Genomic DNA, 57,671 nt, shown 5'->3' with positions numbered 1-57,671 from the left:
AATCTTTTAACTTGAGCTTAAGTCTACACTAAAAAAAAACTGTAAACATTAAACTAAATCAATAAATGGCAAAAAAATGCAAAAATTTTTGATAGATTCAATTTTTATTGCTGTTTTTTTACTCATTACCATAACGCACTCTATAAACATTCATGTCGATGTTAGTCATGAATTGGTGTCAATGTAGAGCATTTCCACCTTTATATACAGCAGTAATTAAGTTGTAACGGACTATAGCAATACTACTCTTTGGGGTGATTGATCTCGATCACTTTCTGAAATTATGTGAAATAAAATGACATTTAACACGTTCAGCCTTGTTTCAGGTTCATATCTTGTAAGGATGTTTCACTTTTTGGTGATGGGCATCTCTTTTTATTCGATTACGATAGCCCGACATTATTGTTATAAGAAAAAATTGATATTAATTGAATAAAAGTAAAACTCACTTAAAACTTGGCGTTAATCTTGCTTGATTTGCAGTAGATGAATTCGTTCAAGGCACTGCATTGCCGCTTATATATGGAAGAACAATGAAAAATTTAAAAATGTTGCCGTTAGCGGCAGTGGTGGCAACTTCATTAGTTGGTTGTGGTAGTGACAGTAGTAGTGATGGTGGTGGTGGTTATACACCTGAAAATATTACTCTTGAGTTTATTCAACTTGAGAGTCCAACGAATAATGAGCAAGTAAATTGTACAGCATTTGACGTTAATGAGTCGGATGATGGGACGACCAAGTATACTTACGCAAATGTAGCAACAGATGTCACTATTTTGATTCATGGTGATAATGGTGAAGTTATTGAGGTGAAGGCGCCGGATTCTAGCGGGAAACTCGTTATAGATAAGAAATCATTAGAAGATGATAGCTTTATTTCAATACTCGATTATCCTGGAAGTAATAACCCTTATTACAAGGCTTTGTCGATTCAAAAAGAATTACTGATAAGCCAGCTTATTAAAGTTGGACGTCCACAGGGGGTTAATTCTGCTTGTTACTCAAAAAATGAGATGCGTGGGACTCAATCGGGGACTGTCCTCTCAATAACTGGAAGTGAAGTTAGCATTAATGGCTTTCAATATTTGTCGACATTTGGCAATGACGGGATAACCACAGCTAACCAAGTAAATATTACGGCTTTTAATGATGAAGCCGTATTAGTTAAAGGGTTTAATAATAAAGAGTTCAATAGCTATTCTTTTGCTGAAAAATTAACAGAGAATGAGCGTACTGATGCCGAATTAGAGCCACTGGATAGTGTTCTAAACTGGAGTAACCAACTACCTTTATATGATCAGCTAAACTTGTTGCAAATAAATATAGCTAAGGGTAATTATATTTATGATTGGGCTCAGCCAGATGTAGAAACGGAAGAGAACTTCTCGATAACTTCTGCTGAAGATACCTGGTTCTATCATGCTGAGGTTGAGTTAGAATCTGAATGGACTCTAGCATTAAATGATAAATTTGAAACCACATTAGATATTATGCAACCAGATAGCTTAACGATAGGTGATGGTTTTCCTGAAATACAAAGTATTGGAAATAGTGCAGCTGTCGATATGACAATGATTTACTCTACTAACAGGTTGATTGCTCGTAATAAATATACTCAATCGTATGCGAATAATACAGAAACACTTCAACATGTGATAATTTCTGAAAATAGCGATGGGCTTGTCCTTATACCTAATTTAGATCTGGAGAATTTAAGTGCAATGTCACCAGACTCCCTTGAGACCACTCTGTTTGAAGTTGATGGTGAGGTTTCAGCTAGCAGTGTGCAGTACTTACTCAGTGCTTATGAAGAAGAGGATGTCGTCTCTGCGGTTGTCGCTCCAAGTCAGTGGGCAGATTTTAATTACCAGACTAATACGGCAAAATACAGCAAACTATTTTTTAGTAATTAGTCACTTTACTAAGCAATAAATGAGCCCCTAGCGTAAGGGGCTTTTTTGTATCAACAATTTACTAACATTAAGCGTTAATCGCTGCTTTTGACTGTAGATCTAGCAAATGTGACTTTTTATGCAGGATGTTCGGGTTGATAAAATGTTGCAAGTTTTTGTTCTGGGTGCTAGTTTGTACGCTAGATAAAGGTCGGAGCACCTGTTTGTTTGACACAAAGGGAATAAACGCATGCAAGAAGCACCAGCACTTGATATTAAAGAGCTGCATAAGACCTTTGGTCAAAATGAAGTATTAAAGGGCATTTCACTCTCTGCGCATAAAGGAGATGTCGTTTCTATCATCGGATCATCAGGATCGGGTAAAAGTACTTTTCTTCGTTGTATTAATCTATTAGAAACACCGACATCGGGCGATATTTGGGTTAATGGTGAATTAATTCAAATGAAAAATAACCGCCAAGGTGAAACAGTTCCCGTTAATGAAAAGCAAGTTCAACGGATTCGCTCTCGTTTAGCTATGGTATTTCAAGGGTTTAACCTGTGGTCTCATCTAACTGTACTTGAGAATATCATCGAAGCACCCGTACATGTATTGGGTGTACCGAAAGCACAAGCGATAGAGAATGCAGAACTATTACTTAAGAAAGTCGGTTTATACGAACGAAAAAATTACTACCCTGGGCATCTTTCTGGTGGGCAGCAACAACGTGCTGCTATTGCTAGGGCGTTAGCGGTTGATCCTGAGGTTATGTTGTTTGATGAGCCAACGTCAGCACTTGATCCTGAATTGGTCGGAGAAGTACTCGGTGTCATGCGTGATCTAGCAGAAGAAGGCAGAACGATGTTAGTTGTAACGCATGAAATGGCGTTTGCGCGTGATGTTTCTAATCATGTTATGTTTTTGCATCAAGGGCGAGTAGAAGAACAAGGCGATCCTGCAAGGTTATTCACTAATCCAGAATCAGAAAGATTACAGCAATTTATATCCTCTATTTACTAAATACTTTTATTTAACAATTTACTGGTTAAGTCAGTGAGTTTAAAACGAAAAAATAAACTGAAAATTAGAACAACAACATGGAGTGTTAATATGAAAAAGTGGTTATTGGCTGCAACGCTAGCAGCAACGGCAACAGCTGGAATGGCTCAAGCAAAAGAGTGGAAAGAAGTACGTTTTGGTATTGAAGGTGCTTACCCTCCATTTAGTTGGACTGAGGCAGATGGCTCGCTAAAAGGCTTTGATGTTGATATGGCTAATGCGCTTTGTACCGAACTTGAAGTGAAATGTAGAATTATTGCTCAAGATTGGGATGGTATTATTCCTTCTCTATTAGCTCGTAAATATGATGCGATTATTGCAGCAATGTCGATCACAGAAGAGCGTAAGAAAAGAATCGATTTTACGGGTAAATACGCACTTATCCCAAACAACTTTATTGCTAAAAAAGACGCAGGTCTTGACTTCTCTCCAGAAGGATTTAAAGGCACAAAAATTGGTGTTCAGCGTGCAACAACGCATGACAAATACCTAACCGATACTTACGGAAAATCAATTGAGATTGTTCGTTACGGCTCTTTTGATGAAGCGTATTTAGATCTTGCTAATGGTCGTATTGCTACGGTACTTGGTGATGCATCAGCATTAGAAGAAGGTGTATTAAATAAAGCTGGTGGTGAAGCTTACGAGTTTGTTGGACCATCACTAACGGATCCTCAGTGGTTTGGTGAAGGCTTTGGTATCGCACTACGCAAGCAAGATAAAGAACTGACTAAAAAGCTGGATGATGCCATTCTTGCACTAAGAGAAAAGGGTATCTACCAAGAGATTGCCGCTAAATACTTCAAGTATGACGTTTACGGCGAATAATCTTCCTTTCACAATCTAAATAAGAGTGGAGCATCAAAAGGTGCTTCTCTCTTATTCACCTCTACATCGTTATTCGATGTCTGTTGGAATTCTTTATGCTTGATTTACATGGTTACGAGGCTTCTATATTTCAAGGAGCTGTATTAACTATCCAAGTCGCCTTGTTATCGTTATTACTCGCGCTAGTATTAGGGATGATTGGAGCTGTTGCCAAGTTATCAACTTATCGCTTTGCTCGTGTTATTGCGACACTGTATACCACTGTTATTCGTGGTATTCCCGATTTAGTATTAATGATGCTGATTTTTTTTGGCGGACAGATCTTATTAAATAATAGTCTGTACGCAATCAATGAATGGTTGAATGAGTGGTTCAGCGCGAAAAATGCGAGCCATCAATGGACAGCCTATGTCCCCGATTATATCGATGTTAGCCCATTTGTTGCCGGTATCTTGACCATCGGCTTTATCTTTGGTGCTTATATGGCAGAAACATTCCGTGGTGCCATTATGGCGGTTGATCGAGGAGAGTTAGAAGCAGCAAAAGCGTATGGCATGAGCTCAATATTAGCATTTCGCCGCATTTTGTTACCCCAGATGATACGTCACGCACTGCCTGGTTTTGGTAATAACTGGTTGGTGTTATTAAAAACCACAGCGCTGGTTTCGATTATTGGTTTAGAAGATATGGTCAGAGTGAGTGCGCTGGCCGCTGGCTCAACAAAAATGCCATTTACTTTCTATATGTCAGTTGCGGTTATTTTCTTATTTTTCACCAGCGTATCTACAGGTTTGCTCAAACTGGTAGAGCGGAAATTTAGTCTTCATATGAGGTAGGTATGGATTTTTCATTAATGATTGAAAGTTTACCTATCTATCTAGATGGGCTATGGAGAACGGTATGGCTCGTGACAGTATCGCTCCTCATCGGTTTATGTATTGCAATACCGCTAGCGATTATTCGTAATAGCCAAAACTACTTATTCAGTGCGCCAGCGTGGTTCTACATTTATTTCTTCCGAGGTACGCCGTTACTTATTCAGCTCTATCTGATTTATTATGGTATGGATCAGTTTTTCCCGGTTCAAAATACATTATGGGAGAATGCATGGTTTTGTGCTTTGGTGGCATTTGTGCTTAACACCAGTGCTTATACCGCCGAAATTATTCGCGGTGCGATTAACGGTCTACCGCAGGGTGAAGTGGAAGCCGCTAAAGCCTATGGCATGAGTCCATTTAAAACCTATCAACGAATTATATTACCCAGTGCATTGAGAAGAGCTTTACCGGCATACAGTAATGAAGTCATTTTTATGCTGCACGGTTCAGCGGTGGCAGGGATTGTTACGATACTTGATTTGACAGGTGCTGCGCGTTTGGTTAACTCTCGCTACTATGCACCATTTGAGTCTTTTCTAATGGCTGGCTTATTTTATATGGGGTTGACCTTTATTATTATTGCCGCTTTTAAGTGGGCAGAGAAACGTTTCTTAGCGTATTTAAGACCATTAGAATCACAGTAATTCAATCATTAGCCCAACTAATCTTTTGATTAAAAAATAGTGAATGTTGGGCTAAAGTAACGTTTCAGCTTAGGGTTTGATTGGTTAGCTTATTGGCTAAACGTCGACCAAATAGGCGCGTGGTCAGAGGGTTTTTCAATGCCCCGTAACTCATAATCAATACCCGACTCAGTACATTGTTGATTAAGGCTAGGCGTCGCTAAAATTACATCGATACGCAACCCTCTATTATCAACAAAGCCTTTTGAGCGGTAATCAAACCAAGAGTATTGCTCGGTAGCATCAGGATAAAGGTGGCGGAAGGTGTCAACAAAGCCCCAATCTAATAACGTTTTTAGCCATTGGCGCTCTTCTGGTTGAAAAGAGCATTTGCCCGTTTTTAACCATCGTTTTGCATTTGGCTCACCAATACCAATATCCTTGTCAGTAGGACTAATATTAATGTCTCCCATAATAATCAACTGTTCCTCATTATTATGGTATTGCTCTAAATAACCCATTAAGTCAGCGTAGAACTGCTTTTTATAAGGATATTTAGTTTCATGCTTAATGTTATCACCTTGAGGGAAGTAGCCATTTAAAACCGTTGTTTTTTGCCCGTTATCATCTTCAAAGGTTGCCATGATCATGCGCTTTTGATGCTCATCATTATCTGTCGGAAAGCCTTTTTGCACAGCGTTCGGTTTCTGTTTACAAAGCATAGCCACACCATAATGTGCTTTTTGACCATGGAAATAGACGTGATAACCCATCGCTTCAACATCGGCAATAGGGAATGCTTCATCATGAACTTTAATTTCCTGTAGTCCAATAATATCAGGTTGATGCTTATCTATGATTGCTTGTAGCTGATGCAGTCGGGCACGGAGTCCATTGATATTAAAGCTAATAACTTTCATGATGTGTCCTTCTATGTAAATAAAGAGTTTTTTAATCAAGTTGTTCAGAAAAGGTTAATTTATTGATTATTTCAATTGTATTATAGCAAGAATATGGTGTAATTAACCCTTAAGCTATTCATAAGGTTATGAAGTTTTTGGCTTAATATAAGGATATATTATGCGCTCACTATCTGTACAATGGAAAATAACATTTTTAGCCGGTTGCTGTTTATTACTAACCTCAATCTCTTTAATTGGTTTCTCGGTTTTTAATGCCGTTGAAAATCAGAAAACGATTAAAGATCATACCGCTAAATCAGTCATTGAAAAATCACAACAGTTACTAGAAACTCGTGCACAATTAAATGCCAATGAAGTTCATGAGTATTTAAATGAAGCTGTTTATCGTGCCGAAGTCTTGGCTGGTACCTCACTATTTTTAAAACAAAATGCAGAAGATAACTTTATTGCAAGTGAAGATCTTCGCAGTTCGCTCAGCCTTGTCGTTCAACAATCCGTCAATACTTTTGCATCGATTAATGGTGCCTACCTTGTATTCTTACCACAGCAATTAGACAACGAAGACAGTAACTATATTAATGCTAATTATGTAGGCTCAAATGATACCGGTCGTTTTGCTCCTTATTGGACGGTGTCGACCGATCGTAATCTTGATACTCAATTACAAGTATTAAGTGAGCGTGAACTCAATTCGGCGAATAACCACGATCGATTTTTATGCCCAATCAGTGAGCAACTTACTTGTATTAGTCAGCCAAGACCTAGAGAAGGTAGTTCACATCAATCGTTGCTAAGCTCTGTTTCAGTACCGATTATTGATGATGGAAATGTGATTGGTTTCTTTGGTATAGATTTAGATCTGAGTAGGCTAACTGATACTGTGCAATCAACCGACGCTAGCCTATTTTCTGGTAAGGGAAATGTCACTATTATCAGTGCTGAAGGTACCGTTGTCGCAGCTGATGAAGGGCAGAGTCTAGGGGAAAAATTCGCAAGCCCTTTGATCGATCCAGATCAGCGTACTCGTTTAATTACCGAGCAGAAAATGGTGACAAATTGGAGTTCTGATGGTCAATGGTTAACAGTATTTGCACCGATTAATATAGCCAATCAAACTTGGGGAATTATATTAGAAATTCCAAGCCAAAGCATTTTAGCGGATGCGGAATTGATTGATACTTTGATCAGCGAGAACTTATCACAAAGTATTAAAACGGAAATCACCGTCGGTATCTTTGTTGCCTTATTTGGCTTAGCGATCATAACGGCGCTATCAATGAGCATTGTCAAACCGATTCGTGAAGTGGTGAGACGCTTACAAGATATCGCTTCTGGTGAAGGTGACCTAACACAACGGTTAGAAGTGAAGTCACAAGATGAAGTAGGGCAATTATCACATGGTTTTAATCAATTTTTAGATAAGCTCCAGCAAACGATAATCCAAGTAGTTGCAACAACTGAAAAAGTGGCAAAAACCAGTATACAAGCAGAAAAAGCAGCGTCACATACGCGGGTCAGCAGTGATGCACAGTTTAAAGAAGTCGATCTTGTTGCCACAGCAGCAGAAGAGATGACACAAACAGCCAGTTTAGTGGTACAGCATGCAGAAGTTGCTGTCGATGCTGCTCAACAAGCGAATCAGTCGGCAAGCAAGGGCCAGGACGTTATAGAGCAATCAGCCACAGAGATGGTCAAACTCGTCACCAGAATGAGCAGTGCAGTTCCCGTCGTTGAAGAGTTAGCGGTCAACAATGGCAGCATTACTGAAATCTTAGCGGTGATTGAAGGCATTTCTGATCAAACCAACTTATTGGCTTTGAATGCTGCGATTGAGGCAGCACGTGCAGGTGAGCAAGGCAGAGGTTTTGCCGTTGTCGCTGACGAAGTCCGCAGTCTTGCCGGGCGCACACAATCTTCTGTCAGCGAGATTCGATTAGTGATAGATAAGGTGCAGCTTGGTACGCAAAATGTAGTGAAGGCGATACAAGAAGGTAATGTATTGGCTAATGATACAGCAAGCCATGTTCAGCAAGCTGTGAATGAATTACAGGTTATTTTTGAATCTATCTCATCGATAACAGACATGAACAGTCAAATTGTGCGTGCAGCCGAAGAGCAGCAATCGGTGTCGAGCGAAGTTAACCAGAGCGTAGTGAATATTCGTGACTTAAGTGCACAAATATTACAAGAGGCATCAACGTCAGAACAAGTCGGTAGTGCGATAAAAACACTATCCGTTGAGCAGCAGAAAATTGTTGGTCAGTTTAAGGTGTAGATAAAGTAAAAAACAGCGAATACTCTATTAATGTATTCGCTGTTATTTATATGATCTATTTAGAAAGGGTTTGATTCGTCAGAACTTAATCTTCAATAAACCAGTAGCCTTTATTAATTTGCTCACAGATTAAAGCAATGCTGCTGGCTGATATAGCTAAAGGCTCATCTTGTGCTTGGCTGTTGATAATATCTTGCGCAGTAAAGCTGTCTTTATTACACAATACCGTTAACAGCGTTTGCTCCTCATTACCTACTTTGACCATCTCCCCATTGATGTAAGCAACGCCAGGCTCATTATCATGGTAAAGGGCACGTAGACCAGCAACCTTATGAATGTCACCACCATTGATTAAATGCTGCTGAACTTCTTCAGCCTCCCAAGGTTCTGCTGGGACAACAATATCAAGTTGATGGCGAGATTGACTTAACGTACTACCTAAGAAGTCATTAATGGTTGTTTTGTCTTGTAAGCTTGCTAGTAGCATGTGAACAAGTTGCTCTCTCGCTTCTTTATTAATAACGCCATACTCATTCTGCGTGGCTAGGTCAGGGTTATGCATATGAACATCACCCATATCATTAGCAAGCACATAGTCGGCGAAATTGCTGATTAACTCTTGTTCTTTTGGTGAACGAAAACCAATCGAGTAACTCATCGATGGTTCAAGAGCATAGCCATCATGAGGAAAGCCTGGCGGAATATAAAGAATATCACCAGGTTCAAGAATGTCATCGATAATAGGCTCAAAGCTTTCGATTTGACGTAGAGCAGCGTGACGACTGACTTCTTTATATTGACCAATATCTTTATCACCAACACGCCAGTGACGTTTACCACTACCTTGGATGATAAACACGTCGTACTGATCAATATGAGGACCAACCCCTCCATCTGGAACAGAGTAGCTGATCATCAGATCGTCAAATAACCACTGTGGCATTGTCTGAAACGGTTTTACTAATTGTGCAGCACCTTGATGCCAATGATTAGCCGCTTGAACAATGAAAGACCAGTTAGTCTCGCCCAGTTGAGCAAACTTATCTTCATTAAATGGACCGTGTTCAGCAATCCATTGATCATTAAGGTTAGCAACAAAGCGGCTATCCACTTCCTCTTCCATCGTCAGACCTGCCAGTTCATCTGGGCTCATTGGATCTTGAAAGTTCTGAAATCCCTTTTTGATGATGGTTGGTTTTTTTTGCCAGTATTGAGTTAGAAACTCTGATAGAGAAAAAGAGAGTTGGTACATGGTTTGCCTTTATATTGCTGGAAAGAGTGTGGTTGTGATTAATTAGAGGTAATCTTTGACTCAAGATCGTTTTGCACGATCTTTAAAGCGTTGAGCGCAACTTGAGGATCTATCTCATTACTTTCAAGTAAGTAGATAAGATCAACCGCAAGTTTTATTTCTTGAGGGGCATCATCAAGAGGTGAAGGTGAGGAAGTCTGGGTCATTTTTATTGGTTCTTTTCTCTATGGTGGATTTTATTTTCTATTTTCAGCATGGCAGCTTCACAACGTTCCAGTCTTTGCTCAGCAACTAAAAGAGCCTGTTGAGCGGCTTGTTGATGAAAAACGGGAGCTTTGGCAAGCTCATTTTGTTTTTGTAGGACAAGTTCTTGCAAGCGACGTGTCCACTCTTTGTGCTGACCATACTCATCATAGAGCGCATTAATAGGTTTACGATAGTGACTGCTGTGCTTGATCTCAACACGACGGATATTTTTAGTCGCTAACTCACGTTGAATCGCGCCAATTTGAGCAAGTAAAACTTCGGTTAGGTATTCAGCACGTGTGGCTGTTAAGCGCTGATTTTTTTGCTCACGTATTATCGTGGTAAACGTACTTTTGGCTTCTTGCACGCAAGGAACAATAAGCCGCGCTTTGCAGTGAAAGAGATGCTCATCAAATAAAGGTTGATGATGCTCTCCGCGTAGTCGATCGAGTTGTGCCGCTTTGAGTGCTAACTCATCAAGCATAGGTCCGAGTTGGTTAAATTGACTCATAGGGCAACAAACCACGCATCATAAGCAAGTTTAACGGCTAAGATGCTGACCATAGTAATAAAGACCGGGCGGATAAATTTAGCGCCAAAATGAATCGCAGAGTGAGCGCCAACAAATGCACCAGCCATCAAGCAGACTCCCATGGTTAAACCTAGCATCCAGTTAATGTGACCAAGTATTGCGAAAGTAACCAAAGAGGTAAAATTACTCGTAAAGTTCATCGCCTTGGCTAAGCCAGAAGCGAGTAAAATATTCACTTTATATAATGCCATTGAACTCACCGTCCAAAATGCACCGGTTCCAGGACCTGCAACACCATCATAAAACCCCAAACTAAACCCTTGTATAATTTGCTTCTTTTTCATTTTAGGGCAAGGAGGTGGTATCGAGTTACTGTTGGCGCTCGGCGCTTTATGCACGATGGTATAAAAAGCAGCAGCAAGAATGATTAAAGGCAGAACTTTCTGTAGCCACTCAGTACTGATCATATCCACCACTAACGTACCGATTGTTGCGCCAATGAGTGTTGAGATAAAGGCATTTTTCCAACATTCAGGCTGAAATAAGCGCTTTCTATAATAAGTAAAAGCCGCGGTTGAAGAGGCAAAAGTCGCTGCTAATTTATTGGTGCCTAATGCAATATGCGGAGGCAAACCAATTGAAAGTAGAGCAGGCACAGTGAGCATACCGCCGCCGCCAGCAACGGCGTCAATAAATCCAGCCAGAAAAGCAACGAGGGCTAAAATAACCAGTGTTGTGGGCTCAAGAAGTTCCATTAATCGAATATGTCCTAGGTTAAATTTAATTGATACGTTTAATGTTCAATATTTCTTTTAAAAGGCGGAAGCGAGTCTAACAATGCCTTACCGTAACGCTTAGTAACAACACGGCGATCCAAGATAATAACTCTACCAGAATCTTGCTCTTTACGCAGTAAACGCCCCACTGATTGGATCAGTTTCTTGCTCGCATCAGGGACTGTGATTTGCATAAAAGGATTACCACCACGGCTTTCAATATACTCAGAATGCGCTTGTTCTACTGGTGACGTTGGTACACCAAATGGGATCTTAGTAATGACTAGGTTTGTCAATAAATCACCTGGTAAATCAAGCCCCTCGGAAAAACTGCCGGTACCAAATAGCACGCTGGTTTTTTTCTCTTTTACCCGCTGTTTATGTTTTTTTAGAATTTCATTGCGTGATGTTGATCCCTGGACCTGTAATGACCAATCATTTTTCAATGCAATAGTTTCTAAGCCTTGAGTCACTTGCTTCATTTGCCAATAAGAAGAGAATAAAACTAAATTAGCTTGCTTGTCTTTAATTAACTTAGGCAAAATTTTAATAAGATAGTCCGTAAACTGAGGTGCTTGCGGTTCATATTGCATTTTTGGCACGAACAGTTCTGCATTATTCTGATAATCAAAAGGGGATGCAAGTGCTAAAAATTGCACACCATCTTCTTGTTTTAGGCTGATACCAGCTTGGTGACAAAAGAAATCAAACGAATTTAACGCACGGATAGTGGCAGAGACTAATACTGCACCCACACAACGACTCCAAATTTGTTGATCAAGTTGCCAACCAACCTCTAAAGGGGAAACATTAACCGTAAAATCACCTTCTCGATCAGTTGATAGTGCCAGCCATCTTGCTAATGGTGCGCCTTTTTCTCGTTTAGGCTCTGCCATTAACTTCCAGACTTGCGCTAAATTTTCCATGCGTTGGATATAAAAGCCAATTTCAGCGAGCGCTGGCTCTGCCATTTTAGCGGAGATTTCCCCATCTTTTACTCGCTCAGCAATAAGATCGGCAATTTTAGCCGTTGCTTGGTAGGCTTTACTGCTTAACTGTTTAAGGTCTTTGGCTTCACTCTCTAGCCACTCGGGGAGATCGCCATGTTCAAATCGATAGAGGCTATCTTCAAACTGGCTAGCATCAAACTGTTTACTTAACTGAGTTAAACTTGGCAGCAGTTGTTGAATAGCATCTTGCAGTTCATTTCTAAATCGGCCAACGCGCTTTTCATCGGCTAAATTAGCAAACTTGGCAATCAATGTATTTAATCGCTCTAGCCAACTGGCGGCACCTAATAAACTCGCTGAAGCAGAGGAGTGATCGCGGGCAACATGAGGTAAATGATGCGCTTCATCGAAGATATAGATAGTTTCTTCAGGCTCAGGGAGAATGACGCCGCCACCTAAATCAGCATCAGCCATCACTAAGCTATGGTTAGCGATAATGACATCATTTTTATCCAGTTCAGATCGTGCTTTTTGGAAAGGACAGTGACGGTGTGACGCCATACTGTTATTGCAAGTCAGCTTATCACTGACGATTAATTGCCAAATACTGTCTTCGATAGGTTTTGGCCATGAGTCACGAGCTCCATCCCACTTACCATCAACTAAGCGTTTATACATAAGTTCAAGTTGGTCGATATCTTTTTTCTTTGGCTTAGTTTCAAACATGGCCAATTGACCACCATCAACACCGCTCGCGGTCGCTAATTTTTCACTACAGCAGTAACGTTGTCGACCTTTCGCTAAGATAAATGTGAAAGGCACATCCGATATTTGTCGATAAAGAGGCAGATCTTTTTCAACTAACTGTTCCTGTAGAGCAATAGTTGCTGTTGATATGACTATTTTACGATTATTTAAAACGGCAACAGGTATAGCAGCCATTAAATAAGCCAATGATTTGCCAATTCCAGTTCCTGCCTCAGCAACAATCATGCGATTTGAATCGTGATAATGACCACATAATGTTTTGGTTATTTCAGCAACAAGGTAATTCTGTGCACGACGCGGGATAAAATTATCAAGTTGATGCTGCAGGTTTTGATAACTTGATCGGATAGCGGTTTGGATTTTATTGGTTAACATACTGTGACCTATTTTACGGATAAATGATAATAGCACATCTATCTGACAGATTCATTTTCGGCAACAGGCTATGCTTTTGATTAAAAAGGAGAGCTATGTCACAAAAAAATAATGAACTTTAATTGCACATGTGCTGTTAACGCTTAGTTAATGAAAAGCGATATTTTATTGCGCAATGTTACACTTTTATGGCTCCTTTGCCTGCTCATTTGTCATGTTACTAGTTTTTTGTGCTTTATTTATGTTTTTTTATATCTACATTTTTGCTTTGTCTTCATTGGTCAAACCTAAATGCAGCTTGCTTAAGTTGTTGTTTATGTTGGTTTTATATTTTTGGTGTGTTGTTTTTAGATTGTTTGACATGTAAGTGTAACTTTTGCAATCTAGAACCAGATTTCAGGGAAGAGACAAATCACCATAGAGTGAGAACGTCTTTTTTCATATAACAAAGGGAACCGGGAAAGGATTTCCTACTTTTAGAAAAGGCAGTGGATTTATTATGAAAAAGACTCTTTTAGCACTTGCAGTAGTCGCAGCAGCGGGTTCAGTTAACGCAGCAGAAATTCTTAAGACAGATAACGGTAGTGTAGATTTTTACGGTCAACTACGTACTGAACTTAAATTTCTAGATGGTAATGATCACAGCGCAGACCTAAGTTCAGGTTCTTCACGTATGGGTATTGATGCTCAATACGCACTAACGGATGAGCTATCTATTCTTGGTCTAGTAGAAGTGGGTGTTAGAGATAACTCTGACGTTAACGTTCGTCAACACATCTTCGGCTTCGCAACTAAAGATGCGGGTACAGTGAAGTTTGGTAAGCAGTGGACGACATCGGATGATGTGTACGGTGCTGATTACTCTTACTTCTTCGGTGGTTCAGCTTTATTCTACGGTACTTTAAATGGTGCAGAGCATGATTCACATATTAAATACTCACTTGAGCAAGATAATTTTTGGTTAAAAGCGGGTATTGGTCTAGATGAGAACGATACTAATAATGAGCTGTACGAACTATTTGTAGGTACGACTGTAGCTGATAACCTAGCGCTGCATGCTGGTATTGGCCAAGATACTTATCACAGTTATGATGAAGATACTGAAGCACTAATTGCTGATGTAACAAACACATACTTTGAAGTTACAGCAGAATATACATTTGGTGATGCATTAGTCGGCGCAACGTACTACTACGCTGAGCTTGAAAATAATAATGGTAATCAAAAAGTTGATTCAAATGGCCTTTCTTTAGCGGGTATGGTTAAAGTTGCTGATAAAACGACAATGTACGCTGGTTATGAATTCGTAAAACTAGATGCAAATAACTCAGCTGTTGAGTTTTTTGAGACAGATGAAGATGACAGCAATGTATTTTATCTAGGTGCTGAATACAAAATGGCAAGTTGGGCACGCGTTTACGCAGAATACGGCTATGCTGATGGTGCAACACTAGGCTTTAGTAATAAAGCATCTGATACTTTTGTACCTGCGCAAATTGCAGATGGTGAATCGAACTTCGCTATTGGTGCTCGTGTATACTGGTAATCACATTACTTGTTAACGATTGATTAAACCCAGCTTAGGCTGGGTTTTTTTATAACATCAATGTAATTCGTTGTTTATTTGATAAATTAGGAATCGATATGTTCTCTCGTTTTACCACACTCGTTATGTTGTGTAGCTCTTTTTCCGTTTATGCCAATGTTACTTTACATGTACCTGAAGAGATCGATCTCTTATCGGTCAATATGCATTCCCCAGCATTAGAAGGTAAGTTATTCTCATCAAATAAGACTCAGACTCTACCTAATGGCGAAAATCAGATTGTCTTTCAATATGAGCCCGTATTTGAAAATCGAGATTCAAGAAAAAAAGCTTACAGTAAAACGATTATTGCCAAATTTAGCGCCGAGAATAGTGATGTTCACTTTGTTGTGCCGAAATACAAGAGCTTGAATCAAGCAGAAAGACAAATCCAAACGCTAGACTGGCAGTTAGCCAATGGCGAAGGTAATGTGATTTCATTATTAGAAGATGAGCTTAAAAATAATGGCGTGCAGATTAATCGTAATATTAATCAAGAAGCTGAGCAATATAATAAACAAGGTGGTATCGCTGCCGTTGAAGTGAGTTATGTTATCGCAACCAGCCAGCTCTCACAGGCCGCTACGCTCACAGAGAAAGCAATAGAACAGCCAGTTGCTATGGCTACGATCGCTACAGATACGCAAGGGGCTGACTCTAAGTCACTGAGTCAATTAAAAGCTTGGTATCAAAAGACATCGCACGAAGATCAAAAGTTATTTAAAAAGTGGTTAGTTGATCAGGAGTGATCACCTAAGATCGTCCAGTTCTGGTGGCTGATTGAATTGATCTTTGTGTATATAAATCAGCATCCCTGCTTTATATTTTGTTGAAACGGTATCTTGATTGACGAGCAATTATTGTGAGTTAATGCCAACAGAATAACGGTGTGTCATTCTAAAGCTTTTTCCACTCGCCAGGCTGAAGATCACCAATTGCCATATCAGCCATTGAATAGCGAATTAGACGTAGGGTAGGGAAACCAATATTGGCAGTCATACGGCGAACCTGTCGATTACGCCCTTCGGTAATCGTAATTGATAACCAAGTTGTTGGTATTTCAGCACGAAAGCGTACAGGTGGAGTTCGTGACCATACATTTGGCTCTGACATGATCTCGACTTTTGCTGGGAGTGTCATACCATCTTTTAGTTGAACCCCATGACGTAATTTATCTAAATCTTCTTCACTGGGTGCACCATCAACTTGTACCCAGTAAGTTTTCGCTTGTTTTGCTTGTGGCTGTGTTAGTTGTGCTTGGTAGATACCATCATTGGTTAAAACAAGTAAACCTTCACTGTCTCTATCTAAGCGACCAGCGGCATAGACATCTTTAACATCAATATAATCGGCTAAAGTTTTACGTCCATCTCCGTCAGTGAACTGGCTTAGAGTATCGTATGGTTTATTAAAAACGATGACGATACGTTCGCTCAACGGTATGCGAGGCTTAGAAGGTTTGCTTGAGTTATGTTTATTGGTTTTATGTCTAGTTGGATATTTAGATGAGCCGCTTTTGTTAGCTGTGCGTTTAAAATGACCAGAGGGTTTGGATGAATCACTTGATGATCGTGCACGACTTGGGCGTGAAGACATGTTAACTACCTTGCAAAATTGTAAATGAGTTGTGTACAGAAGTTCATTGTAATTGGAATTTAAGCTAAAATTGCGCACCTTATGGTACAACAATGCACAAGATAATAGACTATTTGGGTCTTTTTGTTTAATTATATAAGCGTAAACCGTGCACTCATGGATTTTAACTGGGTATATTTTGGATTTTATACTGAGTTAATACAAAAAAGAGTGCCGCTAAAAACCGTTACTTTACTCTAAGTTATACCAATTTAGTGTGAGGTAACCGTGTTAACTTTCACCACTCTTCAATTGATAGAAGAGTCTGTTAGAACAATAGGGAAATTTCATGCCTAAAGCACAACCAACTATTATTTACACCATTACTGATGAAGCTCCAGCATTGGCAACTTATTCACTTTTGCCGATCATTCAATCTTTTACAGCCTCTTCTGGTATTAATGTTGATACTCGTGATATCTCACTGGCAGGGCGTATTCTTGCTAACTTCCCTGAGCACTTAACACCAGAGCAGCAAATCGGGGATGCACTTGCTGAACTTGGTGAACTCGCGACGTCGCCTGAAGCGAATATTATTAAGCTGCCAAATATTTCGGCATCGATTCCTCAGCTAAAAGCCGCGATTAAAGAGTTGCAGCAAAAAGGATTTGCGTTGCCAAATTACCCAGAAGAAGCAGGAACAGATGAAGAGAAAGCTATTCAATCTGTTTATGACAAAATCAAAGGTAGTGCCGTTAACCCTGTATTACGTGAAGGTAACTCAGATCGCCGCGCTCCATTATCGGTAAAAAATTACGCGAAGAAAAATCCACACTCTATGGGCGCTTGGGCTAAAGACTCAAAGTCACATGTAGCAAGTATGGCTAAGCAAGACTTCTTTGGTAGTGAGAAATCATTAACCACACAACAAGCGACTGACGTTACTATCGAGTTCACGGCAACGGATGGTACCAAGAAAGTGCTTAAGTCAGCTTTCCCACTGCTAAATAAAGAGATCATTGATACGGCGGTTTTGAACAAAAAAGCGTTGGTTTCGTTCTTTGAAGCAGAGATTGCTCAAGCAAAAGAGCAAGGTGTGCTGCTTTCTCTACACTTAAAAGCGACGATGATGAAAGTGTCTGACCCTGTTATCTTTGGTCATGCCGTTAAGGTTTACTATAAAGATGTATTTGCGAAATATGGTGAGCTATTTGATTCGTTAGGTGTGGATGTTAATAATGGTTTAGGTGACGTTTACGCTAAAATTGCGACTTTACCACAAGCCCAGCAAGAAGAAATTGAAGCGGCAATTCAGGCAGTATATGAAGTGCAACCTGCGTTAGCGATGGTTGATTCTGATCGCGGTATTACCAACCTTCATGTTCCAAGTGATGTGATTGTTGATGCTTCTATGCCAGCAATGCTTCGTTCTTCAGGTAAAATGTGGAACCCAGAAGGTCGTTTACAAGATACGAAAGCCCTTATTCCTGATCGTAGTTATGCTGGTGTTTATGAGACTGTGATTGAATTCTGTAAGCAGTACGGTGCTTTTGATCCAACAACAATGGGTAGTGTTCCTAATGTTGGTTTGATGGCACAAAAAGCAGAAGAATATGGTTCTCATGACAAGACCTTTATTTTAGATTCTGCAGGTGTTGTACAAGTTATCGATGCTAACGGCACTGTGTTATTAGAGCAAGATGTGGAAGAAGGCGATATCTTCCGTATGTGCCAAGTAAAAGATGCGCCAATTCAAGACTGGGTTAAGCTTGCAGTGACTCGAGCTCGAGCATCAGGCGTTCCTGCTATTTTCTGGTTAGACAGAGATCGTGCTCATGATGCGCAACTGATTAAAAAAGTAGAGCAATACCTTCCAGAGCATGATACTGACGGATTAGATATTCAGGTACTGACTCCCGTCGCTGCCACTGAGTATTCATTAGTTCGTATTAAAGAAGGTTTGGATACTATTTCGGTTACCGGCAACGTATTGCGTGATTACTTAACTGATTTATTTCCAATCTTAGAGCTAGGTACATCCGCTAAGATGCTATCAATCGTACCGCTTATGAATGGTGGTGGTTTATTTGAAACTGGCGCTGGTGGTTCGGCTCCTAAGCATGTTCAGCAAGTTGAAAAAGAAAACCACTTACGTTGGGACTCTTTAGGTGAGTTTTTAGCACTAGCAGCTTCACTAGAGCACTTAAGCACCGTTACAGGTAATGCTAAAGCACAAATACTTGCGAATACACTTGATAAAGCGACAGGTGAGTTCTTAGATAAGAATAAATCACCATCGCGTAGAGTCGGTGAGTTAGACAACCGTGGTAGCCATTACTATCTAGCAACATTCTGGGCAAAAGCATTAGCAGAGCAATCTGATGATGGTGAGCTTGCTTATGAATTTGCTCCGATAGCTCAAGCACTACTTGATAATGAAGAACGTATTGTAACTGAACTAAATCAAGCCCAAGGCATTGTTGGCGATTTAGGTGGATACTACGCTCTTTCTGATAGCAAAGTTTCTGGGTTAATGCGACCAAGTGAAACGTTAAATGCGATTATTAATCGATAACATTTGGCTATTGGTAACAAGATAATAAAAAACCGCACATACTGATGACTGTATATGCGGTTTTTTTTCATCATTAGCGTTATAAGGTAATACGAGTTATAGACGGTTGTGTATCTCTAAAAATGGGTAAGTATTACTTTGCTTGTTCTACAGGAACGACAGAGCTAGCATGGCAACCTTTAGGGCCTTTTTCTATTTCATAGTCGACTTGTTGACCTGCTTTTAAGGTACGATAACCATCCATTTGAATCGTAGAGTAATGAGCAAAAATATCACCTTCTTCACCTTCCGGACAAATAAACCCAAATCCTTTGGCATTGTTGAACCATTTTACAGTACCTGTAGCCATGCTATACATCCCTCATGCATTGTTTACTGACGTTGTCATTATCGAGCTCTAAACTGCTATCATATTGATATTTCTGATGCAGAAAAGCATGTTAGTAATAAAACTGGTTAAAAATAACTCACTATTATTTAATGTAGTCAATGTTTGGGCACAGTCAATATTTCTTAAGCGAAATTTTCGACTAATTTCTTTTTTAATGCATGACGTTACATGACAAATTGGTTTAGTAGGATACCGGGTAATTTGTTACTTTTATCAGTTGTAACGGCAAAATGAGTTAAACTAGAATAAAAAGTCGACATATGTTTTTTTATTCGATTAAACCATGAAAAATTAGGTCGTTTTATTTGCAGGTGTTGAGATGCTGGCTTAGTCTTTAGGTTAAGGGATATTGGCAGGCAATAAATCAAACATGTTCTCTGCCTAGTGCTACAAAATGTCATACTTAAGGTAGCCTTAACATTCTTATCTTTTTGATACTGTATACTGAGGTCTTGATATGGTGTGGCCGTCATATGTTAATATGATTTTCTGTAATTAATTTTTTTACATTAGGATTAAGTTTCCCTTACTTTGAAGTGATATGAGCAAAAATTTTGAATGGGTTACTCCAGACTCAGATTTACTGGAGAAAGAAAAAACACAAATTAAACCACCGGCTATGTATAACGTTATTCTTAATAATGATGATTACACTCCTATGGACTTTGTTATCGACGTTTTAGAGCGATTTTTTTCTTTAGATATAGATAAAGCAACACAAGTTATGCTCACGGTACATTATGAAGGAAAAGCAGTTTGCGGTACTTTCAGTGCTGAAATTGCAGAAACAAAAGTGGCGCAAGTAACGATGTATGCAAAAGATAATGAACATCCGTTACTGTGTACTATGGAGCAAGTATAAAAATTTGCCTGAGCAACAGCGTTGCTCCCCCTAGGAGGTACTTATGCTGAACAAAGAATTAGAGACAAGTTTGAATGGTGCGTTTTCCCGTGCACGAGATAAACGACACGAGTTTATGACTGTCGAACACCTCCTACTTGCATTATTGGAAAATGATGCGGCTAAGGAGGCGTTATCTGCCTGCAAAGCCGATCTTGCCGCTTTAAGCAGTGAGCTCGATATTTTCATTGATCAAACCACACCGCTTATCCCAGAAAAAGATGAAAACCGAGAAACTCAACCAACACTAAGCTTCCAGCGTGTGCTTCAGCGTGCCGTTTTTCATGTGCAATCATCAGGAAGAAGTGAAGTTACCGGTGCGAATGTTTTAGTCGCTATTTTTAGTGAGCAAGAGTCACATGCCGCATATTTATTGAAGAAGAATGACATTAGTCGCCTTGATATTGTTAACTTTATTTCACATGGTATCGGTAAAGGTTCTTCTAATGAGTCCGCTCCTGAGTCTTTCAATACTGAGAGTGCAGAAGAAACGAATTCAGAGGATCGCTTAGAGAATTTTGCCACTAACCTTAATGACGTAGCCAAAAATGGCAATATCGATCCTCTTATCGGGCGTGATCAAGAATTAGAACGTACTATTCAGGTATTGTGCCGCCGCCGTAAGAATAATCCATTACTGGTGGGTGAAGCTGGTGTGGGTAAAACCGCGATTGCTGAAGGTTTGGCATGGCGCATTGTTGAAGGTCAGGTTCCTGAAATCATTAAAAGCAGTATCATCTACTCATTAGATATTGGCTCTTTATTGGCAGGAACTAAGTATCGTGGCGATTTTGAAAAGCGTTTTAAATCGATATTGAAACAGCTTGAAAAAGAAGACGATGCAATCTTATTTATTGATGAAATCCATACTATTATTGGTGCTGGTGCCGCATCTGGTGGTCAAGTGGATGCAGCGAACTTAATTAAGCCGTTATTAAGTAGTGGTAAATTACGCTGTATTGGCTCGACGACTTATCAAGAATATAACAGTATTTTTGAAAAAGAGCGTGCATTGTCTCGTCGCTTTCAAAAGATTGATGTTATCGAACCATCATTGGATGACACGACTAAGATACTGATTGGTCTAAAGCCTAAGTATGAAGCTCACCATGAAGTTAGATACACAAATAAAGCGTTACGAGCAGCAGTAGAGCTATCCGCTAAGTACATTAATGAGCGTCATTTGCCAGATAAAGCGATTGATGTTATTGATGAAGCCGGTGCTCGTAGCCGTTTAGCACCCGCAAGCCGTCGTAAGAAAACAGTCGGGGTTGCTGATATTGAAGCTATGGTTGCTAAGATGGCACGCATTCCAGAAAAATCAGTCTCGTCTTCAGATAAAGATATTCTTAAGCGTTTAGATAAGAAGATGAAAATGCTGGTCTTTGGACAAGATCCTGCTATTGATGTTTTAAGTGAAGCGATTAAGTTAACTCGAGCGGGTCTAGGCGCTGATAATAAACCGGTTGGTTCATTCTTATTTGCAGGTCCTACCGGTGTTGGTAAAACAGAAGTTACGGTACAGCTTTCGAAGCTATTAGGTATTGAGTTGCTGCGTTTTGATATGTCCGAATATGGTGAACGCCATTCAGTGAGTCGTTTAATTGGCGCGCCTCCAGGCTATGTCGGTTACGATCAAGGCGGGCTATTGACTGATGCAGTGATTAAAAACCCTCACTCAGTTGTATTACTTGATGAAATTGAGAAAGCTCACCCTGATATCTTTAACTTACTATTACAGGTTATGGATAACGGGACACTGACTGATAACAATGGTCGTAAAGCGGATTTCCGTAATGTTATCTTAGTGATGACAACCAACGCTGGTGTGACAGAGACAGAGAAGCAATCTATTGGTCTTATCCAGCAGGATCACAGTCCTGACGCTATGGCGGAAATTAAGAAGGTCTTTACGCCTGAGTTCCGCAACCGTTTAGATAATATTATTTGGTTTAATAGCTTAGATCAAAATGTTATCCACCAAGTTGTTGATAAATTCATTGTTGAGCTACAAGTACAACTGGATGCTCGTGGTGTCTCTTTGGAAGTGTCTGAAGATGCTCGTCAGTGGTTAGCAGCGAAAGGTTATGACAAAACCATGGGTGCTCGTCCTATGGGTCGTGTTATCCAAGAGCAATTGAAAAAACCACTAGCTAATGAACTACTATTTGGCTCACTTGTCGATGGTGGTACCGTTGTCGTTTCACTAAGTGATAATGAGTTAGTCTTTGAGTATGTTGGTGCCAAAGAGGCCGCATTACATTAATTATCGAGTAGCTTACACACTGAGATTGGATGAGTTGAGTGATTTAACGAATTTAATTGAAGTATAAAAAAAGCCTAAGTTGTTATCAACTTAGGCTTTTTAATACATGCTATAGAGTAAAATAAAAAACGGAGCTTTAAGCTCCGCTTTTTATTGCAATCGATAATGAATATTAACGAGCACGGAAGACGATGCGACCTTTAGACAGATCGTATGGAGTCATCTCTACAGTTACTTTATCACCCGTAAGAATGCGGATGTAGTTTTTACGCATTTTACCTGAGATGTGAGCTGTCACAACGTGACCATTTTCTAGTTCTACGCGGAACATAGTGTTTGGTAAAGTGTCAAGGACAGTTCCTTGCATCTCGATTACGTCTTCTTTAGCCATTTAATCCTCTTTAGAAACTTGGCGGTTTTTAACGGACTGAAATTTCTTCCGTCAAAATCTAAATATATAAAGTTGTGGCGTATTCTACCCTTGCCACCGCTGATTTACTAGCCTTTGATGACGTTTGAAACGCACTTTATAGTTCATTGCAGGGCATTCATCGATCTGATAGCCCAAATATAGCCACTGTTTATTGTTTTTTTTACAATAATCTAACTGAAAAAGAATAGCGACTGTTCCCATCGACAGCTTCATCTCTGGGTCAAAGAAAGTATAGAAAGCACTTGCACTATGCGCCATCAAATCAGTAACTGCAACGGCAATTAATTTATTTGATTGGTAAATATGCAAAAATTTGGTGTTTAACCAAGAGCATTGAGAAAATTGAAAGAAGTCACTTTCCTTCGGTGGATACATAGAACCAGAAGCGTGTCTTGCCGAGATATATCGACTATAGAGGTCAAACCAATCTTCATCCATATTGTCTTTAAGCTCCCAGCGAAATTCCTGACATTGGTTGATGATTCTTTTTTGACTTTTTGATGGAACAAAGTCAGGAACGGGAATACGAAGGGCATGACAAGCCGAGCATGATTCACAATGTGGCTTGTAAATAGTTTCTCCGCTACGTCTAAAGCCATTAGCGAGCAGTATCTCATAGGACTCAACTGTGTGCATTTCAGGCATTAGAGCAACCGCAACCCGCTCTTGCTCAGTCGGTAGGTAATTGCATGGGTGACTATCAGTTAAGCCAATTTTAATTTGTTGTAAACTGGTGCTCATGGCAGTGTTGATTTCCTATGCTATTTCAGGTCACTTATAGTGGGCGTATGAGTTATCAACTGAGGCAGAAAGCAGTGCGCGTCAACATCTTCTTTTTTTAAAGATAGCAGATCAGATAAAAAATCGGTACGTAAGCGTTCAATTGCTCCTAAACTGGCAAGGTGAGGGTTCATCACTTGGCAATCAATCCATTCACCACCATGTTGGGCAAAGTGCTGGCAAAAATACCATAGCGCAACTTTGGAAGCGTTAGTTGCCGTACTGAACATGGACTCACCACAAAAGACTTTACCGCGAAGGATGCCATACAAGCCACCAACGAGTTGATCTTTGTGCCATACTTCAACGGAGTGGCAATGGCCTTTACTTGCTAAATTAATATAAGCACGCTGCATATCTTCATTTAACCAGGTTTCCTCGGCAGGACGTAAAGAAGCACAAAGCTGAATAACTTGCTCTGTTGCTTGGTTAATACTGACAGTGTATTGATGCTTTTTTTGGTACTTTTTGAGACTCTTAGCCGGTTGAAAAACTTTTGGGTTAAACATGGCTCTAGGGCAAGGACTCCACCATAGCACTGGTTCACCTGGACCATACCAAGGAAAGATACCTTGACCATAGGCTAATAAAATACGTTCAGGTTCTAAGCCCCCTCCGAATGCCAGCAAGCCATTAGGGTCACTTAGAGCGTGCTCAGAAGAAGGAAAGTGATAATTGTCTTTCTCAAGTTCAGTAATGTATATAGTCATAAGGCTGAGTGAAAATTTAAGTGGAGATATATTATGCAAAAGTGGTTATGGATCATACTCTTTTTCCCGATGTTAGCCAATGCGGCGTATCAACGAAATACGGCGCGTCCTGTTAATGAGGTAGTTTATGGTCAAGTAGAGGTCGTGCGTTACATTACCCAACAAGAGATTAAACAGTCGCATGCCAATGGCTGGGAGACGTTACTCGGTGGCGTTATTGGCGGCTTGATTGGTAATCAATTTGGAGGCGGAACAGGTAAGCAGGTAGCGACAGCCGTCGGTGCTATCGCTGGAGCCAGTGCAGCTCGTCAATACGGTAATCAAATAACCACAATACAGTATCGTTTAGTTGAACTACTCATCAAAACAAACAAAGGAAAAGTGATTGATGTAATACAAGATTTTGACAGCAGTATGAGATTTAACGAAGGTGATGATGTACGTATTCTCTATTTTGATGATGGGGTGAGAGTGGATATCGCTTACTAGTGGCAAGAGAGATTGTGAGCCTGATGAGGAGGGGATAACAATATTCCCTTCTTTACTTGTTAATAGCTCTGGAGTTCAAGTTTAAAGTTAGTTAGTCTGAGAGTACGAAAAATTTTCATCGCTGGTTACCACAATGACAGCAATCTCGAATCAAGGAAAGACTAAATTAATGGAAAGCTTAACTCTTAATCCAGTATCTCATATTGATGGGGAAGTAAATCTACCGGGCTCAAAAAGTGTATCAAATCGCGCTTTACTTTTGGCGGCTTTATCAAAAGGAACCACTCGACTAACGAATTTACTTGATAGTGATGATATTCGTCATATGTTGAATGCTTTAAGTCAGTTAGGAGTTAACTACTCACTCTCTGATGATAAAACAACGTGTGAGGTCGAAGGATTAGGTCAACCATTTAGTGTTGAGCAAGCGCAAGAACTCTTTTTAGGTAATGCAGGTACAGCAATGCGTCCATTAGCTGCTGCTCTATGTTTAGGTCAAGGTGAGTTTATCTTAACCGGTGAACCAAGAATGAAAGAGCGTCCAATTGGGCACCTTGTTACTGCTTTACGACAAGCGGGCGCCGATATTGAATACCTAGAAAATGAGAATTACCCGCCACTTAAAATCTCAGCAACAGGGCTAAAGTCAGGTTCAGTTTCAATCGATGGATCTATCTCAAGTCAATTTCTTACCGCATTTCTAATGTCAGCACCACTTGCTGATGGTGAAGTCACCATCAATATTGTTGGTGACTTAGTTTCTAAGCCATATATCGATATCACTTTGCATATTATGGCGCAGTTTGGTGTGCAAGTAGAAAATAATCAATACCAACAATTTGTTATTCCAGCGGGTCAGCACTACCAAGCGCCTGGTGACTTTTTAGTTGAAGGCGATGCTTCTTCTGCTTCCTATTTTCTAGCGGCTGCTGCGATTAAAGGTGGGGCTATAAAGGTAACGGGTATCGGTAAAAAGAGTATCCAAGGTGATATTCAATTTGCTGATGCACTTGAAAAAATGGGTGCAGATATTGAGTGGGGAGATGATTACGTTATTGCACGTAAAGGTGACTTAAAAGCCGTCGATCTTGATTTTAACCATATCCCAGATGCAGCGATGACCATTGCTACAACAGCGCTTTTTGCCGAAGGGGTGACAACAATCCGTAATGTTTATAACTGGCGTGTAAAAGAAACGGATCGCTTGTCTGCTATGGCGACAGAACTACGTAAAGTTGGGGCAGAGGTGGAAGAGGGTGAGGATTATATCACTATCGTGCCGCCAAAAGCGTTAACACATGCTGCTATTGATACCTATGACGATCACCGCATGGCGATGTGCTTTTCACTAGTAGCGCTTAGCGACACTCCTGTGACTATTAATGATCCAGGCTGCACATCAAAAACATTCCCAGACTATTTTGATAAATTCAAACAGCTTAGCCAATAGTTACTATTGATATAAGATTTACAGCTGTCAAAGTACAAATGTTAATTGGCACTTTCAAAACGGCAGCAGAGAATGTTGCCGTTTTGGTTATTGATTACCACTGCTTTTAAACGATAGTAAACTCATTAGATAGGCGATGAGCTAGGTGCTTGAACATATTAAAAACACCCGTAGTTGCCGCTGTCGGAAGCCCATTATCATCTAAGAAGTAGTCGCCTTTAAAAACTAACACTTCTTCTTTCTCTTCTACGGAAGTTGCACGCATTCCTTCAATATAATCTTCATGTTCTTGAATGATTTGGTTAGCAATTAAGAGTAATTCGAATTCTGAAATTGGCTTTTTATGACTCATTTTGGATCTCTTTGAGGATTAATTATGTTGATAATAACTACGAAGTAGAACGGTCTATATTTGCTTTTTATTGCGCCATAGAAACAGCATTAAAAATAGATATTTCTCATCATAACGTAAAAAATGCAATGATGAATAATCATAAATAAAGGCTAATTAAGCAAATATTAGAGAATATTTTGTGATTTATTGCAAATATTACTCAATAAAGTTAGCGTTTGTTGATTTAGTAGACATAGTATGTTTCTAGTTGCAATGGTCAGGGAAGCTATTGCATTGGTTAGGGCTTCTATTGTGCTGCATTCGTCGAATTGTCGAGCAATCAACATCAAAATGAAAAAAACAGGTTGATATTCTTGCTGACTCGCACAATAGTAAAAAGAAGCAATATTTTCGGCAGTATGCTTATAAGGGATAAATTAGTATTTATTGTTTATATAGTATCTATGCATCGTGATTAAGGACGTTAGTGTCAATATGGGTAAATCGCTCGTTATAGTGGAGTCGCCAGCCAAGGCCAAAACTATTAATAAATATCTTGGCAAAGATTTTGTCGTTAAATCCAGTGTCGGTCACGTGCGTGATCTTCCAACGGCAGGTCAAAGTACAGGTCAGAAAGCCGCGGCTATTTCGACAAAAGGTATGAGTCCAGAAGAAAAAGCTCGTATTAAAAAAGAAAAAGACCGTAAAGCTTTAATTAAAAAAATGGGCATTAACCCTTACGATAGCTGGGAAGCAAACTATCAGGTGCTACCTGGTAAAGAGAAAGTGGTTGCAGAGCTGCAAAAGCTAGCCAAAGATGCTGACCATATCTATCTCGCAACCGATTTGGACCGCGAAGGAGAAGCTATCGCATGGCACCTTCGTGAGATCATCGGTGGTGATGAATCGCGATACAAACGAGTTGTTTTTAACGAAATTACTAAAAATGCTATCCAGCAAGCCTTTGAAACACCGGGTGAGCTCAACATGGATGGTGTTAATGCACAGCAAGCACGTCGCTTCCTTGACCGTGTTGTGGGCTTCATGGTTTCACCTTTGCTATGGAAAAAAGTTGCACGAGGGCTTTCTGCTGGTCGTGTTCAATCCGTTGCGGTCAAACTGTTAGTAGAGCGTGAGCGTGAAATCAATGCATTTATCCCTGAAGAGTTTTGGGATGTGCATGCCGATACACAAACAAAAGATGAAACGCCATTTCGCTTAATGGTTGCACAGAAAGCCGGTCAAGCATTCAAGCCTGTTAATGAAGCCGAAACAAAAGCCGCATTATCAGTATTAGAAAATGCCGCTTATGAAGTGTGTAAGCGCGAAGATCGACCAACAAAAAGTAAACCATCTGCGCCTTATATCACATCAACACTACAGCAAGCGGCAAGTACTCGCCTAGGCTATGGTGTGAAAAAGACCATGATGCTTGCTCAGCGCCTATATGAGGCTGGTTACATTACTTATATGCGTACTGACTCAACTAACTTGAGTTCAGAAGCTGTAGAGGCTGCAAGAGAGCTTATTGGTACTGAGTTCGGTAGTAACTACTTACCTGAAAAGCCACTGGTTTACGGAAGTAAAGAGGGTGCCCAAGAAGCTCACGAAGCGATTCGTCCATCAGATGTAAGTGTAAAAACAGATGACTTAAATGGTGTCGATGCCGATGCACATAAATTGTATTCATTAATTTGGAATCAATTTGTCGCTTGTCAAATGATGCCAGCGCAATACGATTCAACCACCGTGAGTGTTAAAGCGGATGAGTTTACATTAAAAGCGAAAGGTCGAATCCTTAAGTTTGATGGTTGGACTCGCGTTCAGCGTCCAATGGGTAAGAATGAAGATACCATTCTGCCAGCGGTACAAATTGGCGATATATTGAAATTAAATGCTCTAGAGCCAAAACAGCACTTTACCAAGCCACCAGCTCGTTTTACTGAAGCGGCATTAGTTAAAGAGTTAGAAAAGCGTGGTATTGGTCGTCCATCTACCTATGCGTCAATTATCTCTACAATTCAAGATCGTGGTTACGTAAAAGTAGAGCAACGTCGTTTCTATGCAGAGAAGATGGGTGAAATTGTGACTGACCGTTTAAACGGTAGTTTCAATGATCTGATGAACTATGACTTTACTGCTCGCATGGAACAGAAGTTAGACCAAGTTGCGGAAGGTCAGGCGAAGTGGAAAGGGGTGTTAGATAACTTCTTCACGGACTTTACGGGTGATTTAGAAAAAGCCGATCTTGATGAAGATGCCGGTGGTATGAAACCAAATCATATCGTCGAAACGGATATTGAATGTCCAACTTGTTCTCGTAAGATGGGCATAAGAACGGCATCTACCGGTGTATTTTTAGGTTGTTCTGGTTATGCTTTACCACCAAAAGAACGTTGTAAGACAACGATCAACTTAGGTGATGAAGAGGGCATCATCAATGTCTTAGAGGAAGATGTTGAAACCGCGGCTTTACGAGCTAAGAAACGTTGTCCAATTTGTGAAACTGCGATGGATGCATACCTTATCGATGATAAGCGTAAAATGCATGTTTGTGGTAATAACCCGAATTGTGAAGGCTACGTTGTTGAGTTTGGTGAGTTCAAAGTCAAAGGCTATGACGGTCCACTTGTTGAATGTGATAAGTGTGGCAGTGACATGGTGCTTAAAAATGGCCGCTTTGGTAAATACATGGATTGCACGAATGATGATTGCAAAAACACACGTAAAATCCTAAAAAATGGTGAAGTTGCGCCACCAAAAGAAGATCCTGTTCACTTACCGGAACTACCTTGTGAAAACTCCGATGCTTACTTTGTATTAAGAGATGGCGCTTCAGGTCTATTTATGGCAGCAAGTAACTTCCCTAAATCACGTGAAACACGAGCGCCATTGGTTGAGGAGATGGTGAGGTTTAAAGACCGCATTTCACCAAAGTTCCAATACCTGGCAACAGCACCAACGCATGATCCAGATGGAAAACCTGCTGTCGTTCGCTTTAGCCGTAAGTCAAAAGAGAACTACATACGATCAGAGGTAGATGGAAAGCCATCAGGTTGGACTGGGCTTTATGTCGACGGGAAGTGGGAAATTACGGATAAACGTAAAAAGCCTAAAAAAGAGGCTTAACACTTTCAATTAGAAAATAACAGCGATTTAGGTCGCTGTTTTTTTTTGCTGCAATGTTAATTTTCTTCGTGAAATATGTGATGTGACTCTATTGCTAATTAAACTTTATTTGTATATCTTATATGAGTAGCATAAATGTCACATTTTAGTCACGAAATAAGTCTATGGTTATATGAATCAGCGCACACTAATGTGGTGTTGTAGTTGGTATTTTGTTAACTTCGTGTTTAGTGTGGTGCCTTATAGTGTGACCTCTATAACGAGTTAGCAAAGCAATGACTTTCACAAGAGAAAGAAATCACTTTGGCAATTGTATTCTATTTCAAACTGTATAGATTATAAGAAACAAAGTGCAATATAGCGCGGTAGTTGGCTAAAGTAACACTACAGGAGTGGTGTTAAAAAATTAGCATAAAAGTTAATGATCAGTATTCACCCCCCCAATAGTAATTATTACGGTGTGTGCTGATTAAAAATAAGCTAAATAAATGGAGTAATATAATGGCTGGTGTATTAGGTATGATTCTTGCTGGTGGCGAAGGTTCTCGTTTAAGACCTTTAACTGAATCACGCAGTAAACCTGCAGTACCATTTGGCGGTAGTTACCGTCTTATCGATTTCGCTCTTAACAACTTTGTTAATGCTGATTTAATGCGTGTGTTTGTTCTAACACAATTTAAATCTCAATCTCTTTACCTTCATATGAAAAGAGGTTGGAACCTTTCTAGTATCACTGATCGTTTCATCGATTCTATTCCAGCACAAATGCGAGATGGTAAGCGTTGGTATGAGGGAACGGCTGATGCAATTTACCAAAATGTTAGCTTTATAAAAGAGGCTAATCCTGAACAAGTATGTATTTTTGGCTCTGACCATATTTATAAAATGGACATTCGCCAAATGCTTGATTTTCATAAGGCATCAAAAGCAAAATTGACAGTATCAGCACTGCGCATGCCGCTAGCTGAAGCGTCTGAATTTGGTGTTATTGAAGTTGATGAAAACGGTAAAATGATTGGCTTTGAAGAAAAACCAGCAAATCCAAAGCCAATTCCAGGACATACCGATGTTGCTCTAGTTTCTATGGGTAACTACATCTTTGATTCAGTCTCTTTATGTGAAGAACTACAACTAGATGCTGATAACCAAGAGTCTAGCCATGACTTTGGTAAAGATATTATTCCAAAAATGTTCCCAGAAGGGGATGTTTATGTTTACGACTTTTCTACCAATGATATTCCAGGTGAGAAGCCAACCACTTACTGGCGTGATGTAGGTACGATTGATGCGTACTGGTCTGCACATATGGATTTATTAGGCGAAGACCCAGACTTCTCTCTATATAACCGTAGCTGGCCTCTACATACGTACTACCCACCACTGCCACCAGCAACATTCGTTGATGCTGATCACCGTAAAGTGAAGGTAACCAATAGCTTGATTTCTGGCGGTAGCTACATTCAAGGTTCTATTGTTTATAAATCCGTTCTAGGTTATCGCAGTAACATTGCTGCAGGTTCTGTTATCAGTGAATCTGTTATTCTTGGTGATGTGAAAATTGGTGCTGGTTGTACCATTAACCGTGCAATCATTGATAAAGATGTAGAAATTGCACCAGGTACAGTTATTGGTGAAGATTTAGAGTTGGATGCTCAACGTTTCCATGTTTCTTCAGAAGGTATTGTGGTTATTGCAAAAGGAACAAAAGTTGGATTCTAAGATGGAAAACATGAATATTTGGTTTACCGTTTCAGAAGCTCAAGGTCTTGTAAAAAGTGGGGGTTTAGCCGATGTTGCTAAAGCACTGCCTAAAGCCTTACAGGAACTTGGTAACGAGGTAGCCATTGTGCTACCTGGTTACAGCTTATTACCAAACCGTGAAGATAAAAATATTATCTTATCGACAGAACTTGAGCATTGGCCACATACTGCGTATCAAGTTGCGACGATGGAGTTAGATGGTGTTCCTGTTTACACCATCGAGTGTGATCACTACTTCGAACGTAACGCTTTATATGCTGAAAATAATGAAGCGTATAAAGACAACGGTGAGCGTTTTGCATTTTTTGCTGCTGCTAGTTTAGACGTACTGCCAAAACTTGGTATTAAACCAGATGTTGTTCATGCCAATGATTGGCATACCGGTCTTGTACCATTTTTACTTAAAACTCGTTATCAATCGGATGAGCGATTTAGTGGCATTAAAAGTGTACTAACGGTTCATAATGCGATTTTTAAAGGCATTTTTAAGTACGATGATTTAGAGATAATACCTGAGCTACACTTTAGTAGTGCTGAGAATGTGAGATATGGTCATGACTGTATCAGTACGTTACGTGCAGGTATCGCTTATGCCGATAAAGTGAATGCGGTTAGCCCTAATTACGCAAAAGAGCTAATGACACCACTTGGTGCTCATGGTCTAGTTGATGATTTTTCACACCGTTCTCGTGATCTTCACGGTATCGTTAATGGTTGTGATTACTCTGAGTGGGATCCGAATCGTGATGAGCTATTACCTAAAACTTACACTGATAATGCACAGAGCATGAAAGCGGGTAAGTTAGCCAGTAAAACGCTGATCCAACAAGAACTTGGTTTACCTAACAGAGATCTGCCACTATTTGGTATGGTTTGTCGCTTAACGCATCAAAAAGGCTTTCATTACATATTGCCAATGTTGCAGCAATTTTTAACTAATGATGTTCAGTTAGTGATTGTTGGAACGGGCGATCCAGATGTTGCTGCCCAATTACGTAATTTTGCTAATGCTTACCCAACTAAGTTTGCTTTCTTAGAAGCTTACAGTGATCGATATGCTCACCTTGTTGAGGCTGGTTCTGACTTTTTCCTCATGCCTTCAGAATTTGAAGCGTGTGGATTAAACCAAATCTATAGCATGGCTTATGGTACCTTGCCAATTGTTCGTGAAGTTGGTGGACTGAAAGATACGGTAGTTAACTATGATGAGAGCCCAGAAAAGGGAACAGGCTTTAGCTTTAGAGAGCCAAGTGCTCAAGCGTTGCTAGTTGTAATGCAGCGCGCTGTTTTATTCTACTTGCAGTCACCAGAAGAGATGACTCGTATTCAATTACAAGCTATGCGAGTTGACTTTAGTTGGCTTGATTCTGCTAAAGAATACAAAAAGATGTACCAATTAGCTTTCTTAGAGCATTAGTTCTTCTGAGTGTAATAATTGTTACAATAAAAAGACGCCAAAGTGCGTCTTTTTTTTTACTTTCAAATCCAAGAACTTATCATTTTACCAATAATTTCAACTGTTTATTTATCTTGGTTGTGATTTGGACGGTTTTTTACACAAGTATGCACATACGGCATCACGTAAATTTAATTTAATTTGTGCTAGTCTGACAGATTCTTTTTCAACAAAACTAAATATTTGAGCTTTTTATGGCAGAACCTTTACTTTTTCATAAGACATTTCCCCACCCAACCAGTAAGGAATGGGTTGTTTTTGTGCATGGTGCAGGTGGCAGTTCGTCTATTTGGTTTAAACAGATAAAAGCTTATCGTCAGCACTTTAATCTGTTATTGATTGATTTAAGAGGGCACGGCAAATCTGCACAGCTCATCAAAACGTTAATGACAAGTCGCTATACATTTAAAGATGTGACGCTTGATATTTTAGCGGTATTAGATCACCAGAAGATCCAATCAGCGCATTTTGTTGGCATGTCTTTAGGCACCATCATTGTTCGAAATTTAGCTGAAATTTCGGTGGAGAGAGTACGCTCTATGGTGCTCGGTGGTGCGGTTACTCGTTTCGATACACGTTCACAATTTTTGGTTAAAGTAGGTAATTTAAGTAAGCACTTCATTCCTTATATGTGGTTATACCGTTTATTTGCTTACATTGTTATGCCTCAGGATAACCAAAAAGAGTCACGTCATCTTTTTATTCGAGAAGCGAAAAACTTGTGCCAAAAAGAGTTTAAACGTTGGTATAAACTCACTTCTGATGTAAACCCTCTAATGCGCTATTTTAAAGAAAAAGAGTTGCTAATACCGACCTTGTATCTGATGGGGGAACGAGACTACATGTTTATTAAACCGGTTAAAGATATGGTTGCTGCTCATGAGTCGAGTCAATTATTAGAGATCCCAGGTTGTGGCCATGTGTGCAATGTCGAACAACCAGAAGCCTTTAACAAACACTCCATCGACTTTATACATAAACAAATTCAAGCTAGCTACTAAGCTCTAAGCTCTAAGCTCTAAGCTCTAAGCACTAAACGTTTAAGCTTTAAGGCGAACAGTTCCACATTGCCAGCAAGCATCAAACTGTGCCTCAATTTTCTCATTGCACTGCATGCATGACGTACTTCGCACTCTATCCCTTCTTGCTGTAGTAACTGACAGACAATGTGAGCTTCAGGAGGATTATTGGCTATGAATATCTTCATTGAACATGACTCTCTGGATTGCTTTTTTGCTGGCGAACTTTATTCATTATCCATTTTGTAATGAATGGGAATAAACCAAGTAGAGCAAATGAGGCCAAAACAGAAGGTGAAACAATGCCTGACAAGCTCTCGATTTCTGCCAGTTGAGTACCAGCGTTGAGGTATACCGCAGTACCTGGCAGCATGCCAATCTGACTTGCTAAGTAATAACGACTCACTTTAATCGGGGTTAAGCCCATTAGCAGGTTGATTAAAAAGAAGGGAAATACAGGGATGAGTCGGAGAGTGAAGAGATAAAATGCGCCATCTTTTTCCACACCTTGATTAATGGTTTCTAACTTATCACCAAATTTATTTTGTACCCAATCTTTTAGTAGGAATCGGCTGCTTAAGAAAGCGAAGGTAGCGCCAATAGTACTGGCAAATGAGACCAGTAGTAGACTTGTCCAAAAACCAAATAAAGCCGCACCAAGCAGTGTAACAACAGCAGCGCCAGGAATGGAAAATGCGGTAATGACAACATATGCACCAAAATAAAGAATAGCGGCTGAAATGAAGTTATCATTAATATAAGTATCGAGAGCCTGTTGCTGAGCTTTGGCATTTTCTAACGTTAGATATTGACCAAAATTCACGCCTAAAAAAACAATGCAGCAAATTAAAATGAGTCCAAGAATCAATTTTTTATTCATAATGAGTTCCTTACATAATGAATGAATGGGTTATTTAACAGCATAGCTAATTAGACAGGGGAAAGGAGGATAAAATTTCACAAAAAAACCGCACTTAATAAAGTACGGTTTTATTTAGCATCATATTCTGCTTAATTTATGTGGCTAATTAATTCATCTCGTCGCTGTTGAGGAACGATTGACCAATGTTGGCCTTTTATTGCCCCTTCAAGAGCCCAAAGAAGCTCTAGGTTGGGATTCATCGCTTGAGACTGCTGGATCGCTTTAAATGCTTCAGCTGCGCCTTGTTGATGGAGGTCTTCGACAGATTCGATACCCGCCTTTTTCAACATACGTTCAGTGGCTAAACGTAAGTTTGGTAGATCTTTCAAACGCGTAGGTTTGGTTGTTGATTTGACTTCTTTATCTTGTCGAGCGACTTTTAGCGAATGTTGAGCTGCTGCCATGATTTTTTCTGGTGTTTGCCAGTACTCATCAGGTAGAGCAAAATATTTTGTCACAACAGGAAAGCCTTTCTTTTGGTAAGTATAAGGCTGGAGTTGTTGCTGTCGAAATGCATTCTCTGTAGCTTTGTCAGCACGTATATGTAGTTTGTTTTTAACAACCAATGCGAACATGGTGTCATCCACAAAAATGCCAAACCCACCGAACATTGAACGAGATTTGATACTACCAAGCTGTTCAAACAGTCTCATAGTGTCTTTGAGTATTGGTTTATCCATAGTGTATTATCTCGGAGTAAAATTGATTACGCCACCAAATATCAGGCCCGAGAGAGAAGCAATAAATATAAAAATACGATCGATAAAGATAAATTATCAATCAATATTTGTACTAAACATTACTATCGGCAACCCCGCTACCTATCAAAATTATTGACTAAGGCCGGTGGCTTTGCGTCCCATCCTTTCAAATGGTTTGCCCTGTACGTGACTCATTACTGTTTCTTGTGGTCAACCAAAGACTATAGAAATCAAAAGTGTGAGGTTGATCCAATAAATAATAGCACCATGTAACTTTTTTTGTATAGCGATTTATCACTTATTAGATCACAAAACTGATATCCGTATCAGTTTTGTTCAAGGGGATATGAGACTAGTTTAATCTTTTTACGGTATTTCGTTCTATTACTTCAGGATGCATTTCAAAGATGCGTTTATCGTGCTCTTTATCTTTGATTCGCTCTAACAAAATTTCGAAGGCAGTTTTACCCACGCGTCGCTTTGGTTGGTGAACCGTTGTCAAAGGTGGAGAGAAATATTCTGCCAGCTCAATGTTGTCATAACCAATGATCGAGATATCATTTGGGATGTGTAGTCCAGCTTGTTGCAGACGACTCATCAGACCCAGTGCCATGGTATCATTGAAGCAAAAAACAGCAGTAGGGCGTTTTTCCATCGCTAAAATTTTATCAGCCATCAGTACTGCTGTATCACACTCAAAGTTACCTTCAAGTAACCAGTCTTCATTAATGGCTATATTGGCTTCATCTAAAGCGCGCTTAAAGCCGTGAATACGTTCCTTACAAGCCGCTTTATCAAAATGTCCACTTAAACAAGCGATATCAGTATGACCACGATCAAGTAGGTATTTTGTCGCAAGGTAGCCACCTTCTTCTGAATTATCAATAATCTTATCGGCTTGTGAGCTATCAGGACCCCAATCCATGATTACTTTTGGGATATCAGCGTGGCGATCTAACATTTGACGCAACTCTTCAGTGAAATCTGAACACATTACTAAAATACCATCGACACGTTTTTCTGCCAGCATGCGAATATAATCACGCTGCTTTTCATAAATACCACCGGTGTTACATAAAATTAGCGTGTAACCTTGGCGGTAACAGTAGCTTTCAACGCCATCAATCACTTCTGAAAAAAACAGGTTAGTTGATTGAGTAACCAACATGCCAATCGTGCGTGTCGTATTGCATTTTAGACTGCGAGCAACAGCACTTGGTGCATAGTTAAGTTCATCAACCGCTTTGTTTACTTTTTCTTGTGTCGCTTCTGCAACAAAGCGAGTTTTGTTAATCACGTGAGAGACAGTGGTCGTTGAAACGCCAGCTAAGCGTGCAACATCTTTAATGGTAGCCATGGAATGTCCTATTGAATACTCCCCTTAGTACAAGTCATAGATGAAAAGGGCAGTAAATGATCTTTCTATTCGAAAAGGCTGCAATGTATTGTAGTGCAGCAAGGTTAATCGCTTAGATCGGGTAATAAGTAAACAGAACGGAAAAACCGAATTGTAATGTCGATTATTAATTATTACATATTTAATCGTTTGCGTTCACAATTTTAGACCGAGAGTAGCGAAGGATCAATAATTATACACTGAATATTATTTGCATACCCAGTGTATTTAATTAATTAACAATAAAATTATCATTAAGTGGTAGGTAGCAATGTAATCTATTGACTTTAAGTATGATTTTAAATCAGATCACTCGGTTAAGAATATGAGATCTAATTGATAAAAGTTGGTTAGCAACTCTGCGGCGCTGGCATAAAAACCAAATTGATCGAACTCAGAACACTTCTGTGCAAAAAGCGGTACCCAAGTTGAGAGGTGTAAATTGATGTACTCGGCTTGCAATTCTAGAGCGGCATTCATTTCATCGTCAGTTGTTAAGCTATTTGATTGAATGATTAGATGACCTAAAAAATCGAGTTCAATTGCAATGTGATCAGCGGGCTCATTAAGATCTCGATTAACCATGACATTGTGTTTAGCCAATAGTGCTTCCATCTCTTGAGCTGGTACGTCATTTAACAGCCCTTTTTTGCCTATATACATAGACGCATAGGGTAGGGCTGCATTTTTATCTGATTTTAAAAACAAATCACAAAAATCAGCGGCTAACTCTAATTGAGCATCTTCACGGGATTGCAACTTGTTTAGTGCAGAAGTAAAAGCTTCAACAGAAGGCGCTAGTTGTTCATTTTCACCTAAACCAGACAGAAAAGAGCGAATAGTTTGGCTTTGATATTGTTCGATTTGCTCTTGCGTTAACTCATGCGCAAATAAACTTGATAGCCACCAGTATATTTCAGCACGTTTTTCATTAAACGCTTTCATTTCTTGCATGATATTTCACTCCAAAATAGTTATTAAGCTATGTTACCCAAATAAGATGAATAGCAATAACTATAGTCGTGATAATAAATAATTAAATATGAAAAAAAGTTAACAGGTGGAGACATCAATCAGCAAGGATAAAAAAAATAACTTTTTGCTAGAAGTAAAAGTTACCGCTAGAATTATGACTGTTTATGAATAGATTCGCCTTATAAAATTTAATTTAAGAAGTGGTGTAAATGAGCTATCACGTACTGGTCGTAGAAGATGATCTCGTAACTCGCAGTAAGTTAGTGGGTTATTTCCAGAATGAAGGGTATATTGTTAGTGAAGCTGACAATGGCTCTGCAATGAGAGAAGTATTACAAACTAATGCTGTCGACATCATCATGCTGGATATCAATTTACCTGGAGAAGATGGTCTGATGCTGACGCGAGAACTGCGCAGTCAATCAGATGTAGGGATTATTCTTGTCACAGGTCGCACGGATAGCATAGACAAAATTGTTGGTTTAGAAATGGGCGCCGATGACTATGTCACTAAGCCTTTTGAATTGCGCGAATTGCTGGTTAGAGTCAAAAATTTATTATGGCGTATTTCTACCGCGCGCAGAACCAATGAACCAACCAAAACAGAAGACAATAGCCATATTGTTAACTTTGCTGAATGGACGTTTGATATTCAACGTAGAGCATTAAGCAAGAATGGTGAACCGGTCAAACTAACCAAAGCAGAATATGAACTGCTGGTTGCTTTATCTTCTTATCCGAATCAAGTGCTCAGCCGAGAGCGTATTTTAAATATGATCAGTCATCGCGTTGATGCGCCTAACGATCGTACTATTGATGTACTTATTCGTAGAATGCGAGCAAAGATGGAGTTTGATCCAAAGAATCCACAAATCTTTGTTACCGTACACGGTGAAGGTTACATGTTTGCTGGGGATTAACCCTGTAGATAATTAATCTTTAATCGGACAAGTAAATCAGATAAGAAAAAAGCCGAATCAGTAATATGCCTTTCAACGAGGAAGAGGCATACAATGGTTCGGCTTTTTGCTGCGTGATTAAAAATCAGTATTTACTGAAAAGGTTCCATTGCCGGTGTTTCACCAGGCAATAGCTCAACTTGTTTTGGTTCGCTATTTACCCAGTCACGAATAGATTGCCACATAGAGCCTAAGGTTTCGTGCCAATAGATTTCAGTTTGCTCTAAATAGCGAGACTTTGGTGCATATTTATCCCATGGCTGATTAATCTTAGTTTGTGCCAAAAAGTTGGTTGGCGCCGGTAAGGGGTGCATGCCAGCTGAATTAAACTCATACATTGCTCGTTTCATATGGCTTGCTGAAGTCACGAGAATCATTTCCTTATCTTGAATGAAAGCCGCGGCTTGACGAGCTTCTTCCCAAGTATCTTTTGCTGTCTCTAATAAAATGATATCCGGCTTAGGTACACCAAGTGCAAGTGCCACTCTTGCCATCATGCGTGCGTGACTCATTTCGGAACCACCACTGTAACCAGAGAGAATAAGTTTAGAGCCAGGGTATATACGCATGATACGAATACCTTCAGTCAAGCGCATTAAAGCAGCTCGACTCAGCTCCGATGTTGGCGGAATTTGATCATCAACAACATGACCATTACCAAGCACCATAATATAGTCGATGGATTGATCGACCGGTAAGAAAGCGGTGTACTCTCGCTCTAAAGGCATCAGTAGACGAGAGGAGACTGGCTGGAAAGAAACCAGATAAATGCCACACAGAGAAAATAGGATAATGAGACATCCCGTCTTTCTGCGTAGGGTAAACATAATTAGCATTAATCCCAAAAAAGCGAGGATTAGCATTGCAGGAAGCGGCATCAATAAGGATGACACGACTTTTTTCAGCTCAAACATAGATAAATAGCCCGAAAAAACACCACTTGATAATAAAAAGGGGCACACCCTCTTTATTCCTGCTAAACCTGTGACAGAATAGCAGCACGATTTAATATGATAACCTAACCTGCCGTGACTGAAGACCGAAATTTCGACGATATTGCCCACAAATTTGCAAGAAATATTTACGGGTCCGATAAAGGCGCTATACGCCAGACCATAGTATGGGAAGATTTAGAGTGTGCATTAGCCTCTTTATCAGACATAACACCGCCACTGCATGTACTCGATGCGGGTGGGGGACTTGCACAAGTGTCGCAAAAAATAGCACAACTCGGACATCAAATCACACTATGTGATCTATCTTCTGAAATGCTGCAACTGGCTAAACAAGAGATCACCAATAACGATCTACTTGAGCAGTATCAATTCATTCATTCCGCGGTTCAAGAAATTGAATCCCATTTAAATGAACCCGTCGATATGGTTCTTTTTCATGCTGTGATGGAGTGGCTTGTCGACCCTAAGACCGCATTAGAGATCGTCTTAAAACAAGTAAAAGCAGGTGGGGTAGCCTCCATCATGTTTTATAACCATCACGGTTTGGTACTAAAAAATGTTATTTGTGGCAATATTCCTCATGTATTAGATGGCATGCCACACCGAAAACGATTTAAACTACAGCCACAAAAAGGCTTGAAGCCAGAAGAGGTCTATCAATGGATCGAAGACGCTGGTTTTGAGATCTGTGGTAAATCAGGTATCCGCTCATTTAGTGACTACATAGGTAATATGGAGTACATGGGCGACTATCAAACCGAAGATGTAATTGCGCTGGAAAGGCAACTATGCCGCACAGAGCCTTACCTCTCGCTAGGACGTTACATTCATGTTTGGGCGAAGAAAGTCAAATAAAATGGCAGTAGACAACATGTGTGTATTAAAGAGTCAGAACAACAGGAATAACCATGAGTGATATAACTCAAACTGCGCAAGAGCAGCCAATTGATGAGTTGGTCGGCTGGGTCAAGCAGCATGATTTCTCACTGAACTTATCTTCAGAGCGATTAGCCTTTTTAATATCGATCGCCGTGCTGAGTAATGAGAGATTTGATGAAGAGTTAGGAGAAGGTGAACTGCATGATGCATTTACCATCGTTACTCGACTGTTTGAAGCAACGGGGGAAGCCTCTTCTTTCCGTGCTAACAATGCTATTAACGAACTGGTTAAGCAGAAATTAATTAGTCGTTTTACCAGCGAAATCACCGATGGAGCAAGCATCTATCGTTTGTCGCCACTTGCGATTGGAATTACCGATTACTATTTACGTCATCGTCAATTCTCTAAGCTAAGACTTTCAATTCAGCTATCCATGGTGGCAGATGAAATGGCGAAGGCAATTGAGTCGGCACAAAAAGGTGGTACGCCAGGTCATTGGCAAAAAAATGTGTATGGTGTTCTTAAATATTCAGTTGGTGAGATTTTCGATCAAATCGATTTAAACCAACGTGTAATGGATGAACAGCAGCAGTCAGTTAAGCTACAAATTGCTGAGCTTTTAAATAAAGATTGGCGAGAAGCGATTAATAACTGTGAATCATTACTGTCAGAGACATCAGATACATTAAAAGAACTGCAAGATACCCTGCAAGCGGCAGGAGATGAACTTCAGACTCAAATTTTAGATATACAAGAAATTATCTATGGTGATGCTGAATTGGAGTTTGTTGGCGAAGCACTCTTTTCTTTACAGATGAAGCTAGACCGAATCACAAGTTGGGGTCAACAAGCGATTGATTTATGGATTGGTTATGATCGCCATGTGCATAAGTTTATTCGTACCGCAATTGATATGGATAAAAACCGCGCCTTTAGTCAACGTTTACGCCAATCAGTGACCGATTACTTCGATATGCCATGGTTCTTAGTCCATGCTGAAGCTGAGCGTTTAAGCGACTTACGCGATGAAGCGCTGGTTTTACGTGATGATGAAGTGATGGGGCAGGTTCCTGTCGCAGTTGAATATGAAGAGTTCCAGCAAGTGAATGATGAGCTTTCAGGGCGCATTGCTGACATGTTAAGAATTCATAAAGAGCAAGGAACGCCAATAGATTTAGGGTTGGTTTTACGAGATTATCTAACGACTCACCCTCGCACACACCATTTTGATTTAGCACGTATCGTGGTCGATCAAGCCGTTCGTCTTGGCTACTCAGAGTCGGACTACCAAGCCATTCAACCAGATTGGCAATCGATTAATGATTTTGGCGCAAAGGTACAAGCAAATGTCATCAACAAATACTGACGATTACATGCCAGAAAACCTGGTAAAAGCAATATCTAACCCTCTTTTCCCTGCGTTAGATAGTATGCTACGAGCGGGCAAGCATATTTCAAGTGAAGACTTAGATAATCATGCTTTGTTAAATGATTTTGAAATGGAGTTAGCACACTTCTATCAACGTTATAATACCGAGCTAGTGAAAGCACCAGAAGGCTTTTTCTATTTACGCCCACGCTCAACATCATTAATTTCTCGAAGTGTTCTTTCGGAATTAGAAATGCTGGTAGGTAAGGTATTGTGTTTCTTATACCTAAGCCCAGAGCGATTAGCTCATGAAGGTATCTTTAGTAACCAAGAGCTTTTTGAAGAGTTACTGACGCTTGCTGATGAAAATAAGCTGATGAAGTTGGTGACAAACCGCGCATCAGGTTCAGACCTAGATAAAGAAAAACTGTTTGATAAGGTTCGTACCGCTCTGCGTCGTTTACGTCGTATTGGTATGATCATCTCTATTGGTGAAACGGGCAAATTCCGTATTAGTGAAGCCGTTTTCCGTTTCGGTGCTGACGTAAGAGTGGGTGATGATATGCGAGATGCGCAATTACGCTTAATTCGTGATGGTGAAGCCGTGATTGTACACAGCCCAGAGCCGAATCAAGGCAGTTTATTAGATGAGGAGTCAGACAGTGATCTCCACAGCAGTACAGAAACAGAATTAGAAGGTGAAGTATGATTGAAAGAGGCAAATATCAATCACTAACTATGATCAACTGGAACGGTTTTTTTGCACGTACCTTTGATATTGATAGCTTAGTGACCACTCTTTCTGGTGGTAACGGTGCAGGTAAATCAACCACAATGGCAGCGTTCATTACTGCTTTGATTCCTGACCAAAGTTTACTTCACTTTAGAAACACAACAGAAGCGGGTAGCTCGCAGTCATCACGAGATAAAGGGCTATACGGTAAGTTACAACCTGGTGCCTGTTATGCCGCACTTGATGTTGTTAACTCGCGTAACCAGCGTTTATTGTTTGTCGTTAAGCTTCAGCAAGTGGCTGGACGCGATAAAAAAGTGGATATTAAACCGTTTCTGATTCAAGGCTTACCAAGTAATGTGAAGCCAACGGATATCTTAGTTGAAACGGTATCAGATAGTCACGCTCGCGTACGTCAGCAAAATGAAATTAAAGAGTCGGTTGCTCAAATTGAAGGGGCGCAATACAAAGCCTTTACTTCGATTGTTGAGTACCACAGCCAAATGTTTGAATACGGCGTGGTACCTAAGAAACTGCGCAATAGCTCTGATCGTTCGAAGTTCTACCGTCTGATTGAAGCATCACTTTATGGTGGTATTTCTAGTGCGATAACGCGCTCTCTACGTGATTACCTACTACCGCAAAATGGTGGTGTTAAGAAAGCTTTCCAAGATATGGAATCGGCACTACGTGAAAACCGTTTGACACTAGATGCGATCAAAGTAACGCAAACCGATCGTGATCTGTTCAAGCACCTAATTACAGAATCAACCAATTATGTTGCTGCTGATTACATGCGTCATGCTAATGATCGTCGTATCAAGTTAGAGCAGACGATGGCATTGCGTGGTGAACTTTTTGGTTCACGCGCAACCTTGATTGAACAAAACAACCTGCTTAACCGTGTTCAAGAGGAGTTAGAGCTGCTCTCTGAACAGGAATCAGGACTTGAACAAGATCATCAAGCCGCCTCTGATCATCTTCAATTGGTTCAAAATGCACTGCGCCAACAAGAAAAAATTGCTCGCTACCAAGAAGATCTTGAAGAACTAAGCGAACGCCTTGAAGAGCAGATGATGGTGGTTGAAGAAGCGCAAGAACGCGTACTTCAAACTGAAGAGCAAGCATCGGTTTCTGAAGAAGAAGTCGACAGCCTAAAAACGCAACTGGCTGACTACCAACAAGCATTGGATGTTCAACAAACGCGTGCACTGCAATATCAGCAAGCGGTTCAAGCACTGACGAAAGCGCAGCAATTGATTGAAGATGATTCAATCACACCAGAAAACGCGCAAACCTTGCTTGCAACGCTCAAAGCCGATGAAGATGATAAGACGACTCAATTATTGGCATTGAAGCATAAATTAGATATGTCTTCTGCAGCGGCGCAGCAATTTGAGCAAGCTTTTGCGCTTGTTAAGCGTGTTGTTGGTCAAGTTGAGCGTAATGATGCTGCGGCGAGTGCTAAAGCGATCATTGAGCAAGCGAGAAACGCTGATAATACCGCTCAAAATGAACAGCAATGGCGTGCTCAACATAGAGACTTAGAACGTAGTCGTAGCCAGCAGAATCAAGCTCAGAAACTCGTTAACGATTATCAACTCGCGCATCAAATCGTGTTAAGTGATGAGTTAGTGCTGGAAGAAGAGCGTGAACGTCATACATTACAAGTGGACTCTTTAGAGTTTTCACAAGAAGAGTTGCGTGAACAGCGTGGCGAACTGCGTCACCTTGAGCAAGAAAGCCAGGCGACGATTAAAAAATACCAAGCGTTAGCACCAGCATGGCTAGTGGCGAATGAACGTTTGGAAGTATTGCGCGATCAAAGTGGTGCAGAATTAGAGAGTAGCCAAGCGGTTATGACTCAAATGCAGCAGGTACTTGAAAGTGAAAAAAATGATTCAATCAAGAAAGAGCAATTGGCTCAGCGTCGTCAACAACTAGAGCAAGAAATTGAATACCTAGCGTCTCCAGGTGGTTCTAATGATCCTCGCTTAAAAGGCTTAGCTGATACGCTTGGCGGTGTATTATTATCTGAAATCTATGATGATATTACGCTTTCTGATGCACCATACTTCAGTGCTATGTACGGTCCAGCTCGTCACGCGATTGTTGTTTCTGATCTCGATGGCATCAAAGAAAAGCTGGTGGATTTAGATGATTGCCCAGAAGACCTTTATATTCTTGAAGGGGATATCGATGCGTTTGATGACAGCTCATTTAATGCCGAAGAGCTAGAAGGCGCGGTTTGCGTTCAACTTAATGACCGTCAAATGCGTTATTCTCGCTTCCCAGAGATCCCACTATTTGGTCGTGCAGCACGTGAGCAGCGTTTAGAAGCGCTACGTGAAGAGCGTGATGAAGTGGTTGAGAAGCATGCGAAAGTGGCTTTTGATTCACAGAAACTTCAACGTCTATATCAAGCGTTTAATGATTTTGTCGCTCAGCATCTACAGGTTGCTTTTAACGCTGATCCAGAAAAAACAATTGCAACGGCTCGCGAGCAGCTAAATGGTGCGATTCGTCAGCGAACGGACTTAGAAACAAAAGAGCAACAGCAGCGCAGCCAACTGAATGTGAGCAAGCAAGCGCTATCGGCTTTAGATAAATTGGCACCAATGATCCGCTTTATTGAAGATGAATCATTGCAGGCGCGTCTCGATGAAGTTGAGCAAAAGCTGGCACAATTAAGTGAGGCGAAAGCTTTCCTAGCGAGCCATGGTAAAACCGTTAAAGAATTAGAACGTGTTGCGAATGTTTTAGATACCGATCCAGAGCAGTTTGACTCGCTTAAATCAACGTATCAACAAGCCGATCAAGCGTTACAAACATTAAAAACTCAAATGTTTGCACTGGCTGATTTGGCTGAGCGTCGTCACTACTTTGCTTACCAAGACTCTGAAGAGCTACTCAATAAAAGCAGTGAACTTAGCGAACAGCTTAAAGCGAAGTTAGTTCAAGCCGAACAAGCTCGAACGATCAGTCGTGAAGGGCTTAAGCAAGCTCAAGGTCAGATGAACCAATACAATCAAGTACTGGCTTCACTAAAGAGTTCACATCAAGCTAAGCTAGAAACGGTACAAGAATTTAAGCAAGAACTGCAAGAATTTGGTATTACACCTGATGAAGGTGCTGCTGATCGCGCGTTAAATCGTCGTAATGAGCTTCAAGAGCGTCTGCAGGTTTCACGTACTCGCAAGAGTGAGTATGAGCGCACGATCACCTCGACAGAGCTTGAAATGAAAGCACTGGCAAAGCGTTTGAAGAAGGTACTGAAAGAGTACGCTGAACTACGTACTGTTGTTGTTAACGCGAAAGCTGGTTGGTGCTCAGTATTACGTTTAGCACGTGAGAATGATGTTGAGCGTCGCTTACACCGCCGTGAACTTGCCTACCTATCGGCAAGTGAATTACGCTCAATGTCAGATAAATCATTGGGCGCACTACGTCTAGCGGTTGCCGACAATCATGACTTACGTGATGCGTTACGTTTATCGGAAGATAATGCACATCCAGAGCGTAAAGTTCTCTTTTACATTGCGGTTTACCAGCATCTACGTGAGCGTATTCGTCAAGATATTATTCATACTGATGATCCTGTTGAAGCAATTGAAGAGATGGAAGTTGAACTGGCTCGTTTAACAGAAGAGCTAACTCAGCGTGAGAATCGACTGGCTATCAGCTCTGAATCGGTTGCGAGTATTATTCAGAAAACCATTCAGCGTGAGCAAAACCGTATCCGAATGCTGAACCAAGGTTTGTCTAATATCTACTTTGGTCAAGTGAAAGGGGTACGCTTAAACGTTAAGATCCGTGAAAGTCATGAGATCCTGCTTTCTGGCTTGGCAACACAGCAAGAGCAGCACAAAGACCTGTTTGAAACGACACGCTTTACCTTCTCAGAGGCGATGGCGAAGTTGTTCCAACGTGTTAACCCACATATTGATATGGGTCAGCGCTCACCACAGATCTTAGGTGAAGAGTTACTGGATTACCGTAACTACTTAGAGCTTTCTGTGGAAGTTAACCGTGGCTCTGATGGTTGGTTGCAAGCGGAATCTGGTGCGCTATCAACGGGTGAGGCGATTGGTACTGGTCAGTCAATTCTGTTGATGGTGGTGCAGAGCTGGGAAGAAGAGTCGCGTCGTTTACGTAGCAAAGATATTATTCCTTGTCGTTTATTGTTCCTTGATGAAGCGGCACGTTTAGATACAAAGTCCATCAATACACTGTTTGAGTTGTGTGATCGCTTAGGTATGCAGTTATTAATTGCTGCACCAGAAAACATCAGCCCAGAGAAGGGGACAACGTACAAATTGGTACGTAAGGTGTTTAAAGATCATGAGCATGTTCATGTTGTTGGTTTGCGAGGTTTTGGTAATGAGCCTAAGCAACCCTCTGAAGTACAAGCATTGGTTGAGTCGTTGTAATTAACACTTAACATCTATTGGCGACACACATAAAAAACCTCACTGCAAAGTGAGGTTTTTATTTATCTAAATTTCAAAAAAGATGCTGTAAATCATAGCGCAACTTGGTAATGAAATGTCGAGATAAAATGTGTTCGATGTAACGAACATAAATAGGCATGGATGCCTATTTCTAAGCGTACAGGGACGTCTTGAGCGGTTCGTGGAATCGAATTCATTTCATCGCATAACAAGCTAAATGGTAACGCTAAACGGTTTCACTCGCACCAAACTGCTTGGCTGCATAAGCCACACGCTCTGCAGGTTTAGGGTAATCAGCAGGCATGCCTAACCCTTCAATATGCTGCAACCTTGGTAGTAAACCACAGCCATTGGCAATTTGAATCGCTAAGCCAGGGCGAGCATTCAGCTCTAGTACCATTGGACCTTCCTCTTGGTCAAGCACCATATCCGTACCCATGTAACCCAGACCTGTCATTTCCCAAGCGCTAGAAGCAAGCGTTAAGAGCTTTTCCCAGTGTGGTACTTGAAGCTGCATTAAATCTTTACCAGTATCAGGGTGAACATCAACCGGTTGATCAAATTGCACGGCTCGAACCGCTTTACCAGTTGCGATATCAATACCAACCCCAACAGCCCCTTGGTGAAGGTTCGCTTTACCATCTGAAGCAGACGTTGATAGTCTCATCATCGCCATCACAGGGTAGCCCTTAAAGACGATGATACGCACATCAGGCACACCTTCATAACTAAAGCCTTCAAAGCAGCTATCAAACTTAATCAAGTTCTCAACAACAGCCACATCATTTTTGCCACCAAGAGAGAAAAGTCCCGCGAGCGCATTACTAATATGACGTTCAACATCTTCACGATTAATCGTAGAACCTGAAGGCTTAGTATAAACACCATCTTTATGTTCAGTAATGACGAGAATGCCTTTACCACCACTTCCTTGAGCAGGCTTGATAACAAAACCAGGCCATTGCTCAACCATTTTATGGATGCGTTTAACCTCGGCTTGGCTACTAATCACCCCAATCAATTTTGGCACAGTTGCACCAGCTTGCTCGGCAATGATTTTCGTTTTTAACTTATCATCAACCAAAGGATACTTTGAACGATCATTATAGCGACCAATATAGCTATGGTTACGCTGGTTCATGCCCATGATGCCTTTGTCACGTAGCTTAAACGGTGAGGTAAATTGCTTAAACATAGCTTAATCCTCTGCTAGTGGTTTAAAGCGACGAAGCTCAGTTAGACGATAGCCAGTGTAGTTACCCAGTAGCAAAATCGTCGCTAATACTAACAATTGTAAGCCGATAAAGTTAAAGGTTAGGTGTTGAATGTATGGGTTGGTCATTGCAAGATAAACCAGAACCGCAGTAAATAGAGAGCCACCACCTTGCATCAGTACTTCTTTAGGACCTTCTTCTTCCCAAAGAATTGACATACGTTCAATGGTCCAAGAAAGGATGATCATTGGGAAGAAAGTAATGGAAAGTCCTTCTGTTAAGCCAATCTTAAAGGCAACAACAGTAAAGACAGAAATGATCAATATTACGGTAATAATAACTGCCGAAATCCTAGCAACTAACAATAAGTTCAGTTTGGATAAATAGCTACGAATGATTAAACCCGTACCGACAATCAGCAAGAAGCCAACAATACCTGTCACCAATTGAGTTTGAACAAACGCAACCGCAATCAACACCGGCATGAAAGTACCTGATGTTTTTAGGCCAATAATGACGCGTAGGAAAACAACAATTAAAGCACCAATAGGAATAAGCATGATGGTTTTAAACATCGCTTGTTCTTCTAAAGGTAGGCTATGAATAGATAGATTCAGTAGGGCATCCGCTTCAACTTTACTGTTGGTCGCCTCTTTTGGTGAAACATCTTGTAAGATCATTGAGAAGTGAACGGCGCTGTTTTTACCGCCAACCACATCTAATAATGAAACGTTTGACTCATCCCAGATAAGAATGTTTGGATTGACCAATTGTGTGCCAGTTTCAGCAGAAAAAAGGACCCATCGTTCGCCATCCCAAACCTGTAGCATATGCTGAATGCTTTGACGGCGACGACCATCTTCAAGCTCAATAACGCCCACTTGTTTGTTATAAACTTGAGCATAATTAAGCAGCGCATGCGTTGCAGAGACTTTGGACAGGTTATTGAGTAATAAAGCGGCGTTTTGGTTCTCTGAGCTATTAATCGTCTTGATCAACTCACGAGTGAAAGTAATGTTATCAGCCGAAACTTGCATGGCTTGATCGATCAAGGCAACAGCAGCGGCTTCTTCTGGTCCATCAAAGATAGGTTTTTTAATATCACCTTCTGGTTTTTGCTCATCGACCTTAGCCTGAGGGTCAACCAGAAATTGAGTTTTGTAGTAGATAGTTTGCGGACCAGATGCTTGGCGGATTGACCATTCAGCACGACGACCAGCATCAGTATTTAAATAAGAAACACCGTAACCTGGTGATGACGCTGATTCACTTGTTAATGTAAAGCCTGGTTGTGTATGTGGCGCAGCAAGCGAGACCTTAACCGCGTCGCCTAGTGCGTTGAGTTCAACACGAGCTTCAATATCCCAAACTTGTTTTGTTTCGCCTGGTGTCCAAGGAACACCGTAGTTTTCATGGCGAAGCATACTCAGCGCGATGCCTGCTGCAATTAACAGTACAATAGAGATGTAAAAAGGAATTCTTGACGTCATAACTTCGCTTACCCTAGTCTTTATTTTCCGTATGTATAAACTCTTGGCTCACATCTACTAAAGCGATGTCTTTAATAAATTCACGTCCAAGTAATATAGAGTGGCTCATTTGTGAGCGATCTGCCAATGTAAACTGAGTTTTTTCATGTATTTGTCCAACTTTAACGCGTAAATCGACAACAATGCGTCTTTCTACTGTTCCGGCTGTTGGTTGGCGAATTTTCACATAGCGAGAGACGGGTGCTTCAATCCATTTGCTGTCAGTCTGAGCGTCAGACGTGCCGCTTAGATGAAACCTAACCCATTGCTTACCATTACGCTCAAATTCCTCAATATCGACCGCATTTAAAGATGATAAAGCACTGCCCGTATCAATTCTGGCTTTAAATGTTTGCTTGACGGAATCTATTTCAATGGTCTCAACAGAACCAAGAATGATCGTTTCAGAAGGCGTGTGAAGCGGCTCATTGTTAGCTTCAGTCGTGATAGGTTCAGGCTCAAGGGCAACGTCAATGTCATCATCATTATTAGGTGGAGACAAAGCAATGATAGTGTCGTTTAGGTCATTGTTCATATCGATAATTTCATTTTCTAAACTTTCGATATAATCGGTTTGGTTACTAAGTTGTAACTCTAAATTATACATTCGATTGGCAATGCTGGATTCAGAGTTCTGGATAGCTTGTAAAGTGTCTTGGTGATATTTTTCACCGCTAGTAAGCGTACATCCTGAAAGTAAGCCAACCACCAAAATAGGTGTAAAACGCTTGTACATGAATAACCTTTAAAAAATAAGACCAATCTTAATATTTGAGTAAGTCACTGGATAGATTGGCAATCGCAACGATGGGGGGAGTTTAGCGTATAAAAAAGGATGCGTGAAGCATCCTTATGTTAACAGTGAGCAATAGTGCAACAATTACGTCAGACTTATGTCAATTATGCTTTATTTGCGATTAATATCGCACGACGAGGGGCAGGGTGTCCTTCTATCGTTTTAGTAGAATCATTTGGATCTAAGTAATCTGGCAGAGAATTATGCGTCATCCATTGCGTTGAACGTTGCTCTCCAACTGATGTTACGCATTCATCAACAATTCGAACGTTGACAAAACCAGTTTGCTCTAGCCATCTTTTCAGTGCTTTTGCCGATGGGAAAAAGTAAACATTGCGCATTTGAGCATAGCGATCCATTGGCACTAAAACGGTATTTTCATCACCTTCAATAACCAGTGTTTCCAGCACTAATTCACCACCCGAAACGAGTTGGTTTTTCAACTGAATCAGATGATCAAGCGGTGAGCGGCGATGGTAAAGAACACCCATGCTAAAGACGGTATCAAAGGCTTCTAATTTTGGTAGTTGTTCGATCCCTAAAGGCAAAAGATGCGCACGCTGATCGTCAGCCATCAATTTACGAATCGCTTCAAATTGAATTAAAAACAGGTGTGAAGGATCGATACCCACACACAAACGCGCTTCTTCACCTAGCATGCGCCACATGTGGTAACCATTACCACAGCCAACATCGAGAACCGAACGATTCTTTAGCGGTGTGATATGAGGTAAAAGGCGATCCCATTTCCAGTCAGAGCGCCATTCAGTATCAATATGAATGTCATGAACAGTAAAAGGACCTTTACGCCAAGGGTGAAACGTTTTTAATAGACTTTCTAGTTTTTTGCGCTCGCCATCGACCATTGGTGCTGATGAATCGATCGTTACTGATTGCTTTAATTCAATATTACTTGGCAGGTCAGAGGGTATTTTATTTAAAGCTCTAACCCAACGGTCAAAGTCACCATGGTCGGCATTACCCCAATCGGTTAATTGTTGTGGCAAGGTATTTAACCAAGGCTGTAGGCGAGTATCTTGAGCAATAAGTTGATAGAAGTTAGCAAAGTTGAACATGTAACCGTGTTCCTAGTAATGTGCCTATCGTACTGTTAAAAAACAACAATAGGCTATATTGAAAATAGATGAACCATACCAATACGCTCAATAAGCAAGTAAACAAAAGCGCTTGGTTATAACGAATTATTTTATCGCAAACATTGATCCGAAGTTGAAGCATTGAAACCACACTTCATAGCTTGAAAAGCCAATCTGTTTAAAGCGTTCTTTATGATCTTCAATCGTGTCTGGGCGCATTACGTTTTCAATCGCATTGCGTTTTTGGCTCACTTCTAACTCACTGTAGCCATTGGCACGTTTAAAGTCATGGTGCAGATCGATCAATAGCTCATTAGACGTATTATCATCAAAAATATACTTCTCAGAGAGGATCAAGATCCCACCTGGTCGAAGCCCAGCATAAATTTTCTCTAATAAAGCTAAGCGATCTTCTGGTGATAAAAACTGCAGAGTAAAATTCAATACCACGACAGAGGCGTTATTGATGTCGGTGGCGCGAATGTCGTCTTCAATGACATGAACAGGAGTATCAGAACGGTAAGCACTGATATTAAGTTTACAGCGCTCAACCATGGCTGCAGAATTATCAATCGCAAAGATCTGACAACCTTCTTGCTGAATATGACGACGCATCGAGAGAGTGGCAGCACCTAAAGAACAACCTAAGTCATAAACATGGCTATGAGGCTTAACAAAGCGTTCAGCAAGCATACCGATCGCCGAAATGATATTGCTGTAGCCTGGGACTGAGCGTTGAATCATATCTGGAAAAACTTCTGCTACACGTTCGTCGAAGGTGAAATCACCAATCTTATCGATAGGAGCGGAAAAGATAGTGTCTTTATTGCTCATAATGCTCTCTCATGGTATCTAGTTAGGAAATGAAAGAATTTTTCATGACCATTAAAAAGGGTGGCGTATTTTATGAAAAATGCCACGAAATGTCATTAATTAACCGTAAGCTTTTTGCTGACAGCTGGTGTTTTACGATATAATTTATGGCAATTCTTCGCCTTTTGATGATTATTTGTCCTCTCGCTGGTTTAAAAAACAGCAAGCTCATATAAAACACGATAAATAGCATCCTCTATGGTCGATTTTACGTTGCTTTCAGCGTATAAATAGCAGTATTCGGTCAATTTTTCGGTTTTTCTATTTTAGTCAAATCATATGAAAACTGACGCCAACACGTACATAGCCTAGAAAAGAGAGTGAGAGCGCTCTTTTTTTTGGTAGGTATTAGACAATAACTAAAGAGATTGGGAAATTCATTATGCGTACCCATTACTGTGGTAACCTGGACAAAACCCTTGCTGGACAAACGGTAGAACTATGCGGCTGGGTTAACCGCCGTCGTGATTTAGGTGGTCTTATCTTCATCGACATGCGAGATCGCGAAGGTATCGTTCAGGTGGTTGTAGACCCAGATATGAAAGATATCTTCGAGGTTGCAAGCCAACTACGTAATGAATTCTGTATTAAGTTTACAGGTGAAGTACGTCTACGTCCTGATAGCCAAATCAATAAAGATATGAAAACGGGCGAAGTTGAGCTGCTTGCAACAGGGCTTGAAATCATCAACCGTTCAGAAGCACTGCCACTGGATTTCAACCAAACGAACTCAGAAGAGCAACGTCTGAAGTACCGTTACATTGATTTACGTCGTCTTGAAATGAGTGATCGTATCAAGCTTCGTGCACGTGCTTCAAGCTACGTACGTCGTTTCCTAGATGAGAACTTATTCTTAGATATCGAAACACCAGTACTAACAAAAGCAACGCCAGAAGGTGCTCGTGATTACCTTGTACCAAGTCGTGTACACAAAGGTAGCTTCTACGCGCTGCCACAATCACCTCAGCTATTTAAGCAACTGCTGATGATGTCTGGTTTTGATCGTTACTACCAAATCGTTAAATGTTTCCGTGATGAAGATTTACGTGCCGATCGTCAACCTGAATTTACTCAAATTGATATCGAAACTTCTTTCCTTTCTGCGGATCAAGTTCGTGAAATTACCGAGCGTTTAGTTCACGGTATGTGGAAAGAGCTACTGAATATCGATTTAGGCGCATTCCCAGTAATGCCATTCTCTGAAGCAATTCGTCGTTTCGGTTCAGATAAGCCAGATCTACGTAACCCACTTGAGCTTGTGGATGTTGCTGATCTTGTTAAAGATGTTGAATTCCAAGTATTTGCCGGTCCAGCTAACGACGAAAAAGGTCGTGTAGCCGTTATTCGTGTACCAGGCGGTGCTAAACTGTCACGTAAGCAAATTGACGAGTACGGCAAGTTTGTTGGTATCTACGGTGCGAAAGGTCTAGCTTGGATGAAAGTGAATGATCGCGCTGCAGGCTTTGAAGGTGTTCAATCTCCTGTTGCTAAATTCTTAAATGAAGAGATCGTAACAGGCATTCTAGAGCGTACTGAAGCTGAAACGGGTGATATCATCCTATTTGGTGCTGATAAAGCGGGTATTGTTGCAGAAGCAATGGGCGCACTACGTATCAAGCTTGGTGAAGACCTAGAGTTAACCGATACAAATGCTTGGGCACCACTTTGGGTTGTTGATTTCCCAATGTTCGAAGAAGACGATGAAGGTAACCTGCATGCAATGCACCACCCATTCACTTCGCCACTAGGTGTAACGGCTGAAGAGCTAAAAGCAAACCCATCAGCTGCAAATTCAAATGCATACGATATGGTTATTAACGGCTACGAAGTTGGTGGCGGTTCTGTACGTATTCACAACGCTGAAATGCAAAGTGCGGTATTTGATATCCTAGGTATCGAAGCGCAAGAGCAGCAAGAGAAGTTCGGCTTCCTACTTGATGCACTTAAGTACGGTACTCCACCACATGCTGGTCTAGCATTTGGTCTAGATCGTCTTGCAATGCTACTGTGTGGAACAGACAACATTCGTGATGTTATTGCTTTCCCGAAAACAACAGCAGCAGCATGTCTACTAACTAACGCACCAAGCGCTGCAAACCCAGCATCGCTTGAAGAGCTTTCTGTTGCCGTTAAACTGGCTGACAAAAAAGACGCTTAATTCGCTTCATTTTAGCGAATGACATCAATGCCCGTATAATGCGGGCATTTTTTATATCTATCGGAATTACTTATGTCCATAATTCTAGGGATTGATCCTGGTTCTCGTATTACAGGCTATGGCGTTATCCGTCAAAATGGTCGTCATCTTCAATATCTTGGTAGCGGCTGTATTCGCATGTCTGAAAAAGAGCTACCTGGACGACTAAAACAAATCTATGCAGGCGTTAGCGAAATTATTACTCAGTTTCAACCGGATGTATTTGCTATCGAGCAAGTCTTTATGTCCAAAAATGCCGACTCAGCACTCAAACTTGGTCAAGCAAGAGGAAGCGCGATTGTCGCTGCAGTGAATGCTGATTTACCTGTTTATGAATATGCCGCACGACTTATTAAGCAAGCGGTGACTGGCAGTGGCGGGGCAGATAAAACTCAAGTGCAGCATATGGTAATGAACATGTTAAAGCTGCCAGCGAAACCACAAGCGGATGCAGCGGATGCCTTAGGCGTGGCGATTTGTCATGCGAATACCAATAAAACCCTCATTGCGATGGCAGGCAAAGCGACAGGCGCGAGAAGAGGGCGCTATCGATAGATTTGCCATTCTTTACTGGCTATCCATCCAGTTATTTATTATTATCGCTTCATTCTACTTTATTCCCAAGGATACCTTATTGTGATCGGACGTCTTCGTGGCACTCTTATTGAAAAACAACCCCCTGAATTATTGATAGAAGTTGGTGGTATTGGCTATGAAGTTCAAATGCCAATGAGTTGTTTTTATGAGCTACCTCAGATTGGGGATGAAGCGATTATTTATACCCATTTTGTTGTCCGTGAGGATGCACAATTATTGTATGGCTTCAATACCGTTAAAGAGCGTGCTTTATTCCGAGAAGTAATCAAAGCCAACGGGGTAGGTCCTAAACTTGGATTAGCAATTCTATCGGGAATGAGTGCTAGCCAGTTTGTTGCCAGTGTTGAGCGTGAAGATGTTTCAACCTTAATTAAATTACCAGGCGTGGGTAGGAAAACCGCTGAACGCCTCGTGGTTGAAATGAAAGATAGGCTTAAAGGTTGGGGAGCGGGGGATTTATTTACGCCTGCCACTGACGCAGCCCCAATGGACAGTGTCTCTGCCCCTAAAGCAGAAGATGAAGCGGTTAGCGCATTAATTGCTTTAGGTTATAAGCCTACCCAAGCATCGAAAATCGTATCACAAGTGATAAAACCGGATATGAGTAGCGAAGCTGTGATTAAAGAAGCTTTACGAGCGATGGTATAGCGTTACCATGAGTCTGATTAAATTAGGAACGCCATTATGATTGAAGCTGATCGCCTCATTGCTCCAGATAACCCAGTATTTAAAGATGAAGACGTTATCGATCGCGCCATTCGCCCGAAGAAGCTAGCCGATTACCGTGGTCAAGATCATGTTCGAGATCAGATGGAGATCTTCATCAAAGCGGCACAAATGCGTGGTGAGGCGCTGGATCATTTATTGATCTTTGGTCCTCCAGGTTTAGGTAAAACGACACTAGCGAATATTGTTGCCAATGAGATGGAAGTGAATATACGCACCACTTCAGGTCCTGTGTTAGAAAAAGCCGGTGATCTTGCAGCCTTACTGACAAACTTAGAAGAAAACGATATTTTATTTATCGATGAAATCCACCGCTTGAGCCCTAACGTAGAAGAAGTGCTTTATCCAGCGATGGAAGATTATCAGCTAGATATCATGATCGGTGAAGGTCCTGCTGCACGCTCTATTAAAATCGATTTACCGCCATTTACCTTAATTGGTGCTACAACACGAGCTGGGTCGTTAACCTCACCGCTACGCGACCGTTTTGGTATTGTACAGCGCTTAGAGTTTTATAATGTTGATGATTTGCAGCATATCGTTCAACGTAGTGCTGATTGCTTAAATCTATCAATGGAGTCTGGCGGCGCTTTAGAAGTGGCACGTCGAGCCCGCGGTACGCCTCGTATTGCGAACCGTTTATTGCGTCGTGTTCGAGATTACGCGGAAGTGAAAAGTGATGGTCATATTTCACCAGATATCGCCGATAGTGCGTTAGATATGCTGGATGTCGATGCGCGCGGTTTTGATTACATGGATAGAAAACTGCTACTGGCGATTATTGAAAAATTTGCTGGTGGTCCGGTTGGTCTCGATAATGTCGCTGCAGCGATTGGAGAAGAAAAAGAGACCATAGAAGATGTTTTAGAGCCTTACCTTATTCAGCAAGGGTACTTACAGCGTACCCCGAGAGGAAGGATCGCAACGGATAGAGCGTATTTGCACTTTGGTATAGATAAACCGGAGTAACAAAACGATTAGACAGTCGCTAACTTATGTAAAGATAATATAAATTTATACAGCCGATACAAGTAACTACTTCTAGTTATACCAATTCCATTAATTACT

Annotated in this window: 49 protein-coding genes and 1 riboswitch; of the genes, 26 read left to right on the top strand and 23 right to left on the bottom strand. The window is 40.7% G+C overall.

Going from position 1 to position 57,671, the window contains the following annotated elements; translation table 11 throughout:
* The first annotated feature begins 533 nt into the window (after positions 1–533).
* The 5 genes from BCU68_RS05390 to BCU68_RS05370 all read left to right on the top strand — a co-directional run bounded on the left by BCU68_RS05390 (position 534) and on the right by BCU68_RS05370 (position 5,302).
* A complete protein-coding gene (locus tag BCU68_RS05390) occupies positions 534–1,913 on the top strand; it encodes a flagellar sheath protein A (protein WP_102563771.1) in 1,380 nt (459 codons plus the stop codon).
* A gap of 229 nt (positions 1,914–2,142) precedes the next feature.
* Positions 2,143–2,913 carry an ABC transporter ATP-binding protein gene (locus BCU68_RS05385; RefSeq protein WP_102563770.1) on the top strand — a complete coding sequence of 257 codons (771 nt, stop codon included), beginning with the start codon at positions 2,143–2,145 and terminating at the stop codon, positions 2,911–2,913.
* Between the two features lie 90 nt (positions 2,914–3,003).
* A complete protein-coding gene (locus BCU68_RS05380) occupies positions 3,004–3,780 on the top strand; it encodes an ABC transporter substrate-binding protein (RefSeq protein WP_102563769.1) in 777 nt (258 codons plus the stop codon).
* 95 nt (positions 3,781–3,875) lie between these two features.
* A complete protein-coding gene (locus BCU68_RS05375) occupies positions 3,876–4,616 on the top strand; it encodes an ABC transporter permease (protein WP_102563768.1) in 741 nt (246 codons plus the stop codon).
* Positions 4,617–4,618: 2 nt separating this feature from the next.
* On the top strand, positions 4,619–5,302 hold the full coding sequence (locus BCU68_RS05370) for an ABC transporter permease (protein ID WP_102563767.1): 684 nt from the start codon (positions 4,619–4,621) through the stop codon (positions 5,300–5,302).
* 89 nt (positions 5,303–5,391) lie between these two features.
* On the opposite strand, the gene xthA is transcribed toward BCU68_RS05370, so the two are convergent.
* Positions 5,392–6,201, bottom strand: a complete 810-nt coding sequence (gene xthA, locus BCU68_RS05365; RefSeq protein ID WP_102563766.1) for an exodeoxyribonuclease III — start codon at positions 6,199–6,201, stop codon at positions 5,392–5,394.
* Between the two features lie 160 nt (positions 6,202–6,361).
* Between xthA and BCU68_RS05360 the strand changes: the two genes are divergently transcribed.
* Entirely contained in the window at positions 6,362–8,479 is a 2,118-nt protein-coding gene (locus tag BCU68_RS05360) for a methyl-accepting chemotaxis protein (protein WP_102563765.1), read from the top strand.
* 85 nt (positions 8,480–8,564) lie between these two features.
* Here BCU68_RS05360 and BCU68_RS05355 read toward each other — a convergent pair whose 3' ends face one another.
* From BCU68_RS05355 to dinG, 5 genes are read right to left on the bottom strand one after another with little or no spacing between them, the layout of a single operon-like run.
* Entirely contained in the window at positions 8,565–9,731 is a 1,167-nt protein-coding gene (locus BCU68_RS05355; protein WP_102563764.1) for a cupin domain-containing protein, read from the bottom strand.
* 38 nt (positions 9,732–9,769) lie between these two features.
* Positions 9,770–9,937: a pleiotropic regulatory protein RsmS gene (gene rsmS / locus BCU68_RS05350; protein ID WP_102563763.1), complete on the bottom strand. Its 168-nt coding sequence runs from the start codon at positions 9,935–9,937 to the stop codon at positions 9,770–9,772.
* A gap of 2 nt (positions 9,938–9,939) precedes the next feature.
* The gene (locus tag BCU68_RS05345; RefSeq protein ID WP_102563762.1) at positions 9,940–10,488 is read right to left on the bottom strand and encodes a primosomal replication protein; all 549 of its coding nucleotides are present in this window, start codon (positions 10,486–10,488) and stop codon (positions 9,940–9,942) included.
* Complete coding sequence (locus BCU68_RS05340; RefSeq protein ID WP_102563761.1) at positions 10,485–11,264, bottom strand: TSUP family transporter; 780 nt, start codon at positions 11,262–11,264, stop codon at positions 10,485–10,487. Before BCU68_RS05340 ends, BCU68_RS05345 begins: the two co-directional genes overlap by 4 nt.
* Before the next feature lie 38 nt (positions 11,265–11,302).
* Positions 11,303–13,378, bottom strand: coding sequence for an ATP-dependent DNA helicase DinG (gene dinG / locus BCU68_RS05335; protein WP_102563760.1), 2,076 nt, complete (start codon positions 13,376–13,378; stop codon positions 11,303–11,305).
* 499 nt (positions 13,379–13,877) lie between these two features.
* On the opposite strand from dinG, the gene BCU68_RS05330 reads away from it, so the two are divergent.
* Together BCU68_RS05330 and BCU68_RS05325 are read left to right on the top strand one after the other, a co-directional pair.
* Positions 13,878–14,924: a porin gene (locus tag BCU68_RS05330; RefSeq protein WP_102563759.1), complete on the top strand. Its 1,047-nt coding sequence runs from the start codon at positions 13,878–13,880 to the stop codon at positions 14,922–14,924.
* Positions 14,925–15,022: 98 nt separating this feature from the next.
* Entirely contained in the window at positions 15,023–15,712 is a 690-nt protein-coding gene (locus tag BCU68_RS05325; protein WP_102563758.1) for a DUF2057 family protein, read from the top strand.
* Between the two features lie 148 nt (positions 15,713–15,860).
* Here the strand turns inward: BCU68_RS05325 and BCU68_RS05320 are convergent, their stop codons facing one another.
* Positions 15,861–16,559, bottom strand: a complete 699-nt coding sequence (locus tag BCU68_RS05320; RefSeq protein WP_106427124.1) for a pseudouridine synthase — start codon at positions 16,557–16,559, stop codon at positions 15,861–15,863.
* A gap of 328 nt (positions 16,560–16,887) precedes the next feature.
* Between BCU68_RS05320 and BCU68_RS05315 the strand changes: the two genes are divergently transcribed.
* Positions 16,888–19,113: an NADP-dependent isocitrate dehydrogenase gene (locus tag BCU68_RS05315; RefSeq protein WP_102563756.1), complete on the top strand. Its 2,226-nt coding sequence runs from the start codon at positions 16,888–16,890 to the stop codon at positions 19,111–19,113.
* A gap of 133 nt (positions 19,114–19,246) precedes the next feature.
* Here BCU68_RS05315 and cspD read toward each other — a convergent pair whose 3' ends face one another.
* Positions 19,247–19,462, bottom strand: coding sequence for a cold shock domain-containing protein CspD (gene cspD, locus BCU68_RS05310; protein ID WP_198591686.1), 216 nt, complete (start codon positions 19,460–19,462; stop codon positions 19,247–19,249).
* A gap of 583 nt (positions 19,463–20,045) precedes the next feature.
* Here cspD and clpS point away from each other — a divergent pair.
* Positions 20,046–20,366, top strand: a complete 321-nt coding sequence (gene clpS, locus BCU68_RS05305) for an ATP-dependent Clp protease adapter ClpS (RefSeq protein ID WP_102563754.1) — start codon at positions 20,046–20,048, stop codon at positions 20,364–20,366.
* Between the two features lie 43 nt (positions 20,367–20,409).
* Positions 20,410–22,671 carry an ATP-dependent Clp protease ATP-binding subunit ClpA gene (gene clpA, locus BCU68_RS05300; protein ID WP_102563753.1) on the top strand — a complete coding sequence of 754 codons (2,262 nt, stop codon included), beginning with the start codon at positions 20,410–20,412 and terminating at the stop codon, positions 22,669–22,671.
* Between the two features lie 172 nt (positions 22,672–22,843).
* On the opposite strand, the gene infA is transcribed toward clpA, so the two are convergent.
* The 3 genes from infA to aat all read right to left on the bottom strand — a co-directional run bounded on the left by infA (position 22,844) and on the right by aat (position 24,594).
* Positions 22,844–23,062, bottom strand: a complete 219-nt coding sequence (gene infA, locus BCU68_RS05295; protein ID WP_001040192.1) for a translation initiation factor IF-1 — start codon at positions 23,060–23,062, stop codon at positions 22,844–22,846.
* A gap of 84 nt (positions 23,063–23,146) precedes the next feature.
* The gene (locus BCU68_RS05290; protein ID WP_102563752.1) at positions 23,147–23,845 is read right to left on the bottom strand and encodes an arginyltransferase; all 699 of its coding nucleotides are present in this window, start codon (positions 23,843–23,845) and stop codon (positions 23,147–23,149) included.
* A gap of 20 nt (positions 23,846–23,865) precedes the next feature.
* Entirely contained in the window at positions 23,866–24,594 is a 729-nt protein-coding gene (aat, locus tag BCU68_RS05285; protein ID WP_102563824.1) for a leucyl/phenylalanyl-tRNA--protein transferase, read from the bottom strand.
* A gap of 33 nt (positions 24,595–24,627) precedes the next feature.
* On the opposite strand from aat, the gene BCU68_RS05280 reads away from it, so the two are divergent.
* Positions 24,628–25,083, top strand: coding sequence for a glycine zipper 2TM domain-containing protein (locus tag BCU68_RS05280; RefSeq protein ID WP_102563751.1), 456 nt, complete (start codon positions 24,628–24,630; stop codon positions 25,081–25,083).
* 169 nt (positions 25,084–25,252) lie between these two features.
* Complete coding sequence (gene aroA, locus BCU68_RS05275) at positions 25,253–26,533, top strand: 3-phosphoshikimate 1-carboxyvinyltransferase (RefSeq protein ID WP_102563750.1); 1,281 nt, start codon at positions 25,253–25,255, stop codon at positions 26,531–26,533.
* Positions 26,534–26,639: 106 nt separating this feature from the next.
* On the opposite strand, the gene BCU68_RS05270 is transcribed toward aroA, so the two are convergent.
* Positions 26,640–26,885 (bottom strand): YciN family protein, encoded by a 246-nt coding sequence (locus BCU68_RS05270; RefSeq protein ID WP_102563749.1) that lies wholly within the window; start codon positions 26,883–26,885, stop codon positions 26,640–26,642.
* 477 nt (positions 26,886–27,362) lie between these two features.
* Between BCU68_RS05270 and topA the strand changes: the two genes are divergently transcribed.
* The 4 genes from topA (at position 27,363) to BCU68_RS05250 (ending at position 34,214) form a co-directional block, all read left to right on the top strand.
* A complete protein-coding gene (gene topA / locus BCU68_RS05265; RefSeq protein WP_102563748.1) occupies positions 27,363–29,996 on the top strand; it encodes a type I DNA topoisomerase in 2,634 nt (877 codons plus the stop codon).
* Positions 29,997–30,497: 501 nt separating this feature from the next.
* Positions 30,498–31,715 (top strand): glucose-1-phosphate adenylyltransferase, encoded by a 1,218-nt coding sequence (gene glgC, locus BCU68_RS05260; RefSeq protein WP_102563747.1) that lies wholly within the window; start codon positions 30,498–30,500, stop codon positions 31,713–31,715.
* A gap of 1 nt (position 31,716) precedes the next feature.
* Entirely contained in the window at positions 31,717–33,174 is a 1,458-nt protein-coding gene (glgA, locus tag BCU68_RS05255) for a glycogen synthase GlgA (protein WP_102563746.1), read from the top strand.
* Positions 33,175–33,407: 233 nt separating this feature from the next.
* Positions 33,408–34,214 (top strand): alpha/beta hydrolase, encoded by an 807-nt coding sequence (locus BCU68_RS05250; RefSeq protein ID WP_102563745.1) that lies wholly within the window; start codon positions 33,408–33,410, stop codon positions 34,212–34,214.
* A gap of 17 nt (positions 34,215–34,231) precedes the next feature.
* Here the strand turns inward: BCU68_RS05250 and BCU68_RS17025 are convergent, their stop codons facing one another.
* The 5 genes from BCU68_RS17025 to torD form a co-directional block, all read right to left on the bottom strand.
* Positions 34,232–34,420 (bottom strand): hypothetical protein, encoded by a 189-nt coding sequence (locus BCU68_RS17025; protein WP_198591689.1) that lies wholly within the window; start codon positions 34,418–34,420, stop codon positions 34,232–34,234.
* On the bottom strand, positions 34,417–35,112 hold the full coding sequence (locus tag BCU68_RS05245) for a TVP38/TMEM64 family protein (protein WP_102563744.1): 696 nt from the start codon (positions 35,110–35,112) through the stop codon (positions 34,417–34,419). The genes BCU68_RS17025 and BCU68_RS05245 overlap by 4 nt, the downstream gene beginning before the upstream one ends.
* Before the next feature lie 131 nt (positions 35,113–35,243).
* A complete protein-coding gene (locus BCU68_RS05240; protein WP_102563743.1) occupies positions 35,244–35,834 on the bottom strand; it encodes a TfoX/Sxy family DNA transformation protein in 591 nt (196 codons plus the stop codon).
* A gap of 124 nt (positions 35,835–35,958) precedes the next feature.
* Positions 35,959–36,045: riboswitch (cyclic di-GMP riboswitch) on the bottom strand.
* 162 nt (positions 36,046–36,207) lie between these two features.
* Complete coding sequence (gene purR / locus BCU68_RS05235) at positions 36,208–37,212, bottom strand: HTH-type transcriptional repressor PurR (protein ID WP_102563742.1); 1,005 nt, start codon at positions 37,210–37,212, stop codon at positions 36,208–36,210.
* A gap of 348 nt (positions 37,213–37,560) precedes the next feature.
* Entirely contained in the window at positions 37,561–38,205 is a 645-nt protein-coding gene (gene torD, locus BCU68_RS05230; protein WP_102563741.1) for a molecular chaperone TorD, read from the bottom strand.
* 230 nt (positions 38,206–38,435) lie between these two features.
* Here torD and torR point away from each other — a divergent pair, with 230 nt between their 5' ends.
* Positions 38,436–39,146, top strand: a complete 711-nt coding sequence (torR, locus tag BCU68_RS05225) for a two-component system response regulator TorR (RefSeq protein ID WP_102563740.1) — start codon at positions 38,436–38,438, stop codon at positions 39,144–39,146.
* A 131-nt stretch (positions 39,147–39,277) separates the two neighbouring features.
* Here torR and elyC read toward each other — a convergent pair whose 3' ends face one another.
* On the bottom strand, positions 39,278–40,099 hold the full coding sequence (gene elyC, locus BCU68_RS05220; RefSeq protein ID WP_102563823.1) for an envelope biogenesis factor ElyC: 822 nt from the start codon (positions 40,097–40,099) through the stop codon (positions 39,278–39,280).
* Positions 40,100–40,213: 114 nt separating this feature from the next.
* On the opposite strand from elyC, the gene cmoM reads away from it, so the two are divergent.
* The 4 genes from cmoM to mukB are packed head-to-tail and all read left to right on the top strand — an operon-like array spanning position 40,214 to position 47,553.
* Positions 40,214–40,996: a tRNA uridine 5-oxyacetic acid(34) methyltransferase CmoM gene (gene cmoM / locus BCU68_RS05215; protein WP_102563739.1), complete on the top strand. Its 783-nt coding sequence runs from the start codon at positions 40,214–40,216 to the stop codon at positions 40,994–40,996.
* Between the two features lie 53 nt (positions 40,997–41,049).
* Positions 41,050–42,387 (top strand): chromosome partition protein MukF, encoded by a 1,338-nt coding sequence (mukF, locus tag BCU68_RS05210; protein WP_102563738.1) that lies wholly within the window; start codon positions 41,050–41,052, stop codon positions 42,385–42,387.
* Positions 42,368–43,099 carry a chromosome partition protein MukE gene (gene mukE / locus BCU68_RS05205; RefSeq protein ID WP_198591685.1) on the top strand — a complete coding sequence of 244 codons (732 nt, stop codon included), beginning with the start codon at positions 42,368–42,370 and terminating at the stop codon, positions 43,097–43,099. The genes mukF and mukE overlap by 20 nt, the downstream gene beginning before the upstream one ends.
* Positions 43,096–47,553, top strand: a complete 4,458-nt coding sequence (gene mukB, locus BCU68_RS05200; RefSeq protein ID WP_102563737.1) for a chromosome partition protein MukB — start codon at positions 43,096–43,098, stop codon at positions 47,551–47,553. Before mukE ends, mukB begins: the two co-directional genes overlap by 4 nt.
* 247 nt (positions 47,554–47,800) lie before the next feature.
* Here mukB and BCU68_RS05195 read toward each other — a convergent pair whose 3' ends face one another.
* The 5 genes from BCU68_RS05195 to cmoA form a co-directional block, all read right to left on the bottom strand.
* On the bottom strand, positions 47,801–48,769 hold the full coding sequence (locus BCU68_RS05195) for an alpha-L-glutamate ligase-like protein (protein WP_102563736.1): 969 nt from the start codon (positions 48,767–48,769) through the stop codon (positions 47,801–47,803).
* Between the two features lie 3 nt (positions 48,770–48,772).
* Positions 48,773–50,278 (bottom strand): inactive transglutaminase family protein, encoded by a 1,506-nt coding sequence (locus BCU68_RS05190; protein ID WP_102563735.1) that lies wholly within the window; start codon positions 50,276–50,278, stop codon positions 48,773–48,775.
* A 13-nt stretch (positions 50,279–50,291) separates the two neighbouring features.
* The gene (locus BCU68_RS05185) at positions 50,292–51,053 is read right to left on the bottom strand and encodes an ATP-dependent zinc protease (protein WP_102563734.1); all 762 of its coding nucleotides are present in this window, start codon (positions 51,051–51,053) and stop codon (positions 50,292–50,294) included.
* A gap of 164 nt (positions 51,054–51,217) precedes the next feature.
* Complete coding sequence (cmoB, locus tag BCU68_RS05180; RefSeq protein ID WP_102563733.1) at positions 51,218–52,189, bottom strand: tRNA 5-methoxyuridine(34)/uridine 5-oxyacetic acid(34) synthase CmoB; 972 nt, start codon at positions 52,187–52,189, stop codon at positions 51,218–51,220.
* 126 nt (positions 52,190–52,315) lie between these two features.
* Complete coding sequence (cmoA, locus tag BCU68_RS05175; protein ID WP_102563732.1) at positions 52,316–53,044, bottom strand: carboxy-S-adenosyl-L-methionine synthase CmoA; 729 nt, start codon at positions 53,042–53,044, stop codon at positions 52,316–52,318.
* Positions 53,045–53,465: 421 nt separating this feature from the next.
* Between cmoA and aspS the strand changes: the two genes are divergently transcribed.
* From aspS to ruvB, 4 genes are all read left to right on the top strand, one after another.
* Positions 53,466–55,241, top strand: coding sequence for an aspartate--tRNA ligase (gene aspS / locus BCU68_RS05170; protein ID WP_102563731.1), 1,776 nt, complete (start codon positions 53,466–53,468; stop codon positions 55,239–55,241).
* Between the two features lie 72 nt (positions 55,242–55,313).
* Entirely contained in the window at positions 55,314–55,835 is a 522-nt protein-coding gene (gene ruvC, locus BCU68_RS05165) for a crossover junction endodeoxyribonuclease RuvC (RefSeq protein ID WP_102563730.1), read from the top strand.
* An 81-nt stretch (positions 55,836–55,916) separates the two neighbouring features.
* The gene (gene ruvA / locus BCU68_RS05160; protein ID WP_102563729.1) at positions 55,917–56,525 is read left to right on the top strand and encodes a Holliday junction branch migration protein RuvA; all 609 of its coding nucleotides are present in this window, start codon (positions 55,917–55,919) and stop codon (positions 56,523–56,525) included.
* A gap of 36 nt (positions 56,526–56,561) precedes the next feature.
* Positions 56,562–57,572: a Holliday junction branch migration DNA helicase RuvB gene (ruvB, locus tag BCU68_RS05155; protein ID WP_102563728.1), complete on the top strand. Its 1,011-nt coding sequence runs from the start codon at positions 56,562–56,564 to the stop codon at positions 57,570–57,572.
* The last annotated feature ends 99 nt before the right edge of the window (positions 57,573–57,671 follow it).

Source organism: Vibrio sp. 10N.286.49.B3, from assembly GCF_002873395.1.
GTDB lineage: Bacteria > Pseudomonadota > Gammaproteobacteria > Enterobacterales > Vibrionaceae > Vibrio.
Note: the sequence above shows the minus strand (reverse complement) of the source record. Positions and strands in the feature narration are given on the sequence as shown.

What these genes read in the sequence shown, in the direction of transcription:
- BCU68_RS05390 (WP_102563771.1), top strand. Translation starts at nt 534, where the DNA reads ATGAAAAATTTAAAAATGTTGCCGTTAGCGGCAGTGGTGGCAACTTCA.
- BCU68_RS05385 (WP_102563770.1), top strand. Translation starts at nt 2,143, where the DNA reads ATGCAAGAAGCACCAGCACTTGATATTAAAGAGCTGCATAAGACCTTT.
- BCU68_RS05380 (WP_102563769.1), top strand. Translation starts at nt 3,004, where the DNA reads ATGAAAAAGTGGTTATTGGCTGCAACGCTAGCAGCAACGGCAACAGCT.
- BCU68_RS05375 (WP_102563768.1), top strand. Translation starts at nt 3,876, where the DNA reads ATGCTTGATTTACATGGTTACGAGGCTTCTATATTTCAAGGAGCTGTA.
- BCU68_RS05370 (WP_102563767.1), top strand. Translation starts at nt 4,619, where the DNA reads ATGGATTTTTCATTAATGATTGAAAGTTTACCTATCTATCTAGATGGG.
- xthA (WP_102563766.1), bottom strand. Translation starts at nt 6,201, where the DNA reads ATGAAAGTTATTAGCTTTAATATCAATGGACTCCGTGCCCGACTGCAT.
- BCU68_RS05360 (WP_102563765.1), top strand. Translation starts at nt 6,362, where the DNA reads ATGCGCTCACTATCTGTACAATGGAAAATAACATTTTTAGCCGGTTGC.
- BCU68_RS05355 (WP_102563764.1), bottom strand. Translation starts at nt 9,731, where the DNA reads ATGTACCAACTCTCTTTTTCTCTATCAGAGTTTCTAACTCAATACTGG.
- rsmS (WP_102563763.1), bottom strand. Translation starts at nt 9,937, where the DNA reads ATGACCCAGACTTCCTCACCTTCACCTCTTGATGATGCCCCTCAAGAA.
- BCU68_RS05345 (WP_102563762.1), bottom strand. Translation starts at nt 10,488, where the DNA reads ATGAGTCAATTTAACCAACTCGGACCTATGCTTGATGAGTTAGCACTC.
- BCU68_RS05340 (WP_102563761.1), bottom strand. Translation starts at nt 11,264, where the DNA reads ATGGAACTTCTTGAGCCCACAACACTGGTTATTTTAGCCCTCGTTGCT.
- dinG (WP_102563760.1), bottom strand. Translation starts at nt 13,378, where the DNA reads ATGTTAACCAATAAAATCCAAACCGCTATCCGATCAAGTTATCAAAAC.
- BCU68_RS05330 (WP_102563759.1), top strand. Translation starts at nt 13,878, where the DNA reads ATGAAAAAGACTCTTTTAGCACTTGCAGTAGTCGCAGCAGCGGGTTCA.
- BCU68_RS05325 (WP_102563758.1), top strand. Translation starts at nt 15,023, where the DNA reads ATGTTCTCTCGTTTTACCACACTCGTTATGTTGTGTAGCTCTTTTTCC.
- BCU68_RS05320 (WP_106427124.1), bottom strand. Translation starts at nt 16,559, where the DNA reads ATGTCTTCACGCCCAAGTCGTGCACGATCATCAAGTGATTCATCCAAA.
- BCU68_RS05315 (WP_102563756.1), top strand. Translation starts at nt 16,888, where the DNA reads ATGCCTAAAGCACAACCAACTATTATTTACACCATTACTGATGAAGCT.
- cspD (WP_198591686.1), bottom strand. Translation starts at nt 19,462, where the DNA reads ATGGCTACAGGTACTGTAAAATGGTTCAACAATGCCAAAGGATTTGGG.
- clpS (WP_102563754.1), top strand. Translation starts at nt 20,046, where the DNA reads ATGAGCAAAAATTTTGAATGGGTTACTCCAGACTCAGATTTACTGGAG.
- clpA (WP_102563753.1), top strand. Translation starts at nt 20,410, where the DNA reads ATGCTGAACAAAGAATTAGAGACAAGTTTGAATGGTGCGTTTTCCCGT.
- infA (WP_001040192.1), bottom strand. Translation starts at nt 23,062, where the DNA reads ATGGCTAAAGAAGACGTAATCGAGATGCAAGGAACTGTCCTTGACACT.
- BCU68_RS05290 (WP_102563752.1), bottom strand. Translation starts at nt 23,845, where the DNA reads ATGAGCACCAGTTTACAACAAATTAAAATTGGCTTAACTGATAGTCAC.
- aat (WP_102563824.1), bottom strand. Translation starts at nt 24,594, where the DNA reads ATGACTATATACATTACTGAACTTGAGAAAGACAATTATCACTTTCCT.
- BCU68_RS05280 (WP_102563751.1), top strand. Translation starts at nt 24,628, where the DNA reads ATGCAAAAGTGGTTATGGATCATACTCTTTTTCCCGATGTTAGCCAAT.
- aroA (WP_102563750.1), top strand. Translation starts at nt 25,253, where the DNA reads ATGGAAAGCTTAACTCTTAATCCAGTATCTCATATTGATGGGGAAGTA.
- BCU68_RS05270 (WP_102563749.1), bottom strand. Translation starts at nt 26,885, where the DNA reads ATGAGTCATAAAAAGCCAATTTCAGAATTCGAATTACTCTTAATTGCT.
- topA (WP_102563748.1), top strand. Translation starts at nt 27,363, where the DNA reads ATGGGTAAATCGCTCGTTATAGTGGAGTCGCCAGCCAAGGCCAAAACT.
- glgC (WP_102563747.1), top strand. Translation starts at nt 30,498, where the DNA reads ATGGCTGGTGTATTAGGTATGATTCTTGCTGGTGGCGAAGGTTCTCGT.
- glgA (WP_102563746.1), top strand. Translation starts at nt 31,717, where the DNA reads ATGGAAAACATGAATATTTGGTTTACCGTTTCAGAAGCTCAAGGTCTT.
- BCU68_RS05250 (WP_102563745.1), top strand. Translation starts at nt 33,408, where the DNA reads ATGGCAGAACCTTTACTTTTTCATAAGACATTTCCCCACCCAACCAGT.
- BCU68_RS17025 (WP_198591689.1), bottom strand. Translation starts at nt 34,420, where the DNA reads ATGAAGATATTCATAGCCAATAATCCTCCTGAAGCTCACATTGTCTGT.
- BCU68_RS05245 (WP_102563744.1), bottom strand. Translation starts at nt 35,112, where the DNA reads ATGAATAAAAAATTGATTCTTGGACTCATTTTAATTTGCTGCATTGTT.
- BCU68_RS05240 (WP_102563743.1), bottom strand. Translation starts at nt 35,834, where the DNA reads ATGGATAAACCAATACTCAAAGACACTATGAGACTGTTTGAACAGCTT.
- purR (WP_102563742.1), bottom strand. Translation starts at nt 37,212, where the DNA reads ATGGCTACCATTAAAGATGTTGCACGCTTAGCTGGCGTTTCAACGACC.
- torD (WP_102563741.1), bottom strand. Translation starts at nt 38,205, where the DNA reads ATGCAAGAAATGAAAGCGTTTAATGAAAAACGTGCTGAAATATACTGG.
- torR (WP_102563740.1), top strand. Translation starts at nt 38,436, where the DNA reads ATGAGCTATCACGTACTGGTCGTAGAAGATGATCTCGTAACTCGCAGT.
- elyC (WP_102563823.1), bottom strand. Translation starts at nt 40,099, where the DNA reads ATGTTTGAGCTGAAAAAAGTCGTGTCATCCTTATTGATGCCGCTTCCT.
- mukF (WP_102563738.1), top strand. Translation starts at nt 41,050, where the DNA reads ATGAGTGATATAACTCAAACTGCGCAAGAGCAGCCAATTGATGAGTTG.
- mukE (WP_198591685.1), top strand. Translation starts at nt 42,368, where the DNA reads ATGTCATCAACAAATACTGACGATTACATGCCAGAAAACCTGGTAAAA.
- mukB (WP_102563737.1), top strand. Translation starts at nt 43,096, where the DNA reads ATGATTGAAAGAGGCAAATATCAATCACTAACTATGATCAACTGGAAC.
- BCU68_RS05195 (WP_102563736.1), bottom strand. Translation starts at nt 48,769, where the DNA reads ATGTTTAAGCAATTTACCTCACCGTTTAAGCTACGTGACAAAGGCATC.
- BCU68_RS05190 (WP_102563735.1), bottom strand. Translation starts at nt 50,278, where the DNA reads ATGACGTCAAGAATTCCTTTTTACATCTCTATTGTACTGTTAATTGCA.
- BCU68_RS05185 (WP_102563734.1), bottom strand. Translation starts at nt 51,053, where the DNA reads ATGTACAAGCGTTTTACACCTATTTTGGTGGTTGGCTTACTTTCAGGA.
- cmoB (WP_102563733.1), bottom strand. Translation starts at nt 52,189, where the DNA reads ATGTTCAACTTTGCTAACTTCTATCAACTTATTGCTCAAGATACTCGC.
- cmoA (WP_102563732.1), bottom strand. Translation starts at nt 53,044, where the DNA reads ATGAGCAATAAAGACACTATCTTTTCCGCTCCTATCGATAAGATTGGT.
- aspS (WP_102563731.1), top strand. Translation starts at nt 53,466, where the DNA reads ATGCGTACCCATTACTGTGGTAACCTGGACAAAACCCTTGCTGGACAA.
- ruvC (WP_102563730.1), top strand. Translation starts at nt 55,314, where the DNA reads ATGTCCATAATTCTAGGGATTGATCCTGGTTCTCGTATTACAGGCTAT.
- ruvB (WP_102563728.1), top strand. Translation starts at nt 56,562, where the DNA reads ATGATTGAAGCTGATCGCCTCATTGCTCCAGATAACCCAGTATTTAAA.